50 protein-coding genes and 1 pseudogene (1 of these 51 cut by a window edge) are annotated in these 57,671 nt (G+C 67.2%); 14 read left to right on the top strand and 37 right to left on the bottom strand.

Annotated features, from left to right (window positions below):
* The 3 genes from ABQF30_RS19880 to ABQF30_RS19870 all read right to left on the bottom strand — a co-directional run.
* Positions 1-1,047, bottom strand: the 5' portion of a protein-coding gene (locus tag ABQF30_RS19880; protein WP_448466900.1) for a serine-threonine protein kinase. It extends 273 nt beyond the left edge of the window; only the first 1,047 of its 1,320 coding nucleotides appear in the window; it begins with the start codon at positions 1,045-1,047; the stop codon falls past the left edge of the window.
* A gap of 16 nt (positions 1,048-1,063) precedes the next feature.
* Positions 1,064-2,881 carry a S8 family peptidase gene (locus ABQF30_RS19875; RefSeq protein WP_448466898.1) on the bottom strand — a complete coding sequence of 606 codons (1,818 nt, stop codon included), beginning with the start codon at positions 2,879-2,881 and terminating at the stop codon, positions 1,064-1,066.
* 74 nt (positions 2,882-2,955) lie between these two features.
* On the bottom strand, positions 2,956-4,278 hold the full coding sequence (locus ABQF30_RS19870; protein ID WP_448466896.1) for a M6 family metalloprotease domain-containing protein: 1,323 nt from the start codon (positions 4,276-4,278) through the stop codon (positions 2,956-2,958).
* 569 nt (positions 4,279-4,847) lie between these two features.
* Between ABQF30_RS19870 and ABQF30_RS19865 the strand changes: the two genes are divergently transcribed.
* The 3 genes from ABQF30_RS19865 to ABQF30_RS19855 are packed head-to-tail and all read left to right on the top strand — an operon-like array spanning position 4,848 to position 10,388.
* Positions 4,848-6,602, top strand: a complete 1,755-nt coding sequence (locus ABQF30_RS19865) for a peroxidase family protein (protein WP_448467259.1) — start codon at positions 4,848-4,850, stop codon at positions 6,600-6,602.
* On the top strand, positions 6,599-7,714 hold the full coding sequence (locus ABQF30_RS19860; protein WP_448467258.1) for a catalase family protein: 1,116 nt from the start codon (positions 6,599-6,601) through the stop codon (positions 7,712-7,714). Before ABQF30_RS19865 ends, ABQF30_RS19860 begins: the two co-directional genes overlap by 4 nt.
* A 49-nt stretch (positions 7,715-7,763) precedes the next feature.
* Positions 7,764-10,388: a helix-turn-helix transcriptional regulator gene (locus ABQF30_RS19855; RefSeq protein ID WP_448466894.1), complete on the top strand. Its 2,625-nt coding sequence runs from the start codon at positions 7,764-7,766 to the stop codon at positions 10,386-10,388.
* A gap of 14 nt (positions 10,389-10,402) precedes the next feature.
* Here the strand turns inward: ABQF30_RS19855 and ABQF30_RS19850 are convergent, their stop codons facing one another.
* The 5 genes from ABQF30_RS19850 to ABQF30_RS19830 form a co-directional block, all read right to left on the bottom strand.
* Positions 10,403-14,449, bottom strand: a complete 4,047-nt coding sequence (locus ABQF30_RS19850) for a bifunctional nitrate reductase/sulfite reductase flavoprotein subunit alpha (protein ID WP_448466892.1) — start codon at positions 14,447-14,449, stop codon at positions 10,403-10,405.
* A gap of 109 nt (positions 14,450-14,558) precedes the next feature.
* The gene (locus ABQF30_RS19845; RefSeq protein WP_448466890.1) at positions 14,559-14,951 is read right to left on the bottom strand and encodes a universal stress protein; all 393 of its coding nucleotides are present in this window, start codon (positions 14,949-14,951) and stop codon (positions 14,559-14,561) included.
* A complete protein-coding gene (locus ABQF30_RS19840; RefSeq protein WP_448466888.1) occupies positions 14,948-16,489 on the bottom strand; it encodes a tripartite tricarboxylate transporter permease in 1,542 nt (513 codons plus the stop codon). Before ABQF30_RS19840 ends, ABQF30_RS19845 begins: the two co-directional genes overlap by 4 nt.
* The gene (locus ABQF30_RS19835) at positions 16,490-16,999 is read right to left on the bottom strand and encodes a tripartite tricarboxylate transporter TctB family protein (protein WP_448466886.1); all 510 of its coding nucleotides are present in this window, start codon (positions 16,997-16,999) and stop codon (positions 16,490-16,492) included. It lies immediately after the preceding gene.
* A gap of 11 nt (positions 17,000-17,010) precedes the next feature.
* Positions 17,011-17,943, bottom strand: coding sequence for a Bug family tripartite tricarboxylate transporter substrate binding protein (locus ABQF30_RS19830; RefSeq protein WP_448467256.1), 933 nt, complete (start codon positions 17,941-17,943; stop codon positions 17,011-17,013).
* 145 nt (positions 17,944-18,088) lie between these two features.
* On the opposite strand from ABQF30_RS19830, the gene ABQF30_RS19825 reads away from it, so the two are divergent.
* The 5 genes from ABQF30_RS19825 to ABQF30_RS19805 are packed head-to-tail and all read left to right on the top strand — an operon-like array spanning position 18,089 to position 22,909.
* On the top strand, positions 18,089-19,720 hold the full coding sequence (locus ABQF30_RS19825; protein WP_448466884.1) for a sensor histidine kinase: 1,632 nt from the start codon (positions 18,089-18,091) through the stop codon (positions 19,718-19,720).
* Positions 19,713-20,372 carry a response regulator gene (locus tag ABQF30_RS19820; protein ID WP_448466882.1) on the top strand — a complete coding sequence of 220 codons (660 nt, stop codon included), beginning with the start codon at positions 19,713-19,715 and terminating at the stop codon, positions 20,370-20,372. The genes ABQF30_RS19825 and ABQF30_RS19820 overlap by 8 nt, the downstream gene beginning before the upstream one ends.
* 43 nt (positions 20,373-20,415) lie before the next feature.
* Positions 20,416-21,438, top strand: a complete 1,023-nt coding sequence (locus tag ABQF30_RS19815) for a DUF2293 domain-containing protein (protein ID WP_448466880.1) — start codon at positions 20,416-20,418, stop codon at positions 21,436-21,438.
* Positions 21,439-21,450: 12 nt separating this feature from the next.
* Entirely contained in the window at positions 21,451-22,173 is a 723-nt protein-coding gene (locus ABQF30_RS19810; protein WP_448466878.1) for a type 1 glutamine amidotransferase, read from the top strand.
* Positions 22,174-22,216: 43 nt separating this feature from the next.
* Positions 22,217-22,909: a phosphoribosyltransferase gene (locus tag ABQF30_RS19805; RefSeq protein WP_448466876.1), complete on the top strand. Its 693-nt coding sequence runs from the start codon at positions 22,217-22,219 to the stop codon at positions 22,907-22,909.
* Between the two features lie 14 nt (positions 22,910-22,923).
* Here the strand turns inward: ABQF30_RS19805 and ABQF30_RS19800 are convergent.
* From ABQF30_RS19800 to ABQF30_RS19705, 20 genes and pseudogenes are all read right to left on the bottom strand, one after another.
* Positions 22,924-23,196, bottom strand: a pseudogene (locus ABQF30_RS19800) (hypothetical protein); the annotation flags it as partial.
* Between the two features lie 75 nt (positions 23,197-23,271).
* Complete coding sequence (gene wag31, locus ABQF30_RS19795) at positions 23,272-24,081, bottom strand: DivIVA-like cell division protein Wag31 (protein WP_448466874.1); 810 nt, start codon at positions 24,079-24,081, stop codon at positions 23,272-23,274.
* 206 nt (positions 24,082-24,287) lie between these two features.
* Positions 24,288-24,578, bottom strand: coding sequence for a YggT family protein (locus ABQF30_RS19790; RefSeq protein WP_448467254.1), 291 nt, complete (start codon positions 24,576-24,578; stop codon positions 24,288-24,290).
* Positions 24,579-24,693: 115 nt separating this feature from the next.
* Positions 24,694-25,347, bottom strand: a complete 654-nt coding sequence (locus ABQF30_RS19785) for a cell division protein SepF (RefSeq protein WP_448466872.1) — start codon at positions 25,345-25,347, stop codon at positions 24,694-24,696.
* Positions 25,344-26,177 (bottom strand): YggS family pyridoxal phosphate-dependent enzyme, encoded by an 834-nt coding sequence (locus tag ABQF30_RS19780; protein WP_448466870.1) that lies wholly within the window; start codon positions 26,175-26,177, stop codon positions 25,344-25,346. The genes ABQF30_RS19785 and ABQF30_RS19780 overlap by 4 nt, the downstream gene beginning before the upstream one ends.
* Positions 26,174-26,887 (bottom strand): peptidoglycan editing factor PgeF, encoded by a 714-nt coding sequence (gene pgeF / locus ABQF30_RS19775; RefSeq protein ID WP_448466868.1) that lies wholly within the window; start codon positions 26,885-26,887, stop codon positions 26,174-26,176. The genes ABQF30_RS19780 and pgeF overlap by 4 nt, the downstream gene beginning before the upstream one ends.
* A 35-nt stretch (positions 26,888-26,922) precedes the next feature.
* On the bottom strand, positions 26,923-28,083 hold the full coding sequence (gene ftsZ, locus ABQF30_RS19770; RefSeq protein ID WP_448466866.1) for a cell division protein FtsZ: 1,161 nt from the start codon (positions 28,081-28,083) through the stop codon (positions 26,923-26,925).
* Positions 28,084-28,261: 178 nt separating this feature from the next.
* Complete coding sequence (locus tag ABQF30_RS19765) at positions 28,262-29,149, bottom strand: cell division protein FtsQ/DivIB (protein WP_448466865.1); 888 nt, start codon at positions 29,147-29,149, stop codon at positions 28,262-28,264.
* The gene (gene murC / locus ABQF30_RS19760; protein WP_448466863.1) at positions 29,146-30,603 is read right to left on the bottom strand and encodes a UDP-N-acetylmuramate--L-alanine ligase; all 1,458 of its coding nucleotides are present in this window, start codon (positions 30,601-30,603) and stop codon (positions 29,146-29,148) included. Before murC ends, ABQF30_RS19765 begins: the two co-directional genes overlap by 4 nt.
* The gene (murG, locus tag ABQF30_RS19755) at positions 30,600-31,775 is read right to left on the bottom strand and encodes an undecaprenyldiphospho-muramoylpentapeptide beta-N-acetylglucosaminyltransferase (protein ID WP_448466861.1); all 1,176 of its coding nucleotides are present in this window, start codon (positions 31,773-31,775) and stop codon (positions 30,600-30,602) included. The genes murC and murG overlap by 4 nt, the downstream gene beginning before the upstream one ends.
* Entirely contained in the window at positions 31,772-33,337 is a 1,566-nt protein-coding gene (gene ftsW, locus ABQF30_RS19750) for a putative lipid II flippase FtsW (protein ID WP_448466859.1), read from the bottom strand. The genes murG and ftsW overlap by 4 nt, the downstream gene beginning before the upstream one ends.
* 5 nt (positions 33,338-33,342) lie before the next feature.
* A complete protein-coding gene (murD, locus tag ABQF30_RS19745) occupies positions 33,343-34,791 on the bottom strand; it encodes a UDP-N-acetylmuramoyl-L-alanine--D-glutamate ligase (protein ID WP_448466858.1) in 1,449 nt (482 codons plus the stop codon).
* Between the two features lies 1 nt (position 34,792).
* Entirely contained in the window at positions 34,793-35,872 is a 1,080-nt protein-coding gene (gene mraY / locus ABQF30_RS19740) for a phospho-N-acetylmuramoyl-pentapeptide-transferase (RefSeq protein WP_448466856.1), read from the bottom strand.
* The gene (locus tag ABQF30_RS19735) at positions 35,869-37,377 is read right to left on the bottom strand and encodes a UDP-N-acetylmuramoyl-tripeptide--D-alanyl-D-alanine ligase (RefSeq protein WP_448466854.1); all 1,509 of its coding nucleotides are present in this window, start codon (positions 37,375-37,377) and stop codon (positions 35,869-35,871) included. Before ABQF30_RS19735 ends, mraY begins: the two co-directional genes overlap by 4 nt.
* A complete protein-coding gene (locus ABQF30_RS19730) occupies positions 37,374-38,927 on the bottom strand; it encodes a UDP-N-acetylmuramoyl-L-alanyl-D-glutamate--2,6-diaminopimelate ligase (RefSeq protein WP_448466852.1) in 1,554 nt (517 codons plus the stop codon). Before ABQF30_RS19730 ends, ABQF30_RS19735 begins: the two co-directional genes overlap by 4 nt.
* A 37-nt stretch (positions 38,928-38,964) precedes the next feature.
* Positions 38,965-40,872, bottom strand: a complete 1,908-nt coding sequence (locus ABQF30_RS19725; RefSeq protein ID WP_448466850.1) for a peptidoglycan D,D-transpeptidase FtsI family protein — start codon at positions 40,870-40,872, stop codon at positions 38,965-38,967.
* Positions 40,869-41,816 carry a cell division protein FtsL gene (locus tag ABQF30_RS19720; RefSeq protein WP_448466848.1) on the bottom strand — a complete coding sequence of 316 codons (948 nt, stop codon included), beginning with the start codon at positions 41,814-41,816 and terminating at the stop codon, positions 40,869-40,871. The genes ABQF30_RS19725 and ABQF30_RS19720 overlap by 4 nt, the downstream gene beginning before the upstream one ends.
* Positions 41,816-42,982, bottom strand: coding sequence for a 16S rRNA (cytosine(1402)-N(4))-methyltransferase RsmH (gene rsmH, locus ABQF30_RS19715; protein WP_448466846.1), 1,167 nt, complete (start codon positions 42,980-42,982; stop codon positions 41,816-41,818). The genes ABQF30_RS19720 and rsmH overlap by 1 nt, the downstream gene beginning before the upstream one ends.
* The gene (gene mraZ / locus ABQF30_RS19710; RefSeq protein ID WP_448466844.1) at positions 42,957-43,388 is read right to left on the bottom strand and encodes a division/cell wall cluster transcriptional repressor MraZ; all 432 of its coding nucleotides are present in this window, start codon (positions 43,386-43,388) and stop codon (positions 42,957-42,959) included. Before mraZ ends, rsmH begins: the two co-directional genes overlap by 26 nt.
* A gap of 354 nt (positions 43,389-43,742) precedes the next feature.
* Positions 43,743-44,144, bottom strand: coding sequence for an SCO2097 family morphological protein (locus tag ABQF30_RS19705; protein WP_448466842.1), 402 nt, complete (start codon positions 44,142-44,144; stop codon positions 43,743-43,745).
* A 215-nt stretch (positions 44,145-44,359) separates the two neighbouring features.
* Between ABQF30_RS19705 and ABQF30_RS19700 the strand changes: the two genes are divergently transcribed.
* From ABQF30_RS19700 to ABQF30_RS19685, 4 genes are all read left to right on the top strand, one after another.
* Positions 44,360-44,956 (top strand): GNAT family N-acetyltransferase, encoded by a 597-nt coding sequence (locus ABQF30_RS19700; protein WP_448467253.1) that lies wholly within the window; start codon positions 44,360-44,362, stop codon positions 44,954-44,956.
* A gap of 48 nt (positions 44,957-45,004) precedes the next feature.
* Complete coding sequence (locus ABQF30_RS19695; protein WP_448466840.1) at positions 45,005-45,709, top strand: LppM family (lipo)protein; 705 nt, start codon at positions 45,005-45,007, stop codon at positions 45,707-45,709.
* Between the two features lie 109 nt (positions 45,710-45,818).
* The gene (gene idsA2 / locus ABQF30_RS19690) at positions 45,819-46,907 is read left to right on the top strand and encodes a bifunctional (2E,6E)-farnesyl/geranyl diphosphate synthase (RefSeq protein ID WP_448466838.1); all 1,089 of its coding nucleotides are present in this window, start codon (positions 45,819-45,821) and stop codon (positions 46,905-46,907) included.
* Between the two features lie 4 nt (positions 46,908-46,911).
* Entirely contained in the window at positions 46,912-48,438 is a 1,527-nt protein-coding gene (locus ABQF30_RS19685; protein ID WP_448466836.1) for an alpha-(1->6)-mannopyranosyltransferase A, read from the top strand.
* 11 nt (positions 48,439-48,449) lie between these two features.
* Here the strand turns inward: ABQF30_RS19685 and ABQF30_RS19680 are convergent, their stop codons facing one another.
* Positions 48,450-48,854, bottom strand: coding sequence for an Rv2175c family DNA-binding protein (locus ABQF30_RS19680; RefSeq protein WP_448466834.1), 405 nt, complete (start codon positions 48,852-48,854; stop codon positions 48,450-48,452).
* Positions 48,855-48,892: 38 nt separating this feature from the next.
* On the opposite strand from ABQF30_RS19680, the gene ABQF30_RS19675 reads away from it, so the two are divergent.
* Positions 48,893-50,089 carry a protein kinase domain-containing protein gene (locus ABQF30_RS19675; protein ID WP_448466832.1) on the top strand — a complete coding sequence of 399 codons (1,197 nt, stop codon included), beginning with the start codon at positions 48,893-48,895 and terminating at the stop codon, positions 50,087-50,089.
* Here ABQF30_RS19675 and ABQF30_RS19670 read toward each other — a convergent pair.
* Genes ABQF30_RS19670 through ABQF30_RS19655 form a run of 4 tightly spaced genes read right to left on the bottom strand, consistent with a single transcriptional unit; the run spans position 50,086 to position 53,378 of the window.
* Positions 50,086-50,550: a copper chaperone PCu(A)C domain-containing protein gene (locus tag ABQF30_RS19670; protein WP_448466830.1), complete on the bottom strand. Its 465-nt coding sequence runs from the start codon at positions 50,548-50,550 to the stop codon at positions 50,086-50,088. The two genes, ABQF30_RS19675 and ABQF30_RS19670, sit on opposite strands and share 4 nt — an antisense overlap.
* 29 nt (positions 50,551-50,579) lie before the next feature.
* Positions 50,580-51,968 carry a class II 3-deoxy-7-phosphoheptulonate synthase gene (locus ABQF30_RS19665; protein ID WP_448466828.1) on the bottom strand — a complete coding sequence of 463 codons (1,389 nt, stop codon included), beginning with the start codon at positions 51,966-51,968 and terminating at the stop codon, positions 50,580-50,582.
* Positions 51,969-52,002: 34 nt separating this feature from the next.
* A complete protein-coding gene (locus ABQF30_RS19660; protein ID WP_448466826.1) occupies positions 52,003-52,515 on the bottom strand; it encodes a polyadenylate-specific 3'-exoribonuclease AS in 513 nt (170 codons plus the stop codon).
* Positions 52,515-53,378 carry a hypothetical protein gene (locus ABQF30_RS19655; RefSeq protein ID WP_448466824.1) on the bottom strand — a complete coding sequence of 288 codons (864 nt, stop codon included), beginning with the start codon at positions 53,376-53,378 and terminating at the stop codon, positions 52,515-52,517. Before ABQF30_RS19655 ends, ABQF30_RS19660 begins: the two co-directional genes overlap by 1 nt.
* An 83-nt stretch (positions 53,379-53,461) precedes the next feature.
* Here ABQF30_RS19655 and ABQF30_RS19650 point away from each other — a divergent pair, with 83 nt between their 5' ends.
* Complete coding sequence (locus ABQF30_RS19650) at positions 53,462-54,754, top strand: glycosyltransferase 87 family protein (protein ID WP_448466822.1); 1,293 nt, start codon at positions 53,462-53,464, stop codon at positions 54,752-54,754.
* On the opposite strand, the gene ABQF30_RS19645 is transcribed toward ABQF30_RS19650, so the two are convergent.
* The 4 genes from ABQF30_RS19645 to ABQF30_RS19630 all read right to left on the bottom strand — a co-directional run bounded on the left by ABQF30_RS19645 (position 54,751) and on the right by ABQF30_RS19630 (position 57,636).
* On the bottom strand, positions 54,751-55,479 hold the full coding sequence (locus ABQF30_RS19645) for a lysophospholipid acyltransferase family protein (RefSeq protein ID WP_448466820.1): 729 nt from the start codon (positions 55,477-55,479) through the stop codon (positions 54,751-54,753). The two genes, ABQF30_RS19650 and ABQF30_RS19645, sit on opposite strands and share 4 nt — an antisense overlap.
* Positions 55,480-55,576: 97 nt before the next feature.
* Positions 55,577-55,954 (bottom strand): hypothetical protein, encoded by a 378-nt coding sequence (locus ABQF30_RS19640; RefSeq protein ID WP_448466818.1) that lies wholly within the window; start codon positions 55,952-55,954, stop codon positions 55,577-55,579.
* Positions 55,951-57,198: an ArsA family ATPase gene (locus ABQF30_RS19635; RefSeq protein ID WP_448466816.1), complete on the bottom strand. Its 1,248-nt coding sequence runs from the start codon at positions 57,196-57,198 to the stop codon at positions 55,951-55,953. Before ABQF30_RS19635 ends, ABQF30_RS19640 begins: the two co-directional genes overlap by 4 nt.
* Positions 57,199-57,636, bottom strand: a complete 438-nt coding sequence (locus ABQF30_RS19630) for an SRPBCC family protein (RefSeq protein WP_448466814.1) — start codon at positions 57,634-57,636, stop codon at positions 57,199-57,201.
* Positions 57,637-57,671 lie beyond the last annotated feature (35 nt).

Genomic DNA, 57,671 nt, shown 5'->3' with positions numbered 1-57,671 from the left:
GTAGAACGTGCTCAAGGCGCGGTCATGGCTGGAGAAGCAGACCGTCAGCGGGCCGTCGAGCCGGTCGAGCATGCCGAACAGGGCGCCGGAACCCTTCCGGAACGGCAGCTTCTCGGTGAATGCGAAGCGGGAGTACGCACCCTGCAGCAGGGTGACCGATTTGACCGGCGAGGGGTTGGCCGCAGTCATGCCTGCCAGGGCGTAGGACACCACCCGCGCGCCGAAACTGTGGCCCACGAGATGGATCCGCAATCCCGGAAACTTGGCGGCGAGTTGGTCGATGACGGGACCGAGACCGTCCTTGCCCACCACGCCGGCTCGATTCTTCATCTTCCAATAGCTGAGCTGGCGTACGGCCTCCTTGGCCCCGTGCCAGAGCTTGCCCGCGAAATCACCGAGACCGGCCGCGCCGTCTTCCCCGTCGGCACTGAATTGCACTCCGGCGGCGAGCAACTGGTCGGCGAACGTGTTGAACAACTCAGCCGGATCCTGGTCATCGGCCACCATGCCGGGCCCCTCGTCCGACGTGGCCACCTCGCCGTCGTTGAACCCGTCGGGGGTCGCGGCGTCGAAATCCTGCAGCGCCTCGAACAGATCGGACACCCGATCGATGCTCGGCGGTGCCGCAAGAAGTTCGGCGATGGCATCCAGTTGCGCACTGCCCCTGGGAAAGAGCTCTTTCAGCTCGGCGAGTTCTGCAGGGTCCAGGGACGGGTCCCCCGCCTCGACAACCCGCGCTTCGCCCAGCGCCGCCGCGCCACCGACCCCGTCCGGCGCATCCTCGAAGTCGGGTATCGGCTCGTCGCGCCACAGTTGTGAAGGCCACCGCAAGCCAACGAATCCCACCTTTCGCGCCGGGTCGAGTTGGCCGGCCAACAGGTCAAACCATCGCTTGTACAAAGACGTCGCGGCCGCTTCGTCGTTGTTCCAGCCGTGGGAGAAGATCACCAGATCGGTGAGCCCGGCCGCCCGATCCAGCAGCTGAGTCAGCGTGGCGTCGTCGGGGTCACCCTCGGCGTCGAACACCAGGGGCCAGCTATCGGTCATCGAAAGTCCTTTCACATCACACGGATTGCAGTGCACGCATGAGGTCCAGCAGGCCACTGCCCTGGAACGCGGGGTCGCGCCCCAGCGAGGTCGCCGACTCGACGAAGATCCGTTTGATCGCCTCGGGCCGGCTGACGAACTCCCGCTGAACCGACAGGAAAGCCGCGATCGCGCCGGACACGTGCGGCGCAGCCATGCTGGTGCCGCTCTCCTCGATGTACACCGGCACCTCGGCGCCGACGTCGATCTGATTGGTCACGGTATCCCGCCGGGTGCCCGCGGCTGCCGACGTGATGCGCTCGCCGGGGGCCACCAGATCGGGTTTGCGTCGCCCATCGCCGGTGGGACCGCGCGACGAGAAATAGGAGACGCCGAAGGTATGCGGCGAACTGCGATGTGTCGACCCGACAGTGATGGCGCTCTCGGTATTGCCCGGGTCGTTGATCGTCATGTCCGCGGTGAACTTCACGGAGTCCTTACCGAAGGCCGGGCTCAACGAGATGTACCCGGAGTTACCGGCCGCGACGACCACCACCACTCCCGACCGCACGGTCTTGTCGACCTCCACGCACATCGGGCTCTGGCCGCACGCGTACCACTCGGCATCGAACTGGTATCCCAGGCTCAGGTTCACACCGTGGATGCGCGGCACCCGTTCACTTCCGGCGTTGAGTGCCCGGACGTGCGCCAGGGCCTGCATCACCCGGCTGACCTTCGACACCTGGTCACCCGGCCCGAGCACCTTGAGGCTCACCAGCTTCGTCTTCGGCGCCATGCCGGCGAGCCGGCCGGGATCGCTGAGCTCGCGCGGTTGGATGATGGGGTCTCCCCCGCGTTCGGGGCTGTTGAGACGCTTCTCCGCCACGACAACCTGCTTGTCCCCCCAATCGACCAGGCCGCCGGCGATGATGCCCGCGACGTGGGTGCCGTGGCCGTCGGTGTCGGTCAGCGGCGCGTGTCCGCCGGTGAAATCACGATGCAGATCCACCACCGACGGATGGGTCAGGGTGTGGTGGTGCGCGAAGTGCGGATGCTTCTCGTCGATCCCGGAATCCACTACCGCCCAGACGATTCCGTCACCACAACTGGCGAAGGATCGTTGCGCCGCGATCGCCTTGACCGTGTTCGACGAGGCGTCGATCTGGGGGTGCACGTCGAAATCCGGCCAGATCCGGTAGATCGCGCGCCCCGGCCAGCTTTGCGGCACCGCGTCCGCCGACACCAGACTCTTGACCTGTGCGGGGGTCAGATCGCCGACCATGAACTGATCGGCCAATCCCACCGGCTCTCCCGTGGCACCGACCAAACTCCACAGGTGCCGGACCCGGTCCATCGCGTCCGGAATCGACGGCTGGAAGCCCAGATTGAGCTCGATCATGATCGACATCGGTTCCTCGCCGGCCGTGTCGACGGGCGGTGCGGCCGCCATCTGCTGGCGCAACGGCGGGGTGATGACGCCGGCGAGAACCGGGTCATGCCTGGGGATTTCGTCAGGAGCAGGCGCTACCGCGGCCGTTCGTTCGACCGGGATCGATGCCCGTTCACAGGCGCTTTCGACATCCCGGCGGCCGGCCGCGGTCAGCTTGATCTCACCACTTTTGGTCCGGCTTGCAAGCCGTCGCTTCCGCAGGCTTTCGACCGCCTCCTCGACGCGGTTGTGCCAGTACGGCATGTCGTTCTCGTATTGGCGATCCCGCTGGACGAACTGCGCGGCGAACCGTGCTGCCACCGCCTCCCGGAGTTTCGGCAAGTCGGCCGGCTCGGTCATGCCCTCAAGCGCTGCCAGCGCGCACTGCACCCGGTCGGACCAAGTCTGGCTCTCAGTTGAGTTCACCGCGCCCCCTCGGCGTTGTCGACACCTGGGTACATGGTGCTATGCGCAGCACGCGAGCGTCGGCGATTACTGCCTCAGCCGATTTCGACATCGATCTTCATCTGGTCCTGGCCCGGGGTGCCCGACACTTCGATCGTGACACCGGTCCAAGTGCCGTCGGGCAGATTCAGCGGCGGCTCGGTCGTCTCACCGATGCTGCGTCGCTCACCCATCGGGTACAGATCGTTGGTATCACCGGAGTTGCCCCGCGAGAAGATCTTGGCCAGATCACGACGACCGTCGGCCTGCAGCAACTCGATCGCCAGGCCCTGTTCGTCATTGACGTTGGTGATGTTCTCGTCGACCACATACACCGCGATTCCCTCGTCGGGCAGGAAGGCGTCCTGAGCTCTGCGGCGGCGGTATTCGACGACGATGTACTGAGTTTCCTTCATCGTCGCCGGATTACGGACGAACGCGATGGTGCCGCCCTCGGCCGCGGGTGCGAGTGTGACCCCGGCGGTGGTTTCGGTGATCTCGATCGGTTCGATCCAGCCGTGGAACATCCGGACCATCCCGTTGGGAAATGTCGGCGTCAGGCCGCCCTGCCCCCAACTGCCGGCGGCCATCAGGCAATAACCGCCGAGGCCGTTGGACCGCGACCGCTCGATCTGGCCGGTGTCGTAGTAGTCGGCCCAGCGCGCCGCGAGGTGACCCCACTCGTGGGCGCACACGCCCATGTTGCAGTCCTCCGGCACGGTGAGAAAGGTGCGCGCCGAAAGGTCCTCGGCGACTTCGACGCCGCCGGGGATCACCCACTTCAGGCTCCACAGGTCGCTGCGCTCGGTGGTCTGCTCAGCCCCGCTGCCCGCATGGATGATGAACAGCGCGGTGATGATCCGCTCACCGAGTACGTCGTAGGGCGTGAAGTCGACGCCCTCGGCGACCGCGGCCTGCACAGCGTCGCGGGCCATCCCCTGCGAGTTGCGCGGAAAGTTGTCGTTCATCCCCGAGTTGCCGTCGGCGTAGAAGCTCAGCGGTTGGGGCATGCGGAACCAGCCGTGCACCTCACCCTGGACGTCGATGCCGTTGCCAGCCTCTGAATCGAAGGCGCTGGCCGCCCGATAGAAGTCGCGCATGCTGCCCGTCGGAAAGGTGCCCTCGCTGAACAGCATGTGCTGGTAGTAGCCGGTGGTGTGGTTCGGATTGTGTTCGTGGTCGGGAAAGTCGACCAACAGGACGATGGTGCGCACCGCGCCCCGCAACGCCCTGGCCGGCCGGTCGATCAATTGCGTGTGCTCCTTCTCGGCAGCCGGTCCCAGGCGAATGGCGCCGTCGTCGAGGCCGAGCAGGTTCGCGCTGCGGCGCGACGACCGCCAGACCGAGAAGTACTGCTCGAAGGTGAGCGCTTTCGGCACGCGGCCCGATTCCTTCAATTCCAGAAATCTCGCGTACAGCGCAGCGATAGCCTGCGGTGACGGCGGAACGGGGCACAGTTCGGATGTGCAGCTGTGCGGGTGAAATGGTGTGGCGGTAATTCGCATGGCAAATTCCAATTTCTCGTCAATCCGACAGGTGCCGGTCGTGGTCCCATCGTTCAAGCCAACGCTGCAGGTCGTAGACGCCGATTGCGACCAGGAACATGGGCAGCGCAGCCAGCCAGGCGGTCACGGCCGTTCCATCTCACGTGGCGCGGATTCGGTGAGCATTTCCGACCCTCCTGATGCGAACTGACCGGATAATCCGGTGATGCACGCCAAACGTAAGTCCGGACGCTGGCAAACTCACGAGTGGAGCGCTACCTGTATTCGGGGGAGATCGGCCGCTTTACCTATCTGGACGCCACGATCGGTCACCATAGGAGTTACAGGTCGAGTAGCCGACTACTCGTGTCTTGGCGCCCGGCACTCACAACAATCGGCATGTGGGTGTTGACGGCGCTGGGGAGGACGGCACAGTGAAGACGCTGGCGGCCCGTTTCGCACAGCTGGCCGACCGATCCGTCGGATGGGCCCGGTTACCCAAGGCGCTCGGTCTGCCGGTGCTCGTCGGGCTGCGCCACCAATTGCGCACCTCGAATCTCTACGACGCCGGCCGCGGGTGCCCGCCGGATGCCGGCCGGCCGCCGGACTACCGCGCCGCGCGCACCCGCGACGGCAGCTACAACGATCTCGACGATCCGCAGATGGGCGCCGTCGGCTGCCGGTTCGGTCGAAATGTCCCGCCCGCGTACGCCTATCCCGAGACCCCCGCCCGGCTGCTGGACCCCAACCCGCGGCTGATCAGCCGGAAGTTGCTGACACGGGAGAGATTTCAGCCCGCTACGACTCTCAACCTGCTCGCCGCGGCGTGGATCCAGTTCGAGGTTCACGATTGGTTCAGCCACGGTACGGTCCCGTCGCAGCCCTGGGTGGTACCACTGCAGAACGACGACCCGTGGCCGGAACACCCCATGCGTGTCGAGCGGACCGCACCGGATCCTCACCCCGATCCGGTCGGCCCGGCGACCTTCACGACACAGGACTCGCACTGGTGGGACGCGTCCCAGATCTATGGCACCACACCGGAATTCGCGAGTGCGCTGCGCTCTGCGGACAGCGGCAGGCTACGCATCGACGATTCCGGTCTGCCGCCGGCCGACGTGGAGGCACTCCTTGATCTGACCAGCACCGCCGGCAACTTCTGGGTCGGCTTGGCGCTGCTGCACTCGCTGTTCATGCGCGAGCACAACGCGATCTGCGATCACCTCGCCGAGACCTACCCGCACCTGTCCGCCCAACAGCTCTACGACAAGGCGCGCCTGGTCAACGCGGCGCTCATGGCGAAGATCCACACCGTCGACTGGACGCCGGCGATCATCGCCCATCCCACAACGGTGTCCGCCATGCGGGCGAACTGGTTCGGTGTGCTCGGTGAGCGATTCGCCCGCCGGTTCGGCCGAAGGACCCGCAGCGCGCTGCTGCACGGCATACCGGGCTCGCCGACCAGACAACACGGTGTGCCGTACTCGCTCACGGAGGAGTTCGTGGCGGTATATCGGATGCATCCGCTGATTCCGGACGAGTTCAGCTTCCGCTCGCTGGCCGACGACCGCGAGACAATCCGGCACGAGTTGCCGGCGCTTTCGGCCCTCAATGTGCGCGCCCGGCTCGCCGAGACTCCGATGGCCGACCTGTTGTACTCGTTCGGCCGGGCCAATCCGGGAGCGTTGTCACTGCACAACTTCCCGCGCCACCTACAGGAGATGCACCGCATCGACGGAGCGGTGCTCGACCTCGCCACGATCGACGTGATCCGCTCCAGGGAGCGGGGCGTGCCCCGCTACAACGAGTTCCGGAAGCTGTTCCGGCTCAAGCCGGCAGCCACGTTCGAGGAACTCACCGGGGACCCGGTGCTGGCGGCCGAATTGCGGGAGGTCTACGACGACGTCGATCTCGTCGACCTGATGATCGGCCTGTATGCCGAACCGAAGCCACCCGGATTCGGCTTCAGCGACACCGCATTCCGGGTGTTCATCCTGATGGCGACCCGACGGCTGGAAAGCGACCGATTCTTCACCACCGACTTCCGTGACGAGGTCTACACCGCTGCGGGCATGAAATGGGTTCGCGACAACGACATGCGATCGGTGCTGTTACGGCACTTTCCGGAACTCGCCCCCGCTCTGGCCGGTGTCGGCAATCCGTTCGCACCGTGGAAGGCATCGCAACCGAATACGACAAGAAGGGCCACCGCACGATGACCGAAGCCGTCGAGAATCACCAGCTCTGGACCACACCGCCCATCCTCTACCGCCCCGATCTGGAGCAGCCAAGACCCGACGAGGACGCCCTGATCGAGAAGATCACAGCGAAGCTGCGCAAGAACAACGAGCGGGCCTACCGGAAGTACAAGCACGGGCTGCGCGATGCGCACGCCAAGAGTCACGCGATCCTGCGCGGTGAGCTCATCGTGGCCGAAGGCCTGAGACCCGAGTTGGCCCAGGGCATGTTCGCCCAACCGCGCACCTACCCCGTCATCGCGCGCATCTCCAGCACCTCCGGTGTGCTGCGCAGCGACAAGATGCGCGGGGTGCGCGGGCTCGGCGTCAAAGTACTTGGCGTCGAGGGCCCCCGAGCAATGGCCGACGAACCAAATACCACCCAGGACTTCGTCCTGGTGACTCACGAGGAGTTCCTGTTCGGCGGGGCCCGCGACTACCTGCGGATGGGCATGCCGACGGCAACCGTGCTGGCGAGGCTGCCCGACAGCGCGTTGGCGGCCGGGAGCGAACTGCTCGGCCTCCTCAAGCGAATCGGCCTTCGCATCCCGGACAACCTGGCGGTGTTCATCGCCGAGAACCGGCCCATTCTCGGCGAGACGTTCTTCTCGTCGGCCCCCATCCGCTACGGCGACTACGTCGCGCGGTTCAAATACGCCCCGCTGTCCACAGAAGTGCGAGATCTTGAAAACCAACGCCTTCCACGCAATCCCAGCCAGGATGCACACCGGGATCTGATCATGGACTTCTTCGCGAAGCACACCGCGGAGTACGAGCTGAGTGTGCAGTTGTGCACCGACGAGAAGACGATGCCGATCGAGGACGCCCGGGTCCATTGGGACGCGAAGGCCTCCCCCTATCTGCCGGTGGCCAAGGTCGTGTTCGGACGGCAGAACCCCTACAGCGCGGTGCGGCGGGCTTACGGTGACGACGTGCTGTCGTTCAACTCGTGGCGCGGCTTGGAAGCACACCGTCCGTTGGGCTCCATCAACCGGTTGAAGAGAAAGGTGTACGAGGCGTCCAGCGACTTCCGGCACCAGATGAACAGGGTGGACAGACATGAGCCCGCCGACATCTCCGAATTGCCGGATTGATGGTGGCAAACCCGACTTTCTTCTGCCTGCAGGCTTAGACTCTGAGTTCATGCCCGGGCAATGGCAGTTGTTGGACCGGCCTGCTGAGCACGAGGCCATCCGCTCGGCGCTCAGCAGCACCGAGAGTTGCGGCGTTGTGCTTGTCGGCGCGGCAGGCGTCGGCAAGACCACCCTGGCCCGCACCGTCACCTCCTCGTTGCGCAAGAAGGTGCACTGGACCGCGTGCACGGAGTCGTCGCGCAGTATCCCGCTCGGGGCCTTCGCGCACTGGGTGCAGCCGTCGGCATCCCGTGATCCGATCGCGCTCATCGGATCCGCCTGGGAATCCCTTGTCGCCGAAGGCGATACGGTGGTGGGAATCGATGACGCCCATCTGCTGGACCAGCTGTCCGCGACGCTGCTGCACCAGATCGCGGTGGAGCACGCCGGGCACCTGGTGGCGACCGTACGCAGCGGTGAGCCGGTACCCGACGCCGTCACCTCCCTGTGGAAAGACGGTTATCTACAGCGGTTCGAGCTGCACCCCTTCACCAAGCAGCAGAGCATCGCGCTGATCGAAACCGTGCTCGGCGGCACGCTTGAGGGGCTCAGCGCCGACGTGATGTGGGAGTCCTCGGGCGGAAACCCGCTGTTCCTGCGCAACATGGTCGAGGGTGCGGTGGATGCGGGAACCCTCGCCGAGGTCGACGGCGTATGGCAGTTCCGCGGCCCCACCGTGATCCCGTCCGGGCTGGTCGAGCTGCTCGACGAACGGCTCACCAATGCCGGGCCCGACGTGCTGCACGCGCTCAAACTGCTGTCGCTGTGCGAGCCGCTCGACATCGACGCGTTCTCGGAACTGGCAGGCGAGGACGCCGTCGACACCGCCGAAATGCGGGGCCTGATCCGGATCGTCGCCGACGACTCCAATGGGGCCGGTCAGATCAGTGCCCGGTTCAGCCATCCGATGTTCGGCGACGTGGTCCGGCGCCGGGTCGGGACCGCGTCCGCACGGAAGCTGCGCGGTCGCATCGCCCAGATTCTGCGCGAGCGTGCCCTCGATTCGGCCGCGAGCCGCATCCGGCTGGCTCAGCTGTGCGTCGAAAGTGACCGGGGCGCAGACATCGATCTGCTGATCACCGCGGCCAAGGACGCCGTCTTCCTGTCCAACCTCCCGCTCGGAGAACAGCTGGCACGTGCGGCATTCGACCACGGCGGCGGCCTGAGCGCCGCAGCGCTACTCTCCAGAGCGTTGCTGTGGCAAGGGCATCCGGTAGAGGCCGACAGCATCCTGGCCCGGTTCGCGCCGGAAAACATGGACGAGATGGAGCTCGTGCAGTGGGGCATACCCCGGCTGTCCATCCTGTTCTGGTCGATGGGCGACGTGACCCGGGCCAATGAAGTGCTGGACCAATTGAATTCGCGGGTCAGCCACCCGAGTCTCAAGCTGATCGTAGACGCCACCGGTGCGGGAATGGCCATCCACGAGAACCGAATTGCCGACGGCCTGGCGACCGCTGAGCGGGTGCTGGCCAATCCCGACGCGCCCCGCCAAGCCGTCGACTTCGCCGCGTTCAGTGCCGGCCTCGCGATGCCGGTGGTGGGCCGCGGCAAGGATTTCGAGCCGATCGCGGCGCGCTGCCGGGCGCAACGCAAGACCACCGACGGCATGATCCGGATCATGGTCTTCTACGGAGAGGTCCTCGCGTTGGCCTACACCGGTCAGCTGGACCTGGCCGAGCGGCGCGCAAACGAGTACGCCGAGTTCTCGTCGGCCGGCCAGTTCGCGGGATGGGCCATCGCCAAGATCATGGCCGGTGCCGCCGCCACCCACAGCGGGCGGTTCCGCGACGCGATCTCGGCCATCGAGCAGGCGCTGGCCGCGCTCAACGCCGAAACGTCGCTGCCCTGGCGGTTGCCCGGCCGGCTGCTGCTGGCGCGGGCCTACGCGGCGGTCGGCAACCCGGCCGAGGCCGAGCGGGTCCTTGAGGACGCCGAGGAACACAGCGGCCCGTCGTGTGCCCTGCACGAGCCGCAGCGGATGCTCGCCAAGGCGTGGCTGGCCGCGGCGAAAGGTGGGCACCGCTCGGCGATCGACGTCGCACGCACGGCCGCGGACGCCGCACGTTCGGCGGGCCAGCACGCCGTCGAGGCCGAAGCTCTGCACCATGCCGCGCGGTTCGGTGACCGGACGGTCGTCCGGCGGCTGCAGGGTCTGGTGGACCGCGTGGACGGCCCCCTGGCCGGACTGTACGCCCGGCACGCGGCAGCGGTGGCCGCCGCCGATCCCAAGGAACTCGACGAGGTTTCAGCAGCCTTCGAACGAGCCGGTCTGCTGCTGTCAGCCGCCGACTCCGCCGCACAGGCGGTGCCCCTGCACGATAAGGCGGGCCAGCGCAGGCGCAGCACCGAATCCGCCGCCCATGCACTGCAACTGGCGTCGAAGTGCGGCGGCGCGGCCACCCCGGCGATCCGGTCCGCGGCGCGGCCGTTGCCGGTGACCGCACGCGAACGCGAAGTGGCCGGGTTGGTGGCCCAGGGGCTGTCCAACCGCGAGATCGCCGAACGGTTGACGGTGTCGGTCCGCACGGTGGAAGGCCACATCTACCGGGCGTGCATCAAGCTCGACGTCGCCGACCGAGACGAACTTGCCAAGATCGTGTGGAACGACTTGGGAAACAGCAGCGGCCGGTAGCGGCGCCCACCAGATCAGTACACGTCTCTGACGTAACGCTTCTCGGCCACGAGTTCCCGCTTGTAATCCCGGGCGCCTTCCTCCGACATCCCGCCGTGCGTGCGCAGGATCGTGGTCAGCGCGGCGTCGACGTCCTTGGCCATCCTGCCGGCGTCACCGCACACATAGAAATGCGCACCGTCGTCCAGCCAGCGCCACACGTCCGCACCGTAATCGATCATCTTGTGCTGCACGTAGACCCGCTTGGCCTGATCACGCGAGAACGCCAGATCCAGCCGGTTCAAGAACCCATCGGCAGCCATCTCCTCGAATTCGTCGCGGTAGTAGAAGTTCTCGTTGCGGTGCTGGTCGCCGAAGAACAGCCAGTTGCGGCCGCCGTGTCCCAGTGCGCGCCGCTCCTGGAGAAATCCGCGGAACGGGGCGATGCCGGTGCCCGGGCCCACCATGATCATCGGTGCGGCAGCGTCCTCGGGCGGGCGGAAGTGCGGTGAGCGCTGCAGGAACACGGGTGCCGCGGCGGCGCGATCGGCGAGGAAGGTCGAACACACCCCGGCCCGCGCGGCACCGTTGACGCCGCGGTAGCGCACCACCGACACGGTCAACTGCACCTCGTGCGGACTCACCAGAGGGCTCGACGATATCGAGTAGTTGCGCGGGGTCAGCCGCACGAGCACCTCTTGCCACTGTTCGGGTTCGGCATGCACGCCGAACTCGGTCACGATGTCCAGCCCGTTACGGTCGCGCAGCCACTTGTTCAGCCGCTCGCCGGAACCCCGCAACACCCTGGTGGCCGAACGGTCGGTGCAGGTATCGGCGACGAACTTCACCAGGTTCGGGGTCACCCGACAGATGTCGTAGGACGAGATGAGGGCGTCGCGCAGGGACTGTTCGGTGCCGTCGACCTCGATGGTGCAATCACCGTTCAGCGAGGTGGCCGCCAACCAGGCGTCAACCACCGCCGGGTCGTTGGTGGCGTACACGCCGAGGGAGTCCCCGGCCGCATAGCTGATGTCATAGTCGGAGATGTCGAAGCCCAAGTGCCGCACCTCTTTTGTCGCACCCGGAGCAGTGAGCACAACGTTACGGCGCAGCGTCGCGAGAATCGGCTTGGCCCTGGTGAACTCGTCCGGCTCGGTGCGAATGACCGTACGGCGGCCGCCGCCGCGCCAACCCTGCGGCTCGGCGGACTCGCCGGTGAGCAGTTCGGCGATCGAATCGGCCCAGCGATGCAGCGGTTCGTCGTCGTAGACCTCGCACTCGGTGCGGTCCAACAGCTTGGTGGCGCCCAGGTCGGCCAGTCTGCGGTCCAGCGACTTGGCGTGCCCGCAGAAGTTGCCGTAGGCACGGTCGCCGATACCCAGTACGGCGTAACGGATTCCGTGCAACTGGGGCGCGTCTGGTGCGTCCAACCGGTCCCAGAAGTCGGCGCCGTTGTCCGGCGGGCCGCCGTCGCCGAAAGTGCTGGTGACCACCAGCACGTCCCGGGCGGCGGCAAGCTCGCCGAGCGCCAACTCGTCCATGTTGACCAGCGCCGCACCATCCAGCCGGGCAGCCAGCTTGGCCGCGAACTCCTCGGCGTTACCGGTTTGCGAGGCCCACAACACCAACGGACCGGTGGCAACGGGCCGTTCGGAAACGCTGGCCCGCGAATACCTGCCGGCCAGTATGCCGTTCACCCACAGTCGCACCATGGAGCCGACGGGTGCGGACTCCGGCAGCACGGGAACTCCGACGGGAACCTCCGCAAGGCCGGTGAAAAACCCGGCCAGGTAGGTCTTCTCGTCCTCGGTCAGGCCCGGCTTGTGTGCGTCGGTAATGCCGAGTTCGGCCGCCACCGGATGCCCGTACCGGGCACCGTCGACGGTCCGGGCGGGCCGCAGGCTGACCGCACACACTTTGAACTCGGGCTGCAGCGAGTCGGGGTCGACGGCATCGTTGGTCACCGCGTTGACCGTGAGGTACTCGCCGTGTTCGTCGTTCCAGTGGAACGGCACAAAGCAATTGCCCGGCCGGACACGGTCGGACAGCACTGCGGGCAGCACCGCGCGGCCGCGACGGGAAGCCAGTTCGACGGGCTGTCCCGCGACGATCTGAAGCTCGAGGGCATCGACCGGATGGATCTCGACGAACGGCCCGGGGTTGAGCTTGTTGAGCTTGGCGACCTTGCCGGTCTTGGTCATGGTGTGCCATTGATGCTGCAACCGCCCGGTGTTGAGCACCATCGGGTAGTCGTCATCGGGCAGTTCGGCCGCATCCATGTGTGGACGGGCATGGAACACCGCGCGGCGCGAGGGCGTGGGAAAAGCCAGCCGTGGCCGATGGTCGTCCTCGTCGACGAACGACTCCTGGCTGACCCCGTCGTTCAGGTAGCGGATCGGATGGCGGTCGCCAGCCCCGCCGGGGGCGTCGACCGGCGGGCACGGCCATTGCAGTGGCGTCTGGCGCAACCTCTCATATGTCGCCCCACGCAGGTCATATCCGGTCTTGGGGTTGGCGAACCGGCGGATCTCGTCGAATACCGCCTCAGCCGAGGCGTAGCTGAAGTGTTCGCCGAAGCCCAACTGGGCCGCGACACCGCAGATGAGCTGCCAGTCCGGCCGGGACTGACCGGCCGGCGGGATCGACGGCGACAGCAGCGTCAGGTTGCGCTCGGAATTGACCATGACGCCTTCTGATTCGGCCCAGAGCGCGGCCGGCAGCACGATATCGGCGTAGTGGTTGGTGGCCGTGGCGCGGTAGGCGTCCTGGGCGATGACGAGTTTTGCCGCCTCCAGCCCGTTGATCACCGTCTTGCGGTTCGCCACGCTCGCAACCGGATTGGTGCAGATGATCCAGCAGGCCTTGATCCTGCCCTCTGCCATCTGCTCGAACATGCCGACGGTTCCCGGCCCCACCTCGGCCCGAATGGTCCCCGGCTGCAGATCCCACTGGGCTTCCACGAACGCGCGGTCCTCGTCCGCGAGCACCGTGCGCTGACCGGGCAATCCCGGGCCCATGTAACCCATTTCGCGTCCGCCCATGGCGTTGGGCTGACCGGTCAGTGACATCGGGCCGCTACCCGGCCGGCAGATGGCGCCGGTGGCCAGGTGCAGATTGCAGATGGCGTTGGTGTTCCAGGTGCCGTGCGTGCTCTGGTTGAGCCCCATGGTCCAACAGCTCATCCACTCCCCCGACTCGGCGATCATCGCCGCGGCGGTGCGGATGTCGTCTTCTGCGAGTCCGGTGATCTCGGCCACCCGGGCAGGCGGATAGTCGGCCAGGAATTCCGGCATCGTCTCCCAGCCTGTGGTGTGCTCGGCGATGAATTCGGCGTCGATGTCGCCGTTTTCGACCAAGAGGTGCAGCAGGCCGTTGAGCAACGCGAGATCGGTGCCCGGCTTGATCTGCAGGAACAGATCAGCCTTCTCGGCGGTCGCGGTGCGCCGGGGGTCGACGACGATCAGTTTCGCCCCCGCCTTGAGCCGATCGGCCATCCGCAGATACAGAATCGGATGGCAGTCGGCCATATTCGAGCCGATGACGAAGAACAGATCCGTGCGGTCGAAGTCGGTGTACGAGCCGGGCGGGCCGTCGGCCCCCAGCGACTGCTTGAAACCGGTACCCGCACTGGCCATGCACAGCCGGGAGTTCGACTCGATGTGCACGGTACGCAGGTAGCCCTTGGCGAGCTTGGTCGCCAGATACTGGGCTTCGATAGACATCTGGCCCGACACGTACAGAGCAACCGAATCCGGGCCGTGCTCGTCGATGATGGCCCGCAGCCGGCGCCCCGCCTCGGCGACGGCATCGTCGACCGGGATGGGCAGCAGTTCGTCGTCGCGGGTGGGACGAAGCAGCGCCGAAGACAGCCGGTCGTCGTCGGCGGCCATCAACTCGGCGTGCATCGCGCCCTTGGTGCACAGTCGGCCGAAGTTGGCGGGGTGCAGCTTGTCCCCCGAGATCCGGGCGATCACCGTCCGGTTGTCGACGACCCTGGTGCTGACCTCGATGCCGCAGCCGACGCCGCAGTAGGAACACGCCGTTCGCTGCGTGCTCGAACCGGTGGTCGCGCCGTCTGCCATGGCCCCATGGTGTGCGGCTGGTGTTCCGGGGCTTTTCCCAGGACGTTATCGCGAGGAAAACTGAACCTCACAACGCGGCATTGCCCGCGGTGAGGATTGTTTGCCCAGGTCAGTATCCCTTCGGCTTGACCGCCAGCACCGGCTTCAGGCATTCCAGCAGCAGGCGCTGTGAAACGCTGCCGAGCAGCAGCTTGCCCACCGGGCTGCGGTGCCGGATACCGATCACCAAGAGCTCGGCCTCGGGGGCATCCATTGCGTTGAGCAGTTCTTCGGCCGCGTCGACGCCGACCGGCTGCCGGAGTTCGAACGGCACACCGCTGTCGCGCAGGTGCTCCTCGACATCGTGCACCTCGCCGGATTGGGCGAACCGGGCGTCGACGTAGGCCTCCCCCGACGTCGAGTTGATCAGCAGCAGGCTCGTGTTGCGCAGTTTCGCTTCAGCGATCGCATGTTCGAGTGCCGCTCTACCGAACTGGTCCGCGCTGTAGCCGACAATGATCATGATTTCTGGGCCTTCGCTTTCTGGTCCACATCATCTTCGACGATCAACAGCGTCTCTTCGCTGCGATGCGTCAACCTGAGCACCAACGGCATCAACAGGAGTATCACCATCAGCACGTACGTGACGATCGCGACCGGCTCGGTGAACAGGCTGCTCCACTCGCCGCCGCCGAGCTGAAGGCTTTGGCGCAGCTGACGTTCGACGCGCGGGCCCAGAATCACGCCGATGATCAACGGCAGCACCGGCAGCCCGAACCGGCGCATCATCAGCCCGAGCAGGCCGAGCACCAGCAGCAGCGCCAGATCGAACGGTTGCACGTTGACCGCAAGAGCCCCGAGGGTGGCGAAGAACAGGATGCCCGCGTACAGGTAGGCCCGAGGCGTGCGCAGCAGCTTCGCCCACAGCGGCGCCAACGGCAGGTTGATCACCAGCAGTAGCAGATTGCCGATGAACAGGCTCGCGATCAGCGTCCAGATCAGCAGCGGCTCCTTCTCGAAAAGAGTTGGGCCAGGCTGGATTCCGTAACCGACAAACGCGGCGAGCATGACCGCCGCGGTGGCATTCGTCGGCAGGCCCAGCGACAGCATCGGCACCAACGTGCCCGCAGCCGAGGCGTTGTTGGCGGCCTCCGGGCCTGCGACGCCCTCGATCGCACCTTTGCCGAACTCCTCCGGGTGTTTCGTCAGCTTCTTCTCGGTGATGTAGGACAGGAAGGTGGGCAACTCCGCACCGCCTGCCGGCAGTGCCCCGAACGGGAATCCGTAGGCGGTGCCGCGCAGCCACGGTTTCCACGAGCGGCTCCAGTCCTTGCGGCTCATCCACGGTCGGCCGACCGGGATCACGTCCGCCGGGCGTCGGCGCAGATGCGCCGCCACCCACAGTGCCTCGCCGAGCGCAAAGATGGCCACCGCGACCACCACGATGTCGATACCGTCGCTCAGCAGCGGGATACCGAACGTGGCGCGGGGCTGGCCGGTGAGGAAGTCGATGCCGACGATCCCGACGGCCAAGCCGAGGAACAGTGAGATCGCGCCCCGCAGTTTCGAGGAACCGAGCACCGCCGTCACCGCGACCAGGGCGAACAGCATGATCGCGAGATAGGACGGGGCGCCGAGCGTGACCGCGAACCGGGAGATCGGCGGTGCGAACAACGCCAGCAGGGCCGTGCCGATCGCCCCGGCGACGAAGGAGCCGATGGCCGCGGTCGCCAGCGCTTGGGCGGCCCGGCCTGCCTTGGCCATCTTGTTGCCTTCGAGTGCGGTGATCACCGACGACGACTCGCCGGGTGTGTTCAGCAGGATCGACGTCGTTGACCCCCCGTACATGCCGCCGTAGAAGATGCCGGCGAACATGATGAACGCCGCGCTCGGGCTGACGTTGTAGGTGACCGGCAGCAGCAGAGCCACCGTCATGGCCGGGCCGATACCGGGCAGCACGCCCACCGCGGTGCCCAGGAGCACCCCGATCACCGCGTAGAGCAGGTTCATCGGGGTGGCGGCTTCAGCGAAGCCCTGCAAGAGCCAGTTGAAGTTGTCCATCTACAGAATCCCGTCCAGAATGCCTGCGGGCAGCGGGATTCCGAGCCCGGAATAGAACGCGTAGAAACTCACCAGACCCAGCACCACCCCGATGGCGATGTTACGAATGTAGTGACGATTGCCGAGAATCGTTGCGGCACCGGCGAACAGCAAGGCGCTGGTGATCGTCCAGCCGAGCGGCTTCACCAGCACGATGGTCGCCACGAATACGCCCACCAACAGCCCGACCGTGCGCCAGTCGCTTGGAGCGTTCGGGTCGACATCCTCACCGGCATCGGCTTCGCCCACCGACCCCCGAGGTATGGCAACGGCCAGGATGACCGCCAGCACGATGAGTACGGCGCCGATGAGTATGGGGAAGAACCGAGGTCCGATGGGATCGACCTCGGCAAACTCGGCCGTCAGGGTAAGCGCGTCGTAGATCAGGAAGGCACCGACCACGACGAGCACCGCGCAGACCAGATACTGCGCCCGGTCGACGGCCTTGCGTTGCGGTTCAACACCGTTCACAACAGGCTCGCTCACAACAGCCCCAATTCGGTCAGAGTGGTCTCCACCCGCTCGTCCTGCTCTCTGAGGAACTGCTCGAACTCCGGGCCGGTCGTGAACGCGTCGCTCCAGCCGTTCGTCACGAGCGCCTCCTTCCATTGCTCCGTGCCGTGCAGGTCTTCCAGCGCCTTCACCATGGCCTCCTTGGCCTCACCGGAAATGGCCGGCGGCGCAAGGATTCCGCGCCAGTTGGTGAAGGTGAGGTCGATGCCGGACTCGGTCAGCGTGGGCGCGTCGACGCCCTCCACCCGCTCCTTGCCGGACACTGCCAGCACTCGGACCTGACCGGCCTCGATCTGGTCGACGAACTCGCCCAGCCCCGTGGTGCCCGCCGCGATCTTCTTGCCCAGCAACGCCGTCAGCAGGTCGCCGCCGCCGTCGTAGGTGATGTAGTTGACCTGTCGCGGATCCACACCGACAGCGCGGGCGGTCTCCATCGGGAACAGGTGATCGGGCCCGCCGGGCGACGATCCACCGCCGATGGTCACGGCCGCGGGATCGGCCTTCCAGGCGGCCACCAGGTCCTGAATGGTCTTGAACGGCGAATCCCCCGGAACCAGGATGCCTTCCTGTTCCTCGACCATCTTGGCCAGCGCGGTGGCCTTGGACGCCCGCGCATCGGAGCCGTTGGTGAAGGTGGAGCCGACCACACCGAGCCCCATCATCATCATCAGGTCGTCGTTGCCTTCTTCGTTCATCAGGCGGGCCATCGCTACGGTCCCACCCGCGCCGATGACGTTGAACACCTCGATGCGCCCCGTGATGTCGGTGTCCTCCATGATCTTCACCGCGGTACGCGCGGTGAGGTCATAGCCGCCACCGGGGCTGTTGGGCACCATCATGCGCAGCCGGTGCAACCCACGGGACTCGTCACCTCGAGTGACCCCGCACGCCGTCACCAGCATCGTCGCGATCAGTGCGACCAGCACCCCGGCGCACAATCGTCTGAACCTCACAGCACTCCCCAATCACTCATTTGTGATGCTCAGCAATACTGGACCCGTCAAGTGATTCAGGTCACCGATTCGGACGCAAAGGAAGTATTGGTCGTTGAGTTCACCGTCGGTGGTTGCGCGTCTGCTGCGTAGTCGCAGCCTGGCCGGCCGGTTCCTGGTGTTCCAGCTGCTGGTGGTCGCGGTGGTGCTGATCGCCGTGGCCGCAGTGTCGGTGACCCAGTCGACCCGCGAGTTCCGCGAGGTCCGGGGGCAGCGGATGATCGCCGTCGCCGAGAACGTGGCGTCAACGCCGATCGTGCGGGACCGCTACGGCGACCCGTTCGCCTGGCAGCTACTGGCTCCGGAGGTCGAACGGGCGGTGGCGCTGTCGGGGGCGGAGCGGGCTGAGATCACCGATCCGGAGGGCACGGTGCGGGCATCGTCAGTTCCCGACCGGGTCGGTCAACGGGTCGATCTGGGGCCCAGCCGGGCCGACGAGGGCCGGGCCTGGTTCGGTGACAGCGATGTCGACGGCAGGCACCGCCTCGTCGGGCAGGTACCGGTCCTTTCAGCCGACGGAAATGTGCTGGCGATCGTCTCGGTCAGTGAACGCTATCCATCGGTGTGGGAACTGCTGGGCGGCGCGGGTGAGCGCCTGCTGATCTACCTCGGACTCGGTGCCGCGTTGGGGTTGCTCGCGTCATGGCTGTTGTCCCGGCGGATCAACCGGCATACCCGCGGATTGAACATCGCAGAGATCGCGAGCCTGGCCGACCACCGGGAAGCGTTGTTGCACAGCATCCGCGAGGGCGTCGTCGCGGTCAACACGGACGGGGCCATCACCCTGCTCAACGACAGCGCGGCCGAGCTACTGGGCGTGAACGCGGCGGCGGTGGGCAGACGAGTCGACGACGTCGGCCTGGAGCCCGCGGTGGTGGAGTTTCTGTTGTCGGGCGAAGAAGGTCGGGCCGACGAAAACGACGTGATCATCGCGACCCGGACCCGGGTGCTGGCGCTCAACCGGCGCGCGGCCAGCAGCCAGGGACAGCGCATCGGTACGGTGACCACCATGCGCGACAGCACCGAACTTGCTGCGCTGCAGGCGCAATTGTCGTCGCACCGCAGTGTCACCGACACACTGCGCGCCCAGACCCACGAGTTCGCCAATCAGCTGCACACCATCTCCGGACTTGTCCAGCTGGGCGAGTTCGATGCGGTCAGGGACCTGGTCGGAACCCTGACCCGGCGCCGTGCCGCGATCAACGAGGCTGTCACACAACACATTTCCGACCCGGCTGTGGCCGCTCTGCTGATCGCCAAGACCTCACTGGCCGCCGAAAGCGGGGTCGAGCTGGTGCTGACCGAGGACAGCCACCTGGCCGCGCTCGCACCGGCGCTTGCGACTGACGTGATCACGCTGCTGGGCAATCTGATCGACAACGCCGTCGATGTGTCGGTGGGCGCCGAGCGCGCGCAGGTGAGCGTGCGGATCGCCGATAGAGCCGGGCTGCTGCTGGCGGTGTCGGATTCGGGACCCGGTGTGCCCGAGCATCTTCGGGAGTCCATTTTCGCCCGCGGCGTGACGTCCAAACCGGAGGTGCCGGGCGGGCGCGGCATCGGGCTGGCCCTGGTGCGCCTGGTAACGGCCCAGCACGGGGGCACTGTCGAGGTCACCGACGGTCCCGATGGCGGAGCGTCTTTCGTGGTCCAGTTGCCCGCGGTGACCGAGCGAGCCGTCCATGCGTGACGTGCTGGTGGTCGACGACGACTTCATGGTCGCCGAGATCCATCGCCGATTCGTCGAACGCGTCGACGGGTTCCGCGCAGCTGGGGTTGCGCGCAACGGGGCCCAGGCCCTGGCCGCGGCGGCCGAACTGCAACCCGACCTGATCCTGCTCGACGTCTACCTGCCCGACATGACCGGTCTTGAGGTGTTGCAACGACTGCGATCCGACGGCAACCGCGCCGGCGTCATCATGATCACCGCCGCCCGCGAGCTTGACACCGTACGCGGTGCATTGGACGGCGGAGCCGCCGATTACCTGATCAAACCGTTCGAGTTCGATCAACTGCAGGCAAAGTTGGCCGCCTTCGCGGCCCGGGCCGATGCCCTGGCCGCTGACGGCGGCGCCGACCAGTCGATGATCGACGCACTGTTCGGCGCGACCTCGAGCGCGAATGCAACGCTGCCGAAGGGGCTTGGCGCCGAAACGGGCCGGTTGGTGATGGAGGCGGTCCGCGGCGCGGGTGAGGTGTCGGCAGCCCAATGCGCTGAGCTCGTGGGGATTTCGCGCGTCAGCGCCCGGCGCTATCTCGAGCACTACCTGAGCACCGGGGCCCTGGAACTGCGGCTGCAATACGGCGTCGGCCGGCCGGAGCGGCGATACCGGGCGACTTAGGCCGCGAATTCGATGGCAAGCCCGCGATATCCTCGACTGCGCTATGGCACGCAAGGGTTTGGAGAACAGAGTCAGGCGCGCCGCGGACGCGGCGCTCGAACGACAGCAGTATGTCAGTGCGATTGACGTGCTTGTCGGCCTGGGCTGGCTGGCGCCGCCGAACGTCGACCTGTGGCGGCACAGGCGAATGGATGCGCTGGAGCGCGTCGTCCAGGTCGATCCAGGCAAGGTCACCGACGCGATGGCAAGGCTCGAGCGCTGGGCGCGGGAGCGCGGGCTCGCACTGTCCGAGCCGGACTATGGCTCGCTGCGGTTCAGCATCAATGGCGACACTACCGTCGAACGCGCGTACCGCATGCGCTGGGTAGCACCGGATTTCTCCGAACGAGAAGTCGAGAAACCAAGCACACCAAAAGATCTCGTCGTCATCATGGCGGTCAAGGACTGGACGTGCACGTCATGCGGTGGCACCGGCACCATGCTGGTCATGGAGGATGCGGGTCCGCGGTGCCTGGACTGTGCCGACCTGGGGCATCTCGACTTCGTGCCGTCCGGTGACGCCGCACTGACCCGGCGGTCGAAGAAGGCCAGCCGCCTTTCGGCGGTGGTGGTGCGGTGGAGCCGTGCCCGCAAGCGGTACGAACGGCAGGGCATTCTCGCCGAACAGGAAGCGATCGAGCGTGCCGAACAGGAGTGCCTTTCCGACGCTGACGTTCGCGCCCGCCGTCAGGAACGCGACAGAGTCCGCCGCGCTGAGCAGGACGTGCGATTTCAAGCCGAGTTCGCCGCGGCGATCCGACAACAGTTTCCGGGCTGTCCCGCCGACCGAGCCGAGGCGATCGCGCGTCATGCGGCCACCCGGAGCAGCGGGCGGGTGGGACGAAGCGCGGCCGGGAAGGCGCTCGAGCCTGATGCCGTACGACTCGCGGTCGCAGCATCGGTGCGCCACAACGACACCGATTACGACGAGCTGCTGATGTCCGGCATCGACCGGGAAACCGCCCGCGACCGCATCTGGGAACGGGTTGAGGACGTGCTGAGCGGCTGGCGCGGTGGGCAGTCCTGACATAATGCCGGCGTGACATCGAAGGTACTGTTCATCCGCAACGACCACCTGGCGACCGAGGCACTGTTGGGCGAGGCGTTCAGCGAATGTGGTTTCGACATAGACACATTCGAGGTGGTCCCAGCCGAACGGGTGGACTCCCCGGCGGCCGACGTGACGTTCCCAGACCCCGCCGGCTACGACGTGATCGTTCCGCTGGGCGCGCGTTGGCCGGTGTACGACGACGCGCTGCGTCAAACCTGGGTGGGCACCGAGATGGCGATGGTGCGCGACGCCGCGCAGGCCGGGGTGGGTGTGCTCGGTGTGTGCTTCGGCGGGCAGCTGCTGGCGCAGGCGTTCGGCGGATCGGTCAGCAGGTCCGATTCCCCAGAGATCGGTTGGTATGACGTGGCCACCGACGACGCGCAGCTGGTGCCGGGCGGTCCGTGGTTCCAGTGGCATTTCGACCGGTGGACGTTGCCCCCGGGCGCCACCGAGATCGCCAGGACCGGACAAGCGTCGCAGGCTTTCGTGCTGGGACGGTCGCTGGCACTGCAGTTCCACCCCGAACTCGATGCACAGATACTGGAAGCGTGGCTGGCCGGTGACCGTGACGGCGAAGTGGCGGGTGTCGGTCGCACTCACGACGAATTACGTTTGCAGACAAACAAACTCGTCGACGATGCAGCGGTGCGCGTGCGTGCGCTGGTCCGCGGGTTCCTCGCCAAGGTGGTCCGATCCGAGCCCGCGACGTAGGCTGGAGCGGTCGGGTGGTGTTCGCAGGCCGCATGTCAAACAGATGAGCGCATGGAGCGTCCGACGGGACGCAGAACGCACATTCCAGGATCGCCGCGAGGCGGGCCGGGTCCTGGCGCAGCGCCTGGTGTCGTACCGCGGCCAATCCGATCTGCTGGTCCTCGGCCTGGCCCGTGGCGGCGTTCCGATCGCGTGGGAAGTGGCGTCTTTCCTGGAAGCGCCGTTGGATGTCTTCCTGGTCCGAAAACTGGGCGTGCCGCAGTGGCAGGAACTGGCCATGGGTGCGCTGGCCTCGGGCGGCGGCATCGTGCTCAACGAAGACATGGTGCAACGCCTCGGCATCAGCGAGGACGCCGTGAACGATGCGATCAAACGCGAGACGACCGAATTGGAGCGGCGTGAGCGGGCCTACCGCGGCGACCGTCCCGCTCCGGATATCGCCGGCCGGACCGTCATCCTCGTCGACGACGGGATCGCCACCGGAGCCAGCATGCTCGCCGCCGTGCGGGCCGTTCGCTCCGCGCAACGCTCGATGCGCGGCCCGCCGCGGCGCGTAGTGGTGGCGGTGCCGGTCGGACCGGAGACCGTGTGCCGGGAGTTGGCCGATGAAGCCGATGAAGTGATCTGCTCGAGCACGCCGACGAACTTCGAGGCGGTGGGTCAGGCGTTCGCCGACTTCCACCAGGTCACTGATGACGAGGTGCGTGACCTGCTGGCCACCCCGACCGCCGGCTAGTTCTTGCGTTCCTCGGGTTCCGCGCCGGACTCCTCGGGATAGTCCACCGGCTCGTCAAGACCAGGCTCGGCGGGTTCTTCGTCCTCTATCGCGGCTTCGCCCTCTTCGTCGCTCTCGCTGGACGCACTGCGCCCGCGGCGCTCGCGGAGCGCGTCGACGATGAGCAGCAGGACGCCCAGCACGCTGGCGCCGATGCAGACCCAGGCGATCAACTCATTACTGGTGACCACAGCGGTCACGAGCGCAGCCAGGCCGATGACGGCAAGCACAAGCGCAATGATCAGCATCATTCAACCCCAGGTCTGGTGGTCCGACAGCCGGACCGGTTCAGGTCAGCCGACGACCGAGTGAGATACGGCCGGTCAGTTGTTTCCGCGATTGAACTGGCCGAACCCGCTCGCGTCGTTGTTGGCGCTGGAGTCAACCGGCGCAGCCGAGCCGCGCTGGCCGAGCTCCTCGAGCTGAGACTCCAGATAGGTCTTGAGCCTGGTGCGGTACTCACGTTCGAACGTGCGCAACTGCTCCAGCCGGCCTTCCAGCACCGTGCGCTGCTGGTTGATGGTGCCCATGATCTCCGAATGCTTGCGCTCGGCGTCGGCCTGCAAGGCGTCGGCCTTCTCCTGCGCCTGCCGCAGCTGCGTCTCGGAACGGGTCTGGGCATCGGCCAACATCGCGTCGGCGCGCTGACGCGCTTCGGAGACGGTGGTCTCGGCGGTCTTGCGGGCGTCGCTGACCATCGCGTCGGCCTGGGCGCGGGCATCGGAAAGCAGCTTGTCCGATTCGGCCTTGGCCGTGCCGGTGAGCCGATCGGCAGTGTCCTGAGCCAGGCTCAGCACGCGTGCAGCCCGCACGGCGGTGTCCTCGCTGGGAGCAGGAGCCGGTGGCGGCGGGGCTTCGTAGACCGGCTGCGGCGCCGGAGCCGGCTCGGGCTCGGGCTCGTACAGCGGGATCGACTGAGTCGACTGAGAGCCGCCGCCCGAGCGAGCAGAGGACACCTCCTGGTCGAGCTCGGCGACGCGCTGCCGAAGATCGGCGTTCTCCTCGATGAGCCGGGTCAGCTCATTCTCAACCAGATCGAGAAAGGCGTCGACCTCGTCTTCGTTGTAGCCACGCTTGCCAATCGGTGGCTTGCTGAACGCGACGTTGTGGACGTCCGCTGGTGTGAGCGGCATTGTCTGCCCCCTTGAAGTCTTGGACCGTCAATCGATCTCAAAGTGTAGAGCCTTGCTTGAACGCAACTGGCGTCCATCCTGTCACACCAGACCCGGCGGTTGCAGTGGAGGCCAATTTTTAAGAACGAATTTCAATCTTCTTACGCAATTGTGGACCATCCGGCAAACGCTCTCGGCCATGGGTCGACGGCATCTCCCGAGAGCTCTCAGACTGCCGCGCCGAAGGCCAACTGCATGCCGATGAAGGCCACCAGCAGTAGCACCATGATCGACAGATCGAACCGGACCGCGCCTATCGTGAGCTGCGGAATAATTCGCCGCAGCAGCCTTACCGGCGGATCGGTGACAGTCATGATGAGTTCCAGGACGACGACCGTCAGCCCCTTGGGATGCCAGTCCCTACTGAACGACCGAATGAACTCGACGACCACCCGCGCGATGAGCAGCAGCCAGAAGATGAACAGCGCGAAACCCAAGATCTGAAAGAACAGCGACAACTGAGCCGACCTCACTACAGAAAGGTGTGTGACATTCGATACAGGTCGCTGTGATGCGACGCCGCCAGCCTACCCGGCCGTGGCGGCAATTGCGGGTGGGAGCCTGGGCGCGGGACTACTGATAGGAGTAAAAGCCGGCTTCGGCGATGCGCCGACGCTCCTCGGCGCTGACGTCGACATCGGCCGGAGACAGCAGGAAGACCTTGGTGGCCACTTTGTCGAACGAGCCGCGCAACGCGAACGCCAGGCCGGCCGCGAAGTCGACGAGTCGCTTGGCGTCGGCGTTGTCCATCGACACCAGGTCCATGATCACCGGGGTGCCGTCCCGGAACCGCTCGCCGATGGTGCGGGCCTCGCTGTAATCCTTGGGACGCAGCGTGGTGATCTTCGACATCGGGCTCCCCGCCTCGAACAGCTCGGCCATGCGGCGCGGATCCATTGCGAGCGCTCCCCGGGTGGATCCCCGCAGGCCACCGAGCCGCGGTGCGGCCCGGTCGAATTCACGCGGACCGCGCATCCTCGGCTCGAACCTGGGCTCCTCGGCGAAACCGCCGGGGTAACCGCCGCGGTAGGCAGGCCCTTCTTCGTACTCCCGGCCCTCGTAGCCGTAGCCGTCTTCCTCGAAGCGCTCCTCGCGGGGACCGCGTGAGGCCGGCCGGGCATACCCGCCGCGGGCAGCGCCGCGGTCGTCGTCCTCGTAGTACTCGTCGTCGTAGTCATCCAACGGCGCCATACCGAAGTAGGCCTTGACCTTGTGCAGTGTGCTCATCGCGGCGACCCTTCTGCGGACTTTGGGAATTTTGGTGTCTGTGATGAAGATGTGACTGGAGTGACTACTGCGGGTGACGTTAGCGGCCGTTGCCCCAATAGCGCGGTTCCGACACGCACACAGGTGGAACCGTGTTTGACCGCGACTTCCAGATCGGTGGACATCCCGGCCGAGAGTTCCAGTCGTTGCTGGTAGTCACGTTGAACGCGGGTCCGCTCGGCTGCCAGCCGCGCGAAGGCCTCGTCGGGATCGACGTCCAACGGCGGGATTGCCATCAGCCCGACGAACTGCAGCCCGGCGGCAGCCTCGGCGGTCGCGCACAGTTCGTCGACGAGGTCCGGTCTGTTCACGTCCACGCCACCGCGCTCGGTGTCGCCGTCGAGACTTATCTGTAGATAGATGCGCAGCGGTTCGGCCCGGGTACCGGCGCCCAGCGCTTCGGTGGCCGCCCGGTCCAATGCGGTGATGAGTCGGCCGTTGTCGACCGAGTGGGCCGCGTAGGCCCAGCCCGCCACCGCACGCGCCTTGTTGCGCTGGATGCGGCCGACCATGTGCCAGCGAATTGGTGCGTCAGGCAATTCGGCGCGTACTTCGGCGACTTTGTTCGCCGCTTCCTGTTCGCGGGATTCACCAAATGCGAGGCAACCTAATTGGTTGAGAATAATGATGTCGGTGGCCGGAAAGAACTTCGTAATCGGAAGTAATTCGATTTCACTGACATTTCGTCCGGCCGCTTCGGCGGCACGCGCCAGTCGCGCCCGCGTCGCACCGAGCGCGGCAGTCAGTTCTGCCGTCCGGCCCGGATCGCGTCGACGCTGCGCGGGACTCATCTCAAGCTCGATTCCATCCAGACCAGACAGGCGAGACGCCCGGTCGGGGCATTACGACGATGACTGAACAGGTTGGGATCCTCGACAGTGCAGCGGCGATCGACGTCGATCGCCTTGATGCCCAAATCCCTTAGTTGCCGAGCGATTCCGGCCCGCAGGTCCAGGCCGGGAGTCCCCCGCGAGGTCGAGGTGCGACTACCGGGCAGGGTGGCCTCCACCTCGGCGGCCATCGCCGCGGGCACCTCGTAATTGCGCCCACTGACCGCCGGACCGAGCAACACCGAGATGTCCTCGACGTGCGCGCCGGCGGCGAGCATCGCCTCCACGGTGCGGACCACAATGCCTTTCTGCGCACCGACCCTGCCTGCGTGGGCGGCGGCGACCACACCGGCGCGGGCGTCGGCCATTAATACCGGAACACAATCGGCGGTTACCACCGCCAAAGCCAAACCAGGGGTCGTGGTCACCAATGCGTCGGCATTATCGACAGCGGTGTCCTGTGGGGCGTCGACGTTCACCACGCGGTCGCTGTGAACCTGATTCATCCACACGACCGCGTCGGCACTGATCGCAGCGGCCAACCGCGTGCGATTGGCCGCCACCGCCGCGGGGTCGTCACCGACGTGATCACCGAGGTTGAACGAATCGAACGGCGGCGCCGAGACGCCGCCGGCACGAGTGGTGGTCACGCGACGCACACGAACATTCACGATTTCAGTATCCGGGGCCGAAGCCGGCACCCGAATCAGTGCCGCATGAACGGCGGCACATCGACGTCGTCATCGGCGATGCCCCCGTCCCCGTCGCCGCCGACGCTGACCGTGGCGCCGTTGGTCCGCGGTGGGACGCTGGCCGCGTCGTTGGGCTCGAACAGCGACGTGGTCACCTTGCCGGCCCGACCGGAGGCGATCGGCTGCGTCTCAGCCTGGCCGGCCGCGACCACCGGCTTTCGGCTCGGCATCGCCATCTCGAAGCCCGCCGCGATGACCGTCACCCGCACCTCGTCACCCAACGAGTCGTCGATGACCGTGCCGAAGATGATGTTGGCCTCGGGATGGGCCGCGTCCTGCACCAACGACGCTGCCTCGTTGATCTCGAAGAGGCCGAGGTCACTGCCACCCGCGACGGACAGCAACACTCCTTGTGCGCCCTCCATCGAAGCTTCCAGCAGCGGCGAGTTGATCGCGATCTCGGCGGCCTTCAGTGCCCGGCCGTCTCCTCGCGCAGATCCGATGCCCATCAGTGCCGTGCCCGCGCCGCTCATCACGCCCTTGACGTCGGCGAAGTCGACGTTGATAAGGCCGGGCGTGGTGATGAGATCGGTGATGCCCTGCACACCGTTGAGCAGCACCTCGTCGGCACTGCGGAAGGCGTCCATGAGCGATACGGCGGCGTCGCCCATCTGCAACAGCCGGTCGTTGGGGATGACGATCAGGGTGTCGCAGCTCTCGCGCAGCGAGGTGATGCCTGCCTCGGCCTGATTGCTCCGGCGTTTTCCTTCGAAGGAGAACGGTCGCGTCACCACACCGACGGTGAGCGCACCGAGCTTGCGGGCGATGGTCGCCACGACGGGAGCCCCGCCTGTGCCCGTGCCACCGCCCTCACCGGCGGTGACGAACACCATGTCGGCGCCGCGCAGGAGCTCTTCGATGTCGTCCTTGGCGTCCTCGGCCGCTTTACGACCGACCTCAGGGTCAGCGCCTGCGCCGAGACCTCGGGTGGAATCGCGGCCCACGTCGAGCTTGACGTCGGCATCGCTCATCAACAGCGCCTGAGCGTCGGTGTTGATCGCGATGAACTCGACGCCCTTCAGGCCCTGTTCGATCATCCGGTTGACGGCGTTGACGCCGCCGCCGCCGATACCAACCACCTTGATTACCGCTAGGTAGTTATGCGGGGGGGTCATGAATCGTCTTCCTCCCAGGTCGGGTGTCAATGGGCGCCGAACTCTGCTCCTGCAAACTCTCAACCTCAACCATAGGCTTAGAGTTATGTCAAGTTGTTCCGCGCAAACAGAACGGTAGGGGGCCAACGCGGCCCATCACGGCAGGCGCGCCGACGCGTCGCGCGGCAATTTTTCACATCTACTTGACCGTGGGCAGGTCCGGACTCGACACGTCATAGGTCCGGCCGGGCCGGGTCAACAACGCGGCGAGTTTCAGCGCCTTCTCCTTCGTGCGGTCGGTGGTTCCCCACACCACGATCCGACCGTCGGTGAGCGTCAAGGTGATCGACGCGACCGAGGGCGCCGCGATCCGGCCGACCTGCCCGACGACATCGGGCGGCAGTGCCGACATCACCTCGAGTGCTGCCATGGTCGCCGGATCGCTCGGGCCCGGATTGTCGGCATCGAGATATGGCAACGACAGCGGCGCAGGACCGGTGGCGAAATCGACGCCATCGCGGTCGAACAGGTGGGGCCCGTCCGGGTAGTCCTTGACGACCACGGGCACCCGCTCGACCACGGTGATCCGCAATGTCGACGGGTATTCCCGCTGCACCCTGGCACTGGCGACGCGCCGGATGGTCGCCACCCGCTCGGCCACCGCGTCGGTGCTGATCTGCAACAACGGTGTACCGGACGGAACTGCGGCGGCGGCCAGCACCTCCTCTTGCGGGACCGCGGCCAGCCCGGTGACCACCACGCTGCGCGCAGACATGATCGGGGTGAAGTACAACAGCAGGCCCAACGTCACCGCCAGCACGCTCGCCAGTGCCGACCACAGCAGCACCTTGACACCCCGGATAGCTGCGCGCGCAGGGGCTTTCGGTGGATCCGCGGAATCGGCCCTACGCTTGGCCTCGCGCCGGGCCTGTTCGATCGCCACCGCACGGTCGCGAGCGGCCCGCCGTTCTTCGCGCTCGCGCCGGGCCCGCCGCCGCGGACCCTCGTAGTCGTCGGCCGCGGCGAGCGGCGTGGTCGATTCGGCCTGCGGTTCGGCGGGCTCTGCCGGACCGGACTCGGCGGTCACGACGAACCCGTCCCCGACCGTCCCGGGGCACTGCGGTTTGCCTTGATCTGCAACTCGGTGAGAATCTCGGTGCCCAGCATGGTCACGTCGCCTGCCCCCATGGTGAGCACGACGTCACCCGCGTTGGCCGAGGCCGCGACCACCGCGGCCACCGCCGAGAAATCCGGCACGTACGTCACCGGAGCGGTGACGTACTCGGCGACCGTCGCACCGCTCACCCCGGCCATGGGCTGTTCGCGCGCACCGTAGACGTCGAGCACGAAGACCTCGTCGGCAATGCTCAGTGCGGCACCGAACTCCCGCGCGAATGTCGCTGTGCGCGAATACAAATGTGGCTGGAATACCACGATCGAGCGGCCACCGGTCTGGTTGGCGACGATCCGGGCAGCCTCCAGCGTTGCCCGCACCTCGGTGGGATGGTGCGCGTAGTCATCGAAGACCCGGACCCCCGTTGTCACGCCGACCAGCTCGAAACGCCTACGTACGCCTTCGAATCCGGCCAGCCCGTCGAGCACCACCTCCGCGGGCGCACCTACCTGCACCGCGGCCAGCAGGGACGCGAGCGCATTGAGCGCCATGTGCCGCCCAGGCACCGCGAGTCGGACGGCCCGCGGGTGCGGCTCACCTGCGAGCTGGATGTGCGCCACCCCTCCGGTGCCCTGTTGGTCCCAGCTCAGCAGCGCACCCGCCAGATTCTCGCCTGTACTGCCATAACGCAGCACCCGGATACCCAGTGCCTCGGTGCGCTCGGCCAGCGCGGCCGCACCCGGGTCATCGGTACACACCACCAGCGCCCCACCCGGCGCGATCCGCTCGACGAAGGAGTCGAACACCGCGGTGTAGGCCTGCTCACTGCCGAAGAAATCCAAGTGGTCGGCCTCGATGTTGGTCACCACCGCCACATCCGGGGTGTACTCCAGCAGCGAGCCGTCGCTTTCGTCGGCCTCTGCCACGAAACACCGCCCACTGCCGTGATGGGCATTGGTGCCGGCCTCCCCCAGCTCACCACCGACGGCGAACGAAGGGTCAAAACCGCTGTGTTGCAACGTGACGATGAGCATCGACGTGGTCGTCGTCTTACCGTGGGTGCCGGTGACCATCAATGTCGTGTAACCGGCCATCAGCTTGGCGAGCACCACCGGCCGCATGATGATCGGGATACCGCGGCGGCGGGCCTCGACGAGTTCGGGATTGGTCTTCGGAATCGCGGCATGGGTGGTGACCACTGCGGTCGGACCGCCGGGCAACAGATCCAGTGCGGATGCGTCGTGCCCGATGCGGATTTCGGCGCCCCTGGCCTGCAATGCCACGACGCCCCGCGATTCTTTGGCATCGGACCCGGACACCAGACCGCCGCGGTCCAGCAGAATCCGGGCCACGCCCGACATCCCCGCTCCACCGATCCCGACCATGTGTACCCGCTGCAGCTCCGGCGGAAGTGAATTGCCTATCACTGCAACTTCTCTCGTCCGGCGCGCGCCACATCCAGGGCGACCTGGGCCACCCGCTGCGCGGCATCGGGATGCCCCGACAGCGACGCGGCGGCCGTCATCGCCGACAGCCGGGCATCGTCGGTGAGCAGGCCGGCCACTGTATCGGCGACGAAATCCCCACTGAGATCGGCATCGTCGACCAGAATGCCGCCGCCTGCGGTCACCACCGGGCCGGCGTTGAGCCGTTGCTCGCCGTTGCCGATCGGCAGCGGGACGTAGACCGCGGGCAGGCCGACCGCGGTCACCTCGGCGACCGTCATCGCACCGGACCGGCACATCGCCAGATCCGCTGCCGCATAAGCGAGATCCATGCGGTCCAGATAGGGCACCGCGACATACGGGGCGGTATCCGGCAAACCGGGCGGCAAGTCCAGCGTGTTCTTCGGGCCGTGCGCGTGCAGCACCGAAATGCCTGCAGCGGCAAGCGGTTCGGCTGCAGCCGAGACGGCGCGGTTGAGCGATTGCGCCCCTTGCGAACCGCCGAACACGAGCAGCACCTTGGCGTCCTCGGGGAAACCGAAGAACGCCCGCGCCTCGGCGCGCAACGCCTTACGGTCCAGCGAGGTGATCGCCGCCCGCACCGGCACCCCGACGACTTCGACATTGCGCAGCCCCGGATCGGGCACCGCCGAGAGCACCCGGCGCGCCGAGCGGGCGCCCACCCGGTTGGCCAGGCCGGCGCTGGCGTTGGCTTCGTGGATCACCACCGGAACCGCACGCCGACGGGTGAGCCCGCCGCGGGCGGCCAGGTAAGCGGGCAACGCGACGTATCCGCCGAAACCCACCACCACATCGGCCTCGACCTCGGACAGCACCGCCCGGGTCTGCCGGATCGCGGTGCGCACCCGCATCGGCAACCTGACCAGATCGCCCGACGGCTTGCGCGGCAGCGGCACCGGCGTGATCAGCTGTAGGTCATAGCCGCGCTCAGGCACCAGCCGCGTCTCCAGCCCGCGCTGCGTACCGAGCGCGGTGATGCGTACGTCCGGATCGAGCGCGCGCAGCGCATCGGCCACCGCCATCGCCGGCTCGATGTGTCCCGCGGTCCCGCCACCGGCGAGTACGACGGAGATCGCCCGGCCCGATCCGCGGTCGCTGCGCTCCTGCCCCCGAGGGACCGAACTCTCACTCACCCGTAACGCTGACCTTCCAGTGCGCGGGCCCGACGGCCCTGTTGGCGTTGAGGCGCCCGGGGTTGCCTGGCGCCGGACTCGCCGCCTCCATGATGCCTTGACCGGCGAACCGGACCATCAGCCGCATGGGTTTTACGGCGGCCCGACGGCGTCGGCTTTCTGTCGGACTTGCGTGGCGGCTTGCCCGGGGTGCGGGCCGCCCCCGCGGTCTTTCGGGCGCGTAACCGGTCGCGGACGGCCTCCAGTCGGGTCGGCACGTACGGTTCCGGCGGCGGCAGCCGCAGCAGCCGGTTCACCCGGTCGTCGCGCCCGGCCCGCAACGCCGCGACCGCTTCCGGCTCGTGCCGCGCCGCGTTGGTGATCAAGCCCATCATCAAAAGCGTTGTCGCCTGCGAAGATCCACCCGCCGAGATGAGCGGCAACTGCAGGCCCGTCACCGGGAGCAGGCCCACCACGTAGCCGACGTTGATGAACATCTGTCCGACCACCCACAGCGTCGTGGTGGCGGTGAGCAGACGCAGGAACGGATCGGCCGAGCGGCGCGCGATGCGCATCCCGGTGAAGGCGAACAGGCCGAACAGTGCCAGCAGGCCGAGGGCTCCGACGAGTCCGAGTTCCTCGCCGATGATCGCGAAGATGAAGTCGTTGTGTGCGTTCGGCAGGTAGTTCCACTTTGCCGTGCCCTGGCCGAGGCCGTCGCCGAAAACACCGCCGTTGGCCAGCGCGAACCGGGCCTGCCGCGCCTGGTAGCCCGACCCCTGGGAGTCGGCGCCGGGATTGAGCCAGGACTGCACGCGGTCAGACCGGTAGCCCTCGGAGACCGCCAGCACCGCCGCGGACACCATGATCGCGAGCATCGAGGACACGAACACCCGCAGCGGCAGCCCGGCGTACCAGAGAAGGCCGAGCAGGATGATGCCCAGCGACACCGTCTGGCCGAGGTCGGGCTGGGCGACGATGAGGGCGAGGGCCATCCCCGCGGCAGGCACCAACGGGATCAGCATCTCTCGCAGCGACGCCCGCTCGAGGCGCCGCGCAGCCAGCAGGTGCGCGCCCCAGATCGCGAAGGCGATCTTGGCGAGTTCCGAGGGCTGCATCGAGAAACCCGAAACGACGAACCACCCGCGGGATCCGTTGGCCACCTTGCCGATACCGGGGATGAGCACCAGCACGAGCAGCACGATCGTGAGGGCGAAGCCGGGGAAGGCAAGCCGGCGCAGGGTCTTGACCGGCATCCGCAGCGCCACGTAGAACGCCACGAGCCCGATCGCCGTCCACAGCACCTGGCGGCCGAACACCGCCCACGGGGAACCGTCGGCGTCATAGGAGTACACCCCGGACGCCGACAGCACCATGATCAAGCCGAGTGAGGTGAGTAGTGCGGTGACGGCGATGATCAGGTGGAACGAGGTCATCGGCCGGCTCAGCCAGGCGCCGAATCGGGTGCGTGGCTCCTTCACCGCCGGGGCGGCCTCCGATATGCGCCCGGTTCCGCCGTCGGTCGTGCCGTCGCCCGGGGTGTCCCCGTCACGGCGACGCAACCGGGTGAGAAAGCTGCCCACGGCGGCTACCCGGTTACAGCACGCACGGCCGCGGCGAACGCATCACCGCGGTGGCCGTAGCTGCTGAACTGATCGAAGGACGCGCCTGCGGGTGCCAGCAACACGGTGTCACCCGGGACGGCGAGTCCACGGGCGGCGTCGACGGCCGCCGACATGACCGCGTCGGAGACCGGTCGATCCGCCACTTGAACCACACGAGTCACACTAGTCTCAAGCACCACAGAATCCTCCCCCGTCACAACCTCGACGACGGGTACATCCGGGGCGTGTCGCGATAACGCATCGGCAACCGTCTGCCGATCGCGCCCGATCAGGACGACACCGGCGAGCCGATTCGCCACCTCGCGGACCAGGTCATCGACCGAAGCGCCCTTCAGCAAGCCACCTGCGATCCACACCACCCGGTCGTAGGCACTGATGGACGCCTGGGCGGCGTGCGGGTTGGTGGCCTTCGAGTCGTCGACGTAGCGCACCCCACCCGTCTGCCCGACCACCTCGGCCCGATGCCTGCCCACCTGGAACGAGGCGAGCGCCGATGCGATGGCCTCCGGTCGCACGCCGACTGCCCGGGCAAGGGCTGCGGCGGCCAGCGCGTCGAGCACGCCGACCGGGCCCGCCACCGAAATCGTCACCGCGTCAGCCAACTCGACGTCGTCACCGAATGCGCGGTCGACGAGCTTGCCCGCCCGCATCCCGAGTTCGCCCGCAGCCGGCTCGCCGAGCCGGAAACCGACCCGCAGCGGGGCGGTGGCGGCCGGAAGAAGACCAGCCGCCACCGGGTCGTCCAGCCCCACGACGGCGACCTCGCCGTCGAGCACCCTGGCCTTGTCGCGGGCATAGGCAGCCATCGACCCGTGCCAGTCCAAGTGATCCTCGGCAACGTTGAGCACCACACCGGCCGCCGGCTTCAACGACGGCGCCCAGTGCAGCTGGAAACTCGACAGCTCGACTGCCAGCAACTCGGCGGGCTGATCGAGCACAGCCAGCACCGGGTCACCGATGTTGCCGCACAACATGCTTCGCCGGCCATCGGCCACCAGCATGTCGTGCAGCATCGCGGTCGTCGTGGTCTTGCCGTTCGTCCCGGTGACCACCAGCCAGCGCCGCGGTGGTCCGAACCGGCCCGCCGCATCCAGCCGCCAGGCCAGTTCCACGTCACCCCAGATCGGCACCCCCGCCGCCGCGGCAGCGGCCAGCACCGGCGCGGTGGGCGCAAAACCCGGACTGGTCACCACCAGATCGAATTCGGAGATCCGCTCGACGGCATTGGCGGAGTCGATCACCGCGGCGCCCTGCGCAGCGAGTGCCGTCAGCGTCGACGGGCTGTCGTCGGTGATCGTGGCGAGCACACCCAGTGGCGCCAGGGCGGCCAGCACGGCCCGTCCGGTGACGCCGGCACCGGTCACCAACACCGGCGCACCCGGCGTCAGCGGAGCCAGATCACGTGCGGGCACCTCAGGCACCGACGGCGGTGAGCCACTCGCTGTAGAACAGGGCCACCCCGAGACCGCAGGCGATGGCGGTCAGCAGCCAGAACCGGATGATGACCGTGGTCTCGGCCCAGCCGACCAGTTCGAAATGGTGATGGAAAGGCGCCATCCGGAACACCCGGCGACCCGTGGTGCGGAACGCCAGGATCTGCACCACCACCGAGGTCACCTCGGCCACGAAGAGCGCGCCGAGCACGACCGCCAGGATCTCGGTCCGGCTGGTCACCGACAGGCCGGCGATGATGCCGCCCAATGCCAGTGAGCCCGTGTCACCCATGAAGATCTTCGCCGGCGCAGCGTTCCACCACAGGAACCCGACACAGGCGCCCGCCGTCGCCGCGGCGATGATCGCCAGATCCAGTGGGTCACGCACGTTGTAGCAGCCCAGCCCCGGCGCCGTCGCGCAGGCGTTGCGGTACTGCCAGAACGTGATGAGCACATACGCCGCGCACACCATGGCCATCGCCCCCGCGGCCAGCCCGTCGAGCCCGTCGGTGAAGTTCACCGCGTTGGACCAGGCGCTGACGATCACCACGCAGAACAGCACGAACACCGCGGGCGCCAGGGTGACTGTGGCGATCTCGCGGACGTAGGACAGCTCCGCGCTGCCCGGGGTCAGCCCGTCGCCGTTGCGGAACTGCAGTGCAAGCACACCGAAGAGCACCGCGGCGACCAGTTGGCCGACGGTCTTGGCGGTCTTGTTCAGACCGAGGTTGCGGGCGCGTCGCAACCCGATCAGGTCGTCGATGAAGCCGACCGCACCCAGCGCGGTGGCCAGCCCGAGCACCAGCAGACCCGACGCCGACGGGCCCTCGCCGCCAAGCGCCACACCGACCAGGTGGGTACCCAGGTAGGCGGCCCAGATGCCGGCCACGATGGCCACGCCGCCCATCGACGGCGTGCCCCGCTTCTTGGCATGACTCGGCGGGCCGTCCTCGCGGATCTCGTGGCCAAGGCCCTGCCTGGTGAACAGCTTGATCAGCGCAGGTGTGAGCAGGATCGATACCGCCAGCGCGATGCCGACGGCGATGAGAATCAGCTTCATCGGCCGGTGTTCCGATCAGCGATGAGCGCCTCGGCCAGTGCCCCGAGGCCCACCGCGTTGGAAGCTTTCACCAGCACCACATCTCCCGGCTGCAGTTCTTCCCGCAGCAAAACCAGCGCGGCGTCGGCGTCGGCGACCATGGTGGATTCGGACCCCCACGATCCCTCCATCACCGCGCCGTGGTGCATGGCGTTCATGGCCCTCCCGGATCCCACGACGAGTAATCGAGACACATCTAAGCGCACCGCCAACCGGCCGATGGCATCGTGCTCGGTTATCGCGTCGTCGCCGAGCTCGGCCATCTCACCGAGCACAGCCCAACTTCGCCGCTTTTCGGCACGGTCGACGGCCTGTTCACTGGCCATCCACGCCAGCGCCTTGAGCCCCGCCCGCATGGAGTCGGGATTGGCGTTGTAGGCGTCGTTGATCACCGTCACACCGTCGTCGCGGGTGCTCACCTGCATCCGGTGCCGCGACACCGGCCCGGCGGTCGAGAGCGCCGCGGCGACCTGTTGCAGGGTTGCCCCGCATTCGAGGGCGACCGCGGCAGCACACAACGCGTTGGACACCTGATGGTCGCCGTGGACGGCCAACGCGATGTCGACCTGCTCGTCGGCGGTGTGCAGGGTGAATCGCGGCCTGGCCACCGCGTCGAGGCTGACCGGGCCCGCCCACAGATCGGCACCGGGCGCGCGCGACACGCGTACCACCCGCGCGGCGGTCTGGCCGGCCATCGCCGCGACGGCGGTGTCGTCGGCATTGAGTATCACCACGCCGGACGCCGAAACAGCTTGTGGCAGTTCGGCTTTCGCCTTCGCGATGACCTCGCGGGAACCGAACTCGCCGAGGTGGGCGGTGCCGACGTTGAGCACAACCGCGATCGACGGCGGGGCGATCGCGGCCAGTGCGGCGATGTTGCCGGGATGACGGGCCGACATCTCGAGAATCAGGAAGTCTGTCTCGGCGGTGGCACGCAACACGGTCCACGGATGGCCGAGCTCGTTGTTGAACGAGCCGGGCGGCGCGATCACCTCGCCCAGCGGGTTCAGCACGGCCGCCAGCAGATCCTTGGTCGAGGTCTTGCCCGACGATCCGGTGACCCCGATGATCGTCAGCCCATCGGCCACCAGTTGCGCGGCCACCGCGGCGGCCAACCGGCCTAGCGCCGCCAGCACCGCGGCCCCGGAACCGTCGGTGTCGTACTCCAGGGCACCGGAAGCGGCGTCTGTTGCGCCGATCGCGGGCTTTTTGACGACGATCGCGGGTACGCCGACCGGGCGGGCCGCCAGCACCGCGACCGCGCCGGCGGCCACTGCGGCAGCGGCGAAGTCATGGCCGTCCGAGCGGGCGCCGGGCAGTGCCAGGAACAATCCGCCTGCACCGACCGCGCGGGAATCGAATTCGACCGTGCCGGTGACCCGTGTCTGCGCCGCCTGTTCCGGGGTGATGTCGGCCAACTCACCGCCGACGATCTCGGCGATCCTGGCTACGGTCATCTCGATCACGTGCCCGACTCCCCTGATTTCAGTGACTCCAATGCCTCCAGCGCCGCAGCCAATTCGTCGCGATCGTCGAACGGCCGCGTCCGCCCAGCACTGCTCTGCCCGGACTCATGTCCCTTGCCTGCGATCAGCACGACGTCTCCCGGCCCGGCCCAGGAAACGGCGTAGTCGATGGCCGCCCGACGGTCTGCCACCTCGACCACCCGGGCACCGCGCGCGGCGTCGGCCGTCCCGGCCATGATCGCCGCCCGGATCGCTCCCGGATCCTCGTCGCGGGGATTGTCATCGGTGACGACGACGAGATCGGCGAGCTCCGCGGCCACCCTGCCCATGGGTGCGCGCTTGCCCGCGTCCCGGTTACCGCCGGCCCCGAAAACCACTGCGACCCGGTGGGGGTGGTTCCCCCGGAGCGTCTCCAGCACGGCCTGCAGCGCCCCGGGCTTGTGCGCGTAATCGACCAACGCGAGGAACTCCTGTCCCCGGTCGACGGACTGCAGCCGGCCCGGCACCGTGGCCGAGCGCAAACCGGGGGCCGCCTGTTCTGGCGATACGCCGACCGCGTCCAGCAGCGCGACTGCCAGGGCGGCGTTGGCGACGTTGTAACGGCCCGGCAGTCCGATCCCCAACTCGTGGTGCACGCCGGCAGGGTCGGCCACGGTGAACTCCTGAGCGCCCGGCCCCGCGGTGGTGATCTGTTGCACGGCCCAATCGGCGTCCCCGCCCGCGGAGCTGACGGTGACCGGGTCCTGCGCTCGTCCAGCCATCGCGACACCGGCCGCGTCGTCGACGCAGATCACCGAAAGAGCGGCACGGTTCGGTGACTGCGGGTCGAACAGACGGGCCTTGGCCTCGAAGTAGTCCGCCATCGTCGGATGGAAATCGAGGTGGTCGCGCGACAGGTTCGTGAACCCGCCGGCGGCGAACCTGATCCCGTCGACCCGGCCCAACGTCAGCGCGTGGCTGGACACCTCCATCACCACGGTGTCAACGCCGCTCTCGACCATGACGGCCAGCAGCGCCTGCAGATCCGGGGCTTCGGGAGTGGTCAGTGCGCTGGGCAGGTCGCGTCCGTCGATGCGGACGCCGACGGTGCCGATCAGTCCGGCCACCCGGCCCGCGGCGCGCAGCCCCGCCTCCGCCAAGTAGGTGGTGGTGGTCTTGCCGGAGGTCCCGGTGACGCCGATGACCCGCAGCTGCTCGGCGGGATGGCCGTAGACGGTGGCCGTCAGTTCGCCGAGCACGGATCGTGGCTCGGGATGGACCAGCACCGGGACATCGAGGGTGCCTGCCAGCTGTGCGGCTCCGTCGGGATCGGTGAGTACCGCCACCGCGCCCCGGGCCACCGCATCGCTCGCGTAGCGGGCGCCGTGCGCTGCCGCTCCCGGCAGCGCGGCGAACAAGTCTGCAGGCTGGGCGTCCTGACCGCGCAGCGTCACTCCCGTCACCCGCACCTCGGACAACGTGGAACCGGCGGCGGGGACGGCCTGGACCGCAGCGGCCAAGGGCGCGAGGAATTGGCCGTCGGGACGGCTCGGACGCAGCTTCATGGCCATGCAACAGTACCCATCGGCGGTCTCGCGGCCGCCAGGGTCAGGTCGCCTCCAGGGTCAACGGCCGGCCGGGATCCGGCGAGAGCGGGACGTTGTGACGTTGCAGCAACCACGAGGAGATGTTGTGGAACAGCGGCGCCGCCGAGGATCCCGGTGTGCCGTCGGCTGCCCGGTGCGGCGCATCCATCATGATGCCGACGACGTACCGCGGATCGTCTGCCGGTGCCATCCCGGCGAAGGTGATCCAGTAGACGTCGTCGTAGTAGCAGCCGCACGCCGGATTGATCTGCTGTGCGGTACCGGTCTTCCCGGCGATCTGGTAGCCATCGACCGCCGCCTGCGGGCCGGTGCCCTGTTGTTCACCCGTCGGGTCGCGTTGCACGACGGCGCGCAGCATGTCGCGAACCGTGCGGGCGGTCTCCGGCGTCACCACCCTCACCCCCTCGGGACGCGGCTCGTCGGTGCTGGTGCCGTCCGGACCGATCGTCGATTTGAGGATCCGCGGCGGGATTCGCACACCGTCGTTGGCGATGGTTTGGTACATCCCCGTCATCTGCAGCAGTGTCATCGAAAGACCTTGCCCGATAGGCAGGTTGGAGAACGAGCTGCCCGACCACTGGTCGATCGGCGGCAGCAGGCCCGAACTCTCCCCCGGCAAACCGACGCCGGTGCGTTGCCCGAGCCCGAACCGCCGCAGCATGTCGTAGAACCGATCCGGCCCGATGCGCTGGGCCAGCATCAGCGTGCCGACATTGGACGACTTGCCGAAGATTCCGGTGGTGGTATACGGCATGACCCCGTGATTCCACGCGTCCCGAACAGTGACCCCGCCCATGTCGATCGAACCCGGCACCTGCAACACCTCGTCGGGATTGGTCAGCCCGTATTCGATCGCGGCGGATGCGGCGACGATCTTGTTCACCGAGCCGGGCTCGAACGGCGAGGACACCGGCAGATTGCCCATCTGCCGGTTCTCCTGGCGGCCGATGTCCTGCGAGGGGTCGAACGTGGTGTCGTTCGACATCGCCAACACCTCAGCGGTTTTCGCGTCGAGCACGACCGCCGAGACATTCTTGGCGCCCGAGGCGTCCTTGGCCTGCTGCACCTGCTGCTGGACGTAGAACTGGATGTCGTCGTCGAGGGTCAACTGAACGGTGGAGCCGTTGACCGCGTCATGGCGGTTGCGGTAACTGCCGGGGATCACCACGCCGTCGGAACCCCGGTCATAGGTGACCGAACCGTCCGAGCCCGCCAACACCGCGTCCAGAGAGTCCTCCAGACCGAGCAGGCCGTGCCCGTCCCAGTCGATGCCGCCGACGATGTTGGCTGCCAGCGAACCACCCGGGTACTGACGCAGATCCTGGCGCTCCGAACCGACTTCGGGAAACTTCTCGGTGATCGCGTCGGAGATCGCGGGATCGACTGCGCGAGCCAGGTACACGAATGTCTCATTGCTCTTGAGCTTCTTGAGCACCGTCTTGGCGTCGGGCTTGTTGTCCAGCTGCGCGGCCACCTCCGTGGCGATCTCGGAAAGCCGGCGGTTCGGGTCGGGCGCCTCCGACGACTTGGCCTTGGCGTCGGCCAACTGCTTGCGGACCCGGACCGGCTGGAAGGTCAGTGCCCTCGCCTCGATCGTGAAGGCAAGCTTCCCGTTGTCGCGGTCGACGATGCTGCCCCGCATCGCGGGATCGATGTCGGTGACTTTGAGCTGGCTGGCCGCCTCGGCGCGCAGGCCTGCCGCCCTCGGCACCTGCAGGGTGAACAGCTGCGCGGCCGCAATCAGCAGCACCGCGAAGATGACCACGTTGCCGGTCCGGTGCCGGAACACGAAAGACGCGCTACCCAAACCGGTTTCGACAGCGACGCGCGTACGTCGGACCCGCGCGGACCGTCCTTGGGCGGCGGGATCCTTCTTTCGCGGAGCGCCCGGCGCTCCGGCGCGACTCATGCGACCGGGGCGACTGCTGGGGTGAATTGCTCGACGGCCGCCGCTGGGCCGGGCGCAACAGGTACTCCGGTGACGGGCAGGTGCAACGCCTCAGGCGGCACCACTGGCAGCACGGCCGGCCCCCCGGCTGGAGGCACCGGCCCGGGGGCCGGCGGTACCGCCGCCGCCACCCCGTGTGGCACCTCGACCGGCGCAACGCCCGGGACAGCCCCGGGAAGAGCCAGGGCGGGCTGGCCGGCCTGCGGAACCCGCACCGTCATCTCGCGGGGTTCGACCACGCGTGGCGCCGGCGCCGAGGGTGGCGGCGGAGTGTCATCGGGCAACGGCGTGTTCAGCGGTGGCGGTGGGACCCCTTCGGCCGGCTTGGGTGTCCCGACCACAGTCCAGTTGCCCGTCGGATCCTGCACCAGGTGGGCGGTGTCGCGCGACGGGATCATGCCGAGGTTGCGGGCGGCCTCGGCCAGTGCCGGGGCGGCCTGAGCCTCGAGCACGTCGCGCTCAAGGGCCTCTTTCTGTTGCAGGAGGCCCTCATTGGTCTGCCGGGCATGGCCGAGTTGATAGGAGCGCTCGGCCGAACCGGTGGACAACCACAATGTGGTGGCCAGCCCGAGGCCCAGCGCCGCGATCACCAGGACCACGAACGGGACCCGGGCGATCAGCGCGCGGGGATTCAGCTCGACAGACGCCAGCCGGACCAGCAGGCGTTCCCGCAATGGCGGCCGGATGACCTTGGGTGACTTGGCTTTCCGTGCCTTCGCCCGGGCCTTGGCCTGGCTGGCGCTCTTCGGCCGCGCGGGTCCGGTTCTCGGCCGCGGGATCGGGCCGGTCTGTCTGCGGGTGCGCGGGGGCGCTTCGCCGCCCCGCCTCTGGGCAGCGCGCACCGGCTGACGAGCGGCGCGCCTGCGGTCGCCGTCGCGCGTCGGTTCTGGTCGCTTCACCTTCATCAGTTGCCCCTTCCCCCAACCTTTTCAAGTGCTCGCAGCCGCACCGGGGCGCTACGTGGATTGCGGTCGATCTCCTGTTCGTCGGCCCGTTCGGCCCCGCGGGTCAGCGCCACGAACTCCGGTTCGTGGCCGGGAAGTTCAATCGGCAGACCGGGCGGCGTCCGCGACGCGGTGACCGTGCTGAACGCTTGTTTGACAATGCGGTCCTCAAGGGACTGGTACGCCATCACCACGATCCGACCGCCTTGCCGCAATCCCGCCAGGGCCGCGGGCACCGCGGTGCGCAGCGAGTCCAGTTCGCCGTTGACCGCGATGCGCAACGCCTGGAAGGTGCGCTTGGCCGGATGCCCGCCGGTTCGCCGGGCCGGGGCGGGAATCGCGTCGTAGAGCAGCTCGACCAACTCACTGGTGGTGGTGAACGGTTGCCGGGCGCGGCGCCGGACGATCTTGTCGGCGATCCGGCCCGCGAAGCGTTCCTCGCCGAAATCACGCAGCACCCGGCTGAGCGCCTTCGCGTCGTAGGTGTTCAGGATCTCCGCGGCGGTCAACCGAGCGTCCGGATCCATCCGCATGTCCAGCGGCGCATCCACGGAGTAGGAGAAACCGCGCTGCTTCTGGTCGAGCTGCATCGACGACACGCCGAGGTCGAACAGCACGCCGTCGACGTGCCGCACTCCCGATTCGGCCATCGCCGAAGCGATTCCGTCGTACCGAGTGCGCACCAACGTCACCCGGTCACCGAACGGAGCGAGCCGGGCGCCGGCGATGGCGAGCGCATTGGGGTCGCGGTCCAGGCCGATCAGACGCAGCCCGGGAAGGTCGGTGAGGAAACGTTCGGAGTGGCCGCCGGCGCCCAGCGTGGCGTCGATGAGAACGGCGTCCGTGCCGTCGCTGTTCCGTCGGGTCAACGCCGGGGTCAGCAGTTCGACACAACGGTCCAGCAGGACCGGGATGTGTCCGTGGTCTCGGGGTTCTGGGGAGTCGGGCACTACTTCAACACCTCCGCTAGGGACAGCCCCTGCACCGAGGTCCCTGTCCGAATCTATGGACCTGGCGTTGGGGAAGTACGCCAGGGCCGATTCGGGCAGAGACCACGTTGCACGGGCTACGTCCAGGCCTCCCACCGGATGAACGACCGCATCAGATGATGTCGCGCAGAGTTTCATCAGTGGCCGCGGAGAAGTTCTCTTCGTGGGTCTGCTGGTACTCCTGCCAGGCTTGGGCGTCCCAGATCTCCAGATAGTCGACCGACCCGATCACCACGCATTCCTTGGACAGGCTTGCGTAGCGACGATGGTCTGCCGACAGGGTGATCCGGCCCTGCGCGTCGGGGTGCTGCTCATCGGTTGCCGCGGCCAGGCTGCGCAGGAACGCGCGGGCCTCCGGATTACTCCGGGAAGCCTGCGATGCACGCCTGGCCAGTTTCTCGAACTCGTCACGTGGATAGACAGCAAGGCTGTGATCTTGGCTCTTGGTGACCATCAACCCTCCTGCCAGCGCGTCGCGGAACTTGGCGGGCAGCGTGAGCCGCCCTTTGTCGTCGAGCTTGGGCGTGTAGGTACCCAGAAACATCTGGCCACCTCCCCGCCACCCGGTTCGGATCCCGAGTCGCTTCGTATTCGCCCAACGGGGGCTCCGATCTCCCCGCTGGCCGCCACTTTACCCCACGATTCCCCACTTTGCTCCATTTGATGTCAAGAGTTCGCCTGTTCTCCCCACACGAGCAGCGAAAAGCGCCCTCAAACAGCGGTGTGGCGGCGCGCGTTGAGCGTCGCAGACAGGAAACCCGCAGGTGAACCGATGCGATGGAGGGGTGGGGCGTTGTGGGGAGGAAAAGCAGCGCCGACCCGCCGCGTGTCGCACGACGGGCCCAAAGGCACAAAAAAGGGGTAGCCCACATGGGCTACCCCGGAACCGCTCGGTGGTCTACTCGTCGAACCGACGGCGGAAGCGATCCTCCATACGGTTGGTGAACGATCCATTGCCACGCTGGCGGCGCTGCTTCGGCGCGCTGCCCGGCGCCGCGGCGCCATCCCGCCCACCGGCCACCCGTGGGCCCGTGATCGCGAAGACCACGCCGCCGAACATCACCACGAAACCGATGACCGACAGAATCGGGAAGCCACCGATCATGGTGGCCTTGACCGCCACGCCGACCACCAACATCGCCAAGCCGGCGATGAACAGCAGCGCGCCCTGCAGTCTGCGCCGAGCCGACGGCGCGCGTAGAGTCCCGCCCCGGACACTCGAAGCGAACTTCGGGTCCTCGGCGTAGAGCGCGCTCTCGATCTGGTCGAGCATGCGCTGCTCATGATCGGAGAGTGGCATTCGTCCCTCCTTGCCGACGCCGCCGTCAAAAGTCGTGTACGCCCGCAATTACGGGCACCTAACAGTCATGATACGAGGTCGATCCGAGCCGTACCACCTTGTTCGCAGTCGATTGTAGGACGTCCGGCGCGGGTGGGAGGGACCGCCTCACCACCGGATAATGACTACAGATAATGAGATCGAAGACTCCTGAGCGCTCGGGGAAGGCAACAGAATTGGCGGCCTATCTCATCGATCTGTCGCCCGACGACATGCAGCGTCGGCTGGCCGACGCGCTGCGGGTCTACGTGGAGGCCATGCGATATCCACGCGGCACCGAGGATCAACGGGCAGCCCTGTGGCTCGAACACACCCGTCGCATGGGCTGGAAAGCCGTCGCCGCGATTGAGAATCCAGCTCCGGACACTGCACCGACCAGCGCCGACGTGCTCAACGCGCCGCTGCTCGGAATTGCCTACGGCTACTGCGGCGCTCCCGATCAGTGGTGGCAGCAGCAGGTCGTCTCGGGTCTGCGCCGGGTAGGCACCAGCCCGGCCCGCATCACTGAATTGATGACAAGCTATTTCGAACTCACCGAATTGCACATCGATCCCCGCGCCCAGGGCCGAGGACTCGGCGAGGCCCTGGCCAGGCGGTTGCTCACCGGCCGTGGTGAATCTCACGTCCTGCTGTCCACCCCGGAAATCAACGGCGAAGGCAACCGGGCCTGGCGACTGTACCGGCGCCTCGGCTTCACCGATGTCATCCGCGGCTACCACTTCGCCGGAGACCCCAGAGCGTTCGCGATCCTCGGCCGCACCCTGCCGCTGTAGACACCTGTCGAAACGTCGGGTCGAATATCGGGGCCTCTATCTGGCACGATGACCAGCGTGCGCGTCCGCCGACCCAGCCACCACAGCCGCCGCAGGCTGGTGGCGCTGGTGATGTTGCTACTGCTTCTACCGATGGCGGTCGGGTGCGTCCGGGTCCGGGCTTCCATCACGGTGTCGCCCGACGACCGCGTGTCGGGTCAGATCGTCGCCGCGGCGAAACCGCGCAATCCCGAGGACAAGGGCCCGCAGCTACTCAACAACCTGCCGTTCGCCACGAAGGTGGCGGTTTCGGAGTACAGCCGCGACGACTACGTAGGCTCGCAGGCGGTGTTCTCCGATCTCACGTTCGCCGAACTGCCGCAGCTGGCGAACATGAACCGCGACGCTGCCGGCGTGGACATCTCGCTGCGGCGGGCCGGCGATCTGGTGATCCTCGAAGGCCGCGTCGACCTCACCTCGATGAATGATCCAGAGGCCGACGTGCTGCTGGCGGTGTCCTTCCCCGGCGAGGTCACCTCGACCAACGGCGATCAGGTCAGCTCTTCGATCGTGGAATGGAAGCTGCGCCCTGGTGTGGTGAGCACGATGAATGCCCAGGCCCGCTACACCGACCCCAGCGCGCGGTCATTCACCACAGCCGCCATCTGGCTGATCGTCGGCGCCTTCCTGGTTGCCGGCGTCATCGCGGCGCTCGCCTGGGCCAGCCGGGACCGCAGCCCCAAACCGGGCGCTCCGGTTCCGGCGGACGACTGATCAGCGGCGCTCTCAAGCATCCTCGCTTGCCACCGCACCTGCGGCACGCTCTACGCTGAATGCACTCGGGGGCCAGAAGAGCAGACATGGAAAGGGGCCGGCGCTGAGCGTGGAAGCAGCGGCACCGTCAGCCGTCGAGTTGGCCACCGCCGTCACCGAACAGTTGCGTGAGTATCTGCGCGAGCGTCGACGTGACTGCGCGTACATCGGATCGGATTACGCAGAGCTGACTGCGGCCCTTGAGGAGTTCGTCCTGCGCGGCGGGAAACGGCTGCGCCCCGCATTCGCCTATTGGGGCTGGCGGGCGGTGGCTGAACCGCCGGATGCCCCAGCCGATCCCGGCGTGTTGCGACTGTTCGCGGCCCTGGAGTTGTTGCAGGCCTGTGCACTGGTGCACGACGACGTCATCGACGATTCGGCCACCCGACGCGGCCTGCCCACGGTGCACCGCCTGTTCACCGAACAGCACCGCGCCCGCAACTGGCATGGCTCCGCCAAACAGTTCGGTCTGTCCGCGGCGATCCTGGCCGGTGACCTGGCCCTGGCATGGGCCGACGACATCGTGGCAACCGTCGACCTGCCGGTCGACGCGCACCGGCGGGTCCAGCTGGTGTGGCAACACATCCGCACCGAGGTGCTCGGTGGCCAATACCTCGACATCGTCGCCGAATCCAGCGGTGCGGAGTCAGTGGCCTCGGCGATGAACGTCAACACTTACAAGACCGCCTCCTACACCGTGCTCCGGCCGCTGCAGCTGGGAGCCGCCGCAGCCGCCGACCGGCCCGATGTCCAGGAGATCTTTCACCGGATCGGCAACGATCTCGGGGTCGCCTTCCAGCTGCGCGACGACGTTCTCGGCGTTTTCGGTGACCCGGCGGTGACCGGCAAGCCCTCGGGCGACGACCTGAGGTCGGGTAAGCGCACGGTCCTGCTGGCCGAAGCGCTCGAGCTGGCGGACAAGTCCGACCCCGCGGCGGCGAAGCTGCTGCGCACGTCCATCGGCACCGAACTCTCCGATTCTGCGGTCCGTGAGTTGTGCGAGGCCATCGAATCGGTCGGCGCGCTGGCCGCCGTGGAGGATCACATCGCGTTGCTCACCCGTCGCGCGCTCGACGTGCTCGCCGCCGCCCCGGTGCACGCCCAGGCCAAGACGGGCCTGGCCGAGCTCGCCCGATTGGCCGCCAACCGGTCGGCATAGGAGAATGACAACCCTCAACCCAGCCCAGACCCCGAACAGCGGTCTGGCACAACATATCTCACGATTGGCCGCCTTCGCCGTGTCGGCCGAGGCGCGTCCGGCCCGGCTCGGATGCCTTGGTGCAGCCCTGCTCACGATCGGCGGACTCGGCGCGGGCAGCACCCGGTTGCACGACCCACTGCTGGAATCGCTGCACCTGTCCTGGCTGCGGTTCGGCCACGGCCTCGTGCTGTCCTCGGTGCTGCTGTGGACCGGCGTCGCGGTGATGCTGATCGCCTGGCTGTGGCTGGGCCGACGAGTGATCGACCGCACCGCCACCGAGTACACGATGGTGGCCACCACCGGATTCTGGCTGGCGCCGCTACTGCTGAGCGTGCCGCTGTTCAGCCGGGACACCTACTCGTATCTGGCTCAGGGCGCGCTTTTGCGCGACGGCTTCGATCCCTATGTGGTGGGGCCGGTCGACAACCCGAATATCTTGCTGGACAACGTAAGCCCGATCTGGACGACGACGACTGCGCCGTACGGCCCGGCATTCATCATGGTCGCGAAATTCGTCACCATGCTGGTCGGCAATGACATCGTCGCGGGCACCATGCTGCTGCGCCTGTGCATGCTGCCCGGCCTGGCGTTGCTGATCTGGGCCGCCCCGCGGATCGCCCGCCACATCGGCACCAGCGGCGCTGCCGCGCTGTGGATCTGCGTGCTCAATCCGCTGGTGATCATCCATCTGATGGGCGGCGTGCACAACGAGATGCTGATGGTCGGACTGATGATGGCCGGTATCGCGCTGACGTTTCAGCGCCACCCGGTCTGGGGTGTCGGCCTGATCGCCATGGCCGTGGCCGTGAAAGCGACCGCCGGACTTGCCCTTCCGTTCATGGTGTGGGTGTGGATGCATCAGCTGCGCGACCGCCGCGATTACCCGCCGGTGCGCGCGTTCGCGATCGCGACCGCGGCCTCGATAGCGATCTTCGCGGCGGTGTTCACAGTGATGTCATGGCTCGCAGGCGTCGGGCTGGGCTGGCTGTCCGCCCTTGCCGCGGGCAACGTCAAGATCATCAACTGGCTGACCGTGCCGACCGCGACCGCCAACCTCATCAACGTCATTGGCGGCCTGCTGTTTCCGGTCAACTTCTACGCCGTGATCGACGTCACCAGAATCATCGGCATTGCGGTCATCGCGATATCGCTTCCGTTGCTGTGGTGGCGGTTTCGCCACACCGACCGCGATGTGCTGACCGGCATCGCGCTGGCCATGCTGGTGGTGGTGTTGTTCGTCCCGGCGGCGCTGCCCTGGTACTACACGTGGCCGCTGGCGGTGGCGGCCGCGTTGCTCCAGACCCGACAGGCGATCGCCGTGATCGCCGGCGCCTCCACCTGGATCATGGTGATGTGGAAACCCGACGGCGCCCACGGCATGTACTCCTGGGCGCACGTGCTGCTCACCACGGCATGCGCTGTGGTGGCGTGGTATTCGCTGTCGCGGGCCCCGGAGCCGGAACGGGAACTGGAACCTAGCAGGCCATGACGGCGGCGCCGTCAATAGGCCATAGCCTGGGCCCGGCGCAGCACCTCACGGGCCTGGTGGGAATCTAATGCGTCGACCGGGCGGGCATTGGCCAGCGGTTCGGTGCTGCCGTCCCTGGTGATCGTCAACGACGGGTCGGGCGTGAAGAGCCACCGCACGATCTCGGTGTTGTGATAACCACCGTCGTGCAGCACCACCAGCAAGCCCGGAAGGGCCTTGAGCACCTGCCCGGTGTCGTCGAAGAAGATCTTCGGCACCACCACGACACGACCGCGGCGTACGGCGATCAGGTGGCCCTCCCGCAGCTGTTGGTGCACTTTGGTGACCGGGACGCCGAGCAACCCGGCGACCTCTGGTAGGTCGTAGACGGCCTCGCCGGGGTCCAGAACGTCATCGGCGGCCGGAATACTGCTCACCGCACTGATTCTAAGGCGTGTCGCGGGCAACTCGTAACATGTCTCCGGTGGAGCAGCAATCGGATCCACTCGTCGGCACTGCCCTGGACGGGCGGTACCGCGTGGACACCCCTATCGCCACGGGCGGGATGTCGACGGTCTACCGCGGGCTCGACACCCGCCTGGACCGTCCCGTCGCGCTGAAGGTGATGGACTCCCGCTACGCCGGAGACGAGCACTTTCTCACCCGGTTCCAGCGGGAGGCTCGCGCCGTTGCCCGGCTCAAACACCCCGGGCTGGTCGCCGTGTACGACCAGGGCCTCGACCGTCTACATGACCGGCAACACCCGTTCCTGGTGATGGAATTGATCGAGGGCGGGACGCTGCGCGAGTTGCTGTCCGAGCGGGGGCCGATGCCCCCGCATGCGGTCGCCGCGGTATTGGCCCCCATCCTGGGCGGACTCGCGACCGCCCACCGGAACGGGCTGGTGCATCGCGACATCAAGCCCGAGAACGTGCTGATCTCCGATGAGGGCGAGGTCAAGATCGCCGATTTCGGCTTGGTTCGCGCCGTCGCCGAGGCGAAGATCACCTCCACCAGCGTGATTCTGGGTACCGCGGCCTACCTGTCACCGGAACAGGTCGCCACCGGTGATGCCGATCCGCGCAGCGACGTGTACGCGGTCGGCATCCTGACCTACGAATTACTGACCGGGGCCACCCCGTTCACGGGCGATTCGGCGCTCGCCGTGGCCTACCAGCGAATGGACAACGATGTACCCGCTCCAAGTACCGTAATCGCCGGGGTGCCAAAGCAGTTCGATGATCTGGTGCGACGTGCGACCGCACGCGACGCGGCCGGGCGGTATGCCGACGCGGCCGATATGAGCGGCGAGCTGGAATCCATCGTCGAGGACCTCGGGCTGCCCGCCTTCCGGGTTCCGGCACCGCGCAACTCGGCTCAGCATCTGGCCGCGACCCGCTTCCACAGCCGTCCCCATGAGGCGGCCACCAATGTGCCGCCGCCGCATCAGCTCACCCGTGAACTCACCGTCGATGACTACTCCGACGACTATTCTGACGAGTATTCGTCTGCGCCAAGCCAATTCGCCGGTATCGAGATGAGTGAGTTCTATTGGGCACGGCAGCGCGCCAAGCGGGCCTTGTTGTTCTGGGTCGTGGCGATCCTGACGGTGACCGGTCTGGCGGCCGCCGCCGCGTGGACACTCGGCAGCAATATCGGCTTGCTCATCTAAGTCTGCTGGGCGGGGCAGGCTTCGATCGGCACCCGTAGCCCGATATCTCCGGACTGGTCGAACCGAAACGTGACGTCGACCGACATCGCGGGCCGGATACCCTCATGCAAACCCTCGATGGTGGCAGTGAATTCACGCGATGCCTTGGGCTCGATGTCCACTCCACCGCCCGACGGCACCTGCACCGCGTCCGCGGCGTCAGTGGTGATCGACAGCAGGCGTTCGGACCCCGCCGCCCTGGAGTTGGTCGCGGTGAAACGCAATTCGGCGTCGCTGCCGACCTGAATAGCGCAGTCGCCCGGAACATGGGCCGGCACGATGAATGCGTTGTCCACCGAGGTCCCCGGGGTCTCGGTGTCCGCCCCGCGGTTGTTCGGTTCGAAGTCGCTGTCCTGCGAACAACCCGCGGTCAACAACACCAGAGCTGCCCCGACTGAGGCCCATGCAGTTCGGATACCCATGCCGGTCGGGTACCCGAAATGAAGACTCGCTAGCCGCGCAGCATCTCGGCGACCAGAAACGCCAATTCCAGGCTCTGCTGGGTGTTCAACCGGGGATCGCACGCCGTCTCGTAGCGGCCCGCCAGATCGGAATCCGAAATATCCTGCGCCCCACCGAGACACTCGGTGACGTTCTCGCCCGTGATCTCGACATGGATGCCGCCGGGGTGGCTGCCCAGGGCATGGTGCACCTCGAAGAAGCCCTGCACCTCGTCGACGATGCGGTCGAAGTGCCGCGTCTTGTAGCCGGTCGAGCTCTCGTGGGTGTTGCCGTGCATCGGGTCGCACTGCCAGACCACCTGATGACCGGTGGCCTGAACCTTCTCGATGATCGGCGGCAGCAGGTCACGCACCTTGTTGTTGCCCATGCGGGTCACAAGCGTCAGCCGGCCCGGCTCGTTGTGCGGGTCCAGGCGCTCGACGTACTCCACAGCCAATTCCGGCGTCGTGGTCGGGCCCAGCTTCACGCCGATCGGATTGGCGATCACCTCGGCGAACGCCACGTGCGCACCGTCTAGCTGGCGAGTGCGCTCACCGATCCACAGGTAATGGGCGGACTGGCAGTAGAGCTTGGGGGCGCCGTCCGTGCCGTCGGAGAGCCGCAGCATGGCGCGCTCGTAGTCGAGCACCAACGCCTCGTGGCTGGCGAAGATCTCCGCAGTCTGCAGGTTGCGGTCGGCGACGCCACAGGCCGACATGAAATTCAGCCCGCGGTCGATCTCCCCGGCCAGCGCCTCATAGCGGGCGCCGGCGGGCGAGGTCCGGACGAACTCGCGGTTCCAGTCGTGCACCAGATGCAGTGAGGCCAACCCCGACGACGTCAACGCCCGCACCAGGTTCATCGCCGCGCTGGCATTGGCGTAGGCCCGCACCAGCCGGGACGGATCATGTTGGCGCACCGCGGCATCGGGCGCGAAGCCGTTGACCATGTCACCGCGGTAGGACTTCAAACCCAGTGCGTCGACATCGGCCGAGCGCGGCTTGGCGTACTGCCCCGCGATACGGGCCACCTTCACCACCGGCATGCTCGCGCCGTAGGTGAGCACCACCGCCATCTGCAGCAGGGTGCGGATATTGGCCCGGATGTGCGGCTCGGTGTTGTCGACGAAGGTCTCCGCGCAGTCGCCACCCTGCAGCAGGAAGGCCTCGCCGCGGGCCACGTCGGCCAGCAGACCCTTGAGCTTCTCGATCTCCGACGGCACGGTCACCGGCGGCACACTCTCCAGCACCGTGCGCATCGCCTTGGCCTGATCGGCGTCCCAGCTCGGCTGCTGCGCGGCCGGCTTCGCCAACGCCGAATCCAGCCGTTGCCGAAGTTCGTCAGTCAATGGCGGCAGCGGCGGCAGCTGGTCGATGGGAATGTCGACGGTCCAGTTCACCCGTTCATGGTAGCCGCCGGTGAGCGGGCCTTTTCTAGGCCTGTGCCGTGCCCCACCCGGGCGAGAGTGCCGAACCGCTCATCAACTGGAAGCGGGTGAGATTGTGCCGCGCGTCGACCAGTGCGTCGTGTGCGTCGCGCGGGCGCGGTGGCATCCGCGGCGATCCGCGCTCCTCCCAGAACTGCCGCAGCTCCCGGGTGAATCGCGGTATCGCGGGCGGCAGATCAGTCATCGGCCCCCACAGCTGACACAGGACCACGTGGTCATATGCCCCGACCCAGGCCCACAGCTCGATCGGCTCGTCACCGTCGATGTCGAAGAAATCCTCCAGCTCCGTCCGGATCTGGCGGCGCGACCGCCACAGCTGAGACGCCGGAGACGGCAGCTTCGGCAGCACATGCTTGCGTACCCAGCTGCCGGCCCGATCCGGATTGAACTCCGTCGACACGGCGTAATACTCGCGGCCGTCCTCGGCCGCGACACCGATCGAGATCAGCTCGATCGTGCGTCCGTCGTCGATGAACTCGGTGTCGTAGAAGAACTTCATCAGGCACTCCGCCCGGTCGGGGTGGCCGGCGCAGGCGCGGCGTGGATCTCTTTGTCGAGCTGCTCGTCGACCGCGGCGTCGTCGGGGAACTTCGGCATCCCGGTGATCGCGTCCTGCAACCACAGCTTCGCTTGTACGACGGGACGACGCAGCCAGCGTTCCCGCTCCAGCGCGCGGTGCATCTTGCGGGGACGGCTGGTGTAGCGCCACCGCGCCCACGGCGCATGCGGCCGGGACAGCCGGACCGCGCCGACGACGAGCAACGGGGTTATGAACATGCCCACCAATCCAGTCCACACCTTGCCTTTGAGCAGCACCACCACCGCCAGCAGGAGAGTCAGCACCGCGACCGCAATCACGATGGCACGGGCGGCCAATGTGTGGTCGTCGCGCCAGATACCGATATCAAAGAATGACAGCGGGCTGAACCCGAGGATCAACAGCCCGGCGACCGCCACAGCGGCGAACACCGCATCCACCGAAGTGCGGCCGTCCTCGGCCCAGTACACGTCGGACAGATGCAGGATCAGCGCGAACTCGTCGAGCACCAGCGCGGCTCCGACGCCGAAAAAGACCGCGGCCACGGTGAACTCCGCCACCCCACCGTTGACGGCGAGGGTCACCATCGTGACCCCGGAGACCATGACCAGGATGACGCCGATCACCGCATGATGGATGTGCAGCGAGCCATGTCCGATATTGCGCGGCTGCCACCATTTGGGCGGTTGGTCGCCACCGGCATGTTTTCGGATGTACCGCACGACGGTGCGGGTGACGAAAAACGTGAGAATGAAGGCCACCAGGCAACACAGCAACGGCAGGCGATCGCGGGTGACGAAATCCAACTGGATGGTCGCATGCACGCTGAGAGAACTTACGCCGACGGGCGCGCGTCGGGACCGTGGATGCGGCTACTCGCCGTCGCCACGGATAGTCTGTTGAGAACATGAGTAAGCGGCAGTCGCCTGGCCGGGATGGTTGGGCTGGTTGGGCACCGACCATCGCATGGCGGCTTTTCCAGTTGCTCACCCTGGCGGCGCTGGTCTGGGTCGGCTGGCAACTGCTGCGCACGGTGCCCTACCGCATCGATATCGACGTGTACCGGATGGGCGGCCGGGCCTGGCTGGACGGCCGGCCGCTGTACGCCGACGGCGCAATCTTCCACACCGAGGGCGGCCTCGATCTTCCGTTCACCTATCCCCCGCTGGCGGCCATCGCGTTCGCCCCGTTCGCGTGGCTCTCGCTGCCCGCCGCGAGCTGGGCGATCACGATCACCACGCTGCTGCTGCTGATCGTGTCGACGGTCATCGTGCTCACCCGGCTCGATGTGTGGCCGCACACCACCGTCACCTCCGAGCCGGCGTGGCTGCGCCGCTGCTGGCTGGCGGCGGCGGTGGTCGCGCCGGCGGTGATCCATCTGGAGCCGATCCGGTCCAACTTCGAATTCGGCCAGATCAATGTGGTGCTGATGACTCTCGTCATCGCCGATTGCGTACCGCGGCGCACCCCGTGGCCCCGCGGCGTGCTGCTCGGGCTGGCGATCGCGCTCAAACTCACCCCGGCGGTCTTCCTCCTGTACTTCGTGCTGCGCCGCGACGTGCACAGCCTGTTGCGGACAGCGGCGGCCGCAATCGTCGCGACGCTGGCCGGATTCGTGCTGGCGTGGACCGACTCCCTGGAGTACTGGACCCAGACGGTGCGCAACACCGACCGGATCGGGACCGCGACGCTCAACACCAATCAGAACATCGCCGGGGCACTGGCGAGGCTCGGTCTCGGTGAGGGCCCGCGCTTCCTGCTGTGGATGCTGGCCTGCTTCGCGGTGCTGGCCCTGACCGTGTGGGCGGCGCGGCGCGCGCTGCGCAGTGCGACAAGCGAGTCGTCAGTGCTGGCATTGATCTGCGTGGCGATGTTCGGCCTGGTGGTCTCGCCGGTGTCGTGGTCGCATCACTGGGTGTGGGCGCTGCCGACCCTGCTGGTGACCGGCATCGTGGCCTATCAGCGCCGCAACGCACTACTGACCGCGCTGACCCTGGCCGGCATCGCCCTGCTGGTCTGGACGCCGATCGACCTCCTGCCCGAACACAAGGAGACCACCGCATCGCTGTGGCGACAGTTGGCCGGCGGTTCTTATGTGTGGTGGGCGCTCGCGGTGATCGTGGTGACCGGTGTGGTGTCGGCCTCGCTGGCTCGCGACCGCACGGCCGTGACGGCGGCCGAACCTCTCGTGCGCAACTAACCCGCGGCGGACTGCGGCATCCGCGCGGCGGGCTTGGCAGCGACGGCCTTTTCCGCATTCTCCTTGACGTCGGCGGCGTACAGGTCGACGTACTCCTGCCCGGACAGGCCCATCAACTCGTACATCACCTCATCGATCACCGCGCGCTCGATGAACCGGTTGCCTGCCAATCCCTCGAACCGGCTGAAGTCCATCGGCTTGCCGAACCGGACCTCGACCCGGCCGAACCACCACATCTTGCTGCCGGGTGGGTTCACCGTGTCGGTTCCGATCATCGCGACGGGGATGACGGGCACACCGGTCTCCAACGCCAGCCGGGCCAGCCCGGTCTTGCCCTTGTAGAGCCGGCCGTCCGGCGAGCGGGTGCCCTCGGGATACATCCCGAGCAGCTTTCCCTCGCCGAGGACGCGTGCGGCGGTGTCCAGCGCCGCCTGGGCGGCGTCGGCGTCCGTCCGGTCGATCGGCACCTGGCCGGCCGCCGTGAAGAACCAACGCTTGAACCAGCCCCTCAGACCGGTTCCGGTGAAGTATTCCGATTTGGCCAGGAAAGTGATCCGGCGCCGCACTACCAGGGGCTTGTAGAAGCTGTCCGCGACGGCCAGGTGATTACTGGCCAGGATAGCCGCGCCGGTGGGTGGAACATGCTCCAACCCAGTGACTTTCGGCCGTCCGAGCAAGGACAGCAAAGGTCCCATGAAGATGAACTTGAAAAGCCAGTACCACATGGACCCTCCACCTTGGGCGCACCGGGCGATGCTCTGGCACAACTGTACCCAGGCCGTGTTGTGGCTACCACACGACGGCCGGACGGTCGCGCCGATCTCAGTCTTCGACGGTGACGGGGATGTGCTGGTAGCGGCCCGGTCCCGACGGTGGCGGCGCATCGTCGGGCGACGGGAAATCCGGTCCGCCGTCGGGATTGTCCGGCGGGCTGTCGGCGTCGTCGAGCAACGCCCGGATCACCGCCAGGAGTGCCACGCTGTGCTCGGCGATCATCCCGAGCAGCGGATGCTGTTCGCCGTTGATCACGGCGGCCAGTGCGCAAACCGGGCACCACACCTGCTGGCATTTGCCGGGGCCGCCTGCTGTCGTCGCCGCGAGCTGCGCGGCCGCCATCCGAACCGCGGGATCGAGTCGCTCGAAGATCGCCTGGGCCAGCTGCCGCAGCTCCGGACCGAGATCGGGATGAGACCCAGTCATGCCGGCCACACCTCCGGATTCGGACGGAAACGCACCGTCAGCTCGCCACCCCGCAACTGCGCGTCCGTCACGATGCATCGCCGCAAGACGGACGCCAACCGGACCCGGCGCCGCATACCGCCGACGCCGATGATCAAGTCGTCGTCGACCCGGCCCAGCGTCAGCCCGGCGGAGTCGACCTGCGGCAACTCTAGCCGCATTCGGTACACCGCTTCGAGCCCGGACCCCGATTCCCGGTCCACAACAGGGCGCAACGGCCCGGGCGGCGGCGACCCGTCGCGCCGCCGCGCACTGTCGAGCAGCTCGCCGAGCGCCTTGGGCCCGATCGGCTCACCGGCCAGATGTGGAACCAGGATCAGCGCAACGTCGCCCATGGTGGCGTCGAGTTCGTCGAGCACCGTCTGCTGTTCGGAAATGCGCTCGGCATACCAGTCGAACGCCGGGTGCGCGGGCAGGTTCCGGTACTCGAACGAATCATCCTGCACCAGAACCTGATTGACGATCAGTTCAGCCACCTCGACGCCCATCAGCGCCAACGAACCCACGGTCCGGGCCGCCTCGGCGGCCACCACCCGCTCCGGGGTCAGCACCAGGTGGGCGGTGACCCTCGATCCATCGGTGAGTAGCGATCCGAGGTGCCGGATACCGGCGTCGACGCGCTCGAGCAGGGCCACGATCGCCGCGGTGGCCGCGTTGTCGTTGCCGGATAACCTGCGGTGCCGGGGCCAGGCCCGCTCCAGGTACAGACCGAAGGTGTCGGGCAGGGTCAGCATGCGCAACGCGTCGGCGGTGGACGCACAGTCCACCACGACGTGATCCCACTGCCCGGAACCGGCAAGCTCGCCCACTTCATGCAGGCCGAGCACTTCCTGGATCCCCGGCAGCGCCGAAAGTTCTTCGGGGGCAACATCTCCCAAATCCGACTCGGGAAACCGCGCCGAGAGCGTCGCGGCGATCTCGGTCCAGCGCGCTTCGAGAAGCGCCAGGGTGTCCAGTGCCAGCGCATCGAGAAAACCGCCGGCGTCGGCCAACCCGGTGTCCATATCGGTGAGCACCCGCGTCGGCGACCGCTGCCCGGTCGGGGTGACGGTGGCGCCGAGCACGTCGCCGGTGGAATGTGCCTGATCGGTGGAAACGATGAGCACCCGCAGGCCGGACCGCGCGTCGCGCACGGCGGTGGCCGTCGCCAGCGTTGACTTACCGACGCCGCCCTTGCCGACGAACAAGCTGATCCGAGCGGGCACTCACTGCACCTCGGCTCGCTTCTTGAGGTCCTTCAGCGCGGTGTCGGTGAGCCTCCGCTCGGCTTTGCGTTTGAGCAGGCCGATCATCGGGATCATCAGATCGACCGACAATTCGTAGGTGACATCGGTGCCGGATCCCTTGGGCGCCAACCGGTATGCCCCCTCCAGCGACCGCAGCAACGAGCTCGATACCAGCGACCAGGTCACCGACTTGTGGTCGGGCGGCCAGACATAGGCCAACACCATGGTGTCCTTGAGCACCGCGGCGTCGAGCACCAGCCGGGCCGTCTTCGGGTAACCCTCGTCGTCGGCTTCGAGTACCTCGGCTTCCTTGTACTCCTTGACCCACTCCGGATACGAACCGATGTCGGCGATGACGTCCATCACCGTCGATGGATCGGCATCGATATAGATGGTCTGCGTAGTCTTGTCCGCCACCGCAAGAAATCTACTCCCCCGGACCAGCCTGGACG

This window comes from Mycolicibacterium sp. XJ870 (assembly GCF_053483975.1).
The sequence above is the reverse complement of the archived record's forward strand: the minus strand, read 5'-3'. Positions and strand labels throughout refer to the sequence as shown.

Bases quoted from the DNA above. Each gene is read 5' to 3' on its own strand.
- ABQF30_RS19660 (WP_448466826.1), bottom strand. From the start codon at position 52,515: ATGAAGTTCTTCTACGACACCGAGTTCATCGACGACGGACGCACGATC.
- ABQF30_RS19695 (WP_448466840.1), top strand. From the start codon at position 45,005: ATGACCAGCGTGCGCGTCCGCCGACCCAGCCACCACAGCCGCCGCAGG.
- wag31 (WP_448466874.1), bottom strand. From the start codon at position 24,081: ATGCCGCTCACACCAGCGGACGTCCACAACGTCGCGTTCAGCAAGCCA.
- ABQF30_RS19675 (WP_448466832.1), top strand. From the start codon at position 48,893: ATGTCTCCGGTGGAGCAGCAATCGGATCCACTCGTCGGCACTGCCCTG.
- ABQF30_RS19805 (WP_448466876.1), top strand. From the start codon at position 22,217: ATGAGCGCATGGAGCGTCCGACGGGACGCAGAACGCACATTCCAGGAT.
- ABQF30_RS19820 (WP_448466882.1), top strand. From the start codon at position 19,713: ATGCGTGACGTGCTGGTGGTCGACGACGACTTCATGGTCGCCGAGATC.
- ABQF30_RS19855 (WP_448466894.1), top strand. From the start codon at position 7,764: ATGCCCGGGCAATGGCAGTTGTTGGACCGGCCTGCTGAGCACGAGGCC.
- ABQF30_RS19785 (WP_448466872.1), bottom strand. From the start codon at position 25,347: ATGAGCACACTGCACAAGGTCAAGGCCTACTTCGGTATGGCGCCGTTG.
- ABQF30_RS19685 (WP_448466836.1), top strand. From the start codon at position 46,912: ATGACAACCCTCAACCCAGCCCAGACCCCGAACAGCGGTCTGGCACAA.
- ABQF30_RS19830 (WP_448467256.1), bottom strand. From the start codon at position 17,943: ATGCTGGTGACGGCGTGCGGGGTCACTCGAGGTGACGAGTCCCGTGGG.
- ABQF30_RS19725 (WP_448466850.1), bottom strand. From the start codon at position 40,872: ATGAGTCGCGCCGGAGCGCCGGGCGCTCCGCGAAAGAAGGATCCCGCC.
- ABQF30_RS19705 (WP_448466842.1), bottom strand. From the start codon at position 44,144: ATGCCACTCTCCGATCATGAGCAGCGCATGCTCGACCAGATCGAGAGC.
- ABQF30_RS19845 (WP_448466890.1), bottom strand. From the start codon at position 14,951: ATGATCATTGTCGGCTACAGCGCGGACCAGTTCGGTAGAGCGGCACTC.
- mraY (WP_448466856.1), bottom strand. From the start codon at position 35,872: ATGAAGCTGATTCTCATCGCCGTCGGCATCGCGCTGGCGGTATCGATC.
- ABQF30_RS19645 (WP_448466820.1), bottom strand. From the start codon at position 55,479: ATGTGGTACTGGCTTTTCAAGTTCATCTTCATGGGACCTTTGCTGTCC.
- ABQF30_RS19840 (WP_448466888.1), bottom strand. From the start codon at position 16,489: ATGGACAACTTCAACTGGCTCTTGCAGGGCTTCGCTGAAGCCGCCACC.
- ABQF30_RS19720 (WP_448466848.1), bottom strand. From the start codon at position 41,816: ATGAAGGTGAAGCGACCAGAACCGACGCGCGACGGCGACCGCAGGCGC.
- ABQF30_RS19860 (WP_448467258.1), top strand. From the start codon at position 6,599: ATGACCGAAGCCGTCGAGAATCACCAGCTCTGGACCACACCGCCCATC.
- ftsZ (WP_448466866.1), bottom strand. From the start codon at position 28,083: ATGACCCCCCCGCATAACTACCTAGCGGTAATCAAGGTGGTTGGTATC.
- ABQF30_RS19670 (WP_448466830.1), bottom strand. From the start codon at position 50,550: ATGGGTATCCGAACTGCATGGGCCTCAGTCGGGGCAGCTCTGGTGTTG.
- ABQF30_RS19650 (WP_448466822.1), top strand. From the start codon at position 53,462: ATGAGTAAGCGGCAGTCGCCTGGCCGGGATGGTTGGGCTGGTTGGGCA.
- ABQF30_RS19780 (WP_448466870.1), bottom strand. From the start codon at position 26,177: ATGAGTCCCGCGCAGCGTCGACGCGATCCGGGCCGGACGGCAGAACTG.
- ABQF30_RS19815 (WP_448466880.1), top strand. From the start codon at position 20,416: ATGGCACGCAAGGGTTTGGAGAACAGAGTCAGGCGCGCCGCGGACGCG.
- mraZ (WP_448466844.1), bottom strand. From the start codon at position 43,388: ATGTTTCTGGGTACCTACACGCCCAAGCTCGACGACAAAGGGCGGCTC.
- ABQF30_RS19730 (WP_448466852.1), bottom strand. From the start codon at position 38,927: ATGGCCATGAAGCTGCGTCCGAGCCGTCCCGACGGCCAATTCCTCGCG.
- ABQF30_RS19640 (WP_448466818.1), bottom strand. From the start codon at position 55,954: ATGACTGGGTCTCATCCCGATCTCGGTCCGGAGCTGCGGCAGCTGGCC.
- rsmH (WP_448466846.1), bottom strand. From the start codon at position 42,982: ATGAAACTCTGCGCGACATCATCTGATGCGGTCGTTCATCCGGTGGGA.
- ABQF30_RS19850 (WP_448466892.1), bottom strand. From the start codon at position 14,449: ATGGCAGACGGCGCGACCACCGGTTCGAGCACGCAGCGAACGGCGTGT.